General features: G+C 34.8%; 57 protein-coding genes (2 of these 57 only partly in view). 33 read left to right on the top strand and 24 right to left on the bottom strand.

Going from position 1 to position 57,671, the window contains the following annotated elements:
• Together HCN53_RS09300 and HCN53_RS09295 are read left to right on the top strand one after the other, a co-directional pair.
• Positions 1-105, top strand: partial view of a hypothetical protein gene (locus HCN53_RS09300; RefSeq protein WP_105017848.1) — the 3' end only. It extends 237 nt beyond the left edge of the window; only the last 105 of its 342 coding nucleotides appear in the window; its start codon lies beyond the left edge, outside the window; its stop codon occupies positions 103-105.
• A 6-nt stretch (positions 106-111) separates the two neighbouring features.
• Positions 112-318 (top strand): DUF6327 family protein, encoded by a 207-nt coding sequence (locus tag HCN53_RS09295; protein WP_060523484.1) that lies wholly within the window; start codon positions 112-114, stop codon positions 316-318.
• Positions 319-554: 236 nt separating this feature from the next.
• On the opposite strand, the gene HCN53_RS09290 is transcribed toward HCN53_RS09295, so the two are convergent.
• Positions 555-1,523: an SPFH domain-containing protein gene (locus HCN53_RS09290; protein ID WP_105017849.1), complete on the bottom strand. Its 969-nt coding sequence runs from the start codon at positions 1,521-1,523 to the stop codon at positions 555-557.
• 135 nt (positions 1,524-1,658) lie between these two features.
• On the opposite strand from HCN53_RS09290, the gene HCN53_RS09285 reads away from it, so the two are divergent.
• Entirely contained in the window at positions 1,659-2,294 is a 636-nt protein-coding gene (locus HCN53_RS09285; RefSeq protein ID WP_105017850.1) for a hypothetical protein, read from the top strand.
• Positions 2,295-2,370: 76 nt separating this feature from the next.
• Here the strand turns inward: HCN53_RS09285 and gltX are convergent, their stop codons facing one another.
• Positions 2,371-3,888 (bottom strand): glutamate--tRNA ligase, encoded by a 1,518-nt coding sequence (gene gltX / locus HCN53_RS09280; protein WP_167342778.1) that lies wholly within the window; start codon positions 3,886-3,888, stop codon positions 2,371-2,373.
• Positions 3,889-3,958: 70 nt separating this feature from the next.
• Positions 3,959-5,011 carry an alkane 1-monooxygenase gene (locus HCN53_RS09275; RefSeq protein WP_167342777.1) on the bottom strand — a complete coding sequence of 351 codons (1,053 nt, stop codon included), beginning with the start codon at positions 5,009-5,011 and terminating at the stop codon, positions 3,959-3,961.
• Positions 5,012-5,182: 171 nt separating this feature from the next.
• Here HCN53_RS09275 and HCN53_RS09270 point away from each other — a divergent pair, with 171 nt between their 5' ends.
• The 4 genes from HCN53_RS09270 to HCN53_RS09255 are packed head-to-tail and all read left to right on the top strand — an operon-like array spanning position 5,183 to position 11,839.
• Positions 5,183-8,647, top strand: coding sequence for a hypothetical protein (locus HCN53_RS09270; protein ID WP_167342776.1), 3,465 nt, complete (start codon positions 5,183-5,185; stop codon positions 8,645-8,647).
• Positions 8,640-9,059: an rRNA maturation RNase YbeY gene (ybeY, locus tag HCN53_RS09265; protein ID WP_167342775.1), complete on the top strand. Its 420-nt coding sequence runs from the start codon at positions 8,640-8,642 to the stop codon at positions 9,057-9,059. The genes HCN53_RS09270 and ybeY overlap by 8 nt, the downstream gene beginning before the upstream one ends.
• 4 nt (positions 9,060-9,063) lie before the next feature.
• Positions 9,064-10,935 (top strand): tRNA uridine-5-carboxymethylaminomethyl(34) synthesis enzyme MnmG, encoded by a 1,872-nt coding sequence (gene mnmG, locus HCN53_RS09260; protein WP_167342774.1) that lies wholly within the window; start codon positions 9,064-9,066, stop codon positions 10,933-10,935.
• A gap of 13 nt (positions 10,936-10,948) precedes the next feature.
• Positions 10,949-11,839: a class I SAM-dependent methyltransferase gene (locus HCN53_RS09255; RefSeq protein WP_167342773.1), complete on the top strand. Its 891-nt coding sequence runs from the start codon at positions 10,949-10,951 to the stop codon at positions 11,837-11,839.
• 104 nt (positions 11,840-11,943) lie between these two features.
• Here the strand turns inward: HCN53_RS09255 and HCN53_RS09250 are convergent, their stop codons facing one another.
• Both HCN53_RS09250 and HCN53_RS09245 read right to left on the bottom strand, forming a co-directional pair.
• Positions 11,944-12,165 carry a hypothetical protein gene (locus tag HCN53_RS09250; protein WP_167342772.1) on the bottom strand — a complete coding sequence of 74 codons (222 nt, stop codon included), beginning with the start codon at positions 12,163-12,165 and terminating at the stop codon, positions 11,944-11,946.
• A 249-nt stretch (positions 12,166-12,414) separates the two neighbouring features.
• On the bottom strand, positions 12,415-13,542 hold the full coding sequence (locus HCN53_RS09245; RefSeq protein WP_167342771.1) for an ATP-binding protein: 1,128 nt from the start codon (positions 13,540-13,542) through the stop codon (positions 12,415-12,417).
• Positions 13,543-13,633: 91 nt separating this feature from the next.
• Between HCN53_RS09245 and HCN53_RS09240 the strand changes: the two genes are divergently transcribed.
• Genes HCN53_RS09240 through HCN53_RS09230 form a run of 3 tightly spaced genes read left to right on the top strand, consistent with a single transcriptional unit; the run spans position 13,634 to position 17,415 of the window.
• A complete protein-coding gene (locus tag HCN53_RS09240; protein WP_167342770.1) occupies positions 13,634-14,815 on the top strand; it encodes a phosphoglycerate kinase in 1,182 nt (393 codons plus the stop codon).
• Positions 14,816-14,848: 33 nt separating this feature from the next.
• On the top strand, positions 14,849-16,417 hold the full coding sequence (locus tag HCN53_RS09235; protein ID WP_240919343.1) for a LysM peptidoglycan-binding domain-containing protein: 1,569 nt from the start codon (positions 14,849-14,851) through the stop codon (positions 16,415-16,417).
• Between the two features lie 17 nt (positions 16,418-16,434).
• Complete coding sequence (locus HCN53_RS09230; RefSeq protein ID WP_167342769.1) at positions 16,435-17,415, top strand: DUF4837 family protein; 981 nt, start codon at positions 16,435-16,437, stop codon at positions 17,413-17,415.
• Between the two features lie 75 nt (positions 17,416-17,490).
• Here HCN53_RS09230 and HCN53_RS09225 read toward each other — a convergent pair whose 3' ends face one another.
• Both HCN53_RS09225 and HCN53_RS09220 read right to left on the bottom strand, forming a co-directional pair.
• The gene (locus HCN53_RS09225; RefSeq protein ID WP_042276756.1) at positions 17,491-17,685 is read right to left on the bottom strand and encodes a twin-arginine translocase TatA/TatE family subunit; all 195 of its coding nucleotides are present in this window, start codon (positions 17,683-17,685) and stop codon (positions 17,491-17,493) included.
• 96 nt (positions 17,686-17,781) lie between these two features.
• The gene (locus HCN53_RS09220) at positions 17,782-18,543 is read right to left on the bottom strand and encodes an XRE family transcriptional regulator (RefSeq protein WP_167342768.1); all 762 of its coding nucleotides are present in this window, start codon (positions 18,541-18,543) and stop codon (positions 17,782-17,784) included.
• 335 nt (positions 18,544-18,878) lie between these two features.
• Here HCN53_RS09220 and HCN53_RS09215 point away from each other — a divergent pair, with 335 nt between their 5' ends.
• The 6 genes from HCN53_RS09215 (at position 18,879) to HCN53_RS09190 (ending at position 28,206) form a co-directional block, all read left to right on the top strand.
• Positions 18,879-19,274: a YbjN domain-containing protein gene (locus tag HCN53_RS09215; protein WP_167342767.1), complete on the top strand. Its 396-nt coding sequence runs from the start codon at positions 18,879-18,881 to the stop codon at positions 19,272-19,274.
• 11 nt (positions 19,275-19,285) lie between these two features.
• Positions 19,286-19,984 carry a PspA/IM30 family protein gene (locus tag HCN53_RS09210; protein WP_167342766.1) on the top strand — a complete coding sequence of 233 codons (699 nt, stop codon included), beginning with the start codon at positions 19,286-19,288 and terminating at the stop codon, positions 19,982-19,984.
• A 47-nt stretch (positions 19,985-20,031) separates the two neighbouring features.
• Positions 20,032-20,241, top strand: a complete 210-nt coding sequence (locus HCN53_RS09205; RefSeq protein WP_167342765.1) for a zinc ribbon domain-containing protein — start codon at positions 20,032-20,034, stop codon at positions 20,239-20,241.
• A 27-nt stretch (positions 20,242-20,268) separates the two neighbouring features.
• Positions 20,269-20,976 carry a hypothetical protein gene (locus tag HCN53_RS09200; protein ID WP_167342764.1) on the top strand — a complete coding sequence of 236 codons (708 nt, stop codon included), beginning with the start codon at positions 20,269-20,271 and terminating at the stop codon, positions 20,974-20,976.
• Positions 20,977-21,066: 90 nt separating this feature from the next.
• Positions 21,067-23,136 carry a flotillin family protein gene (locus HCN53_RS09195; RefSeq protein WP_167342763.1) on the top strand — a complete coding sequence of 690 codons (2,070 nt, stop codon included), beginning with the start codon at positions 21,067-21,069 and terminating at the stop codon, positions 23,134-23,136.
• Positions 23,137-23,310: 174 nt separating this feature from the next.
• Positions 23,311-28,206 carry a DNA repair ATPase gene (locus HCN53_RS09190; protein WP_167342762.1) on the top strand — a complete coding sequence of 1,632 codons (4,896 nt, stop codon included), beginning with the start codon at positions 23,311-23,313 and terminating at the stop codon, positions 28,204-28,206.
• Position 28,207: 1 nt separating this feature from the next.
• On the opposite strand, the gene HCN53_RS09185 is transcribed toward HCN53_RS09190, so the two are convergent.
• The 3 genes from HCN53_RS09185 to HCN53_RS09175 form a co-directional block, all read right to left on the bottom strand.
• Positions 28,208-28,810: a thioredoxin family protein gene (locus HCN53_RS09185; protein WP_167342761.1), complete on the bottom strand. Its 603-nt coding sequence runs from the start codon at positions 28,808-28,810 to the stop codon at positions 28,208-28,210.
• Positions 28,811-28,879: 69 nt separating this feature from the next.
• Positions 28,880-29,977, bottom strand: a complete 1,098-nt coding sequence (dprA, locus tag HCN53_RS09180) for a DNA-processing protein DprA (protein ID WP_167342760.1) — start codon at positions 29,975-29,977, stop codon at positions 28,880-28,882.
• A gap of 35 nt (positions 29,978-30,012) precedes the next feature.
• Positions 30,013-31,293 (bottom strand): O-antigen ligase family protein, encoded by a 1,281-nt coding sequence (locus HCN53_RS09175; protein ID WP_167342759.1) that lies wholly within the window; start codon positions 31,291-31,293, stop codon positions 30,013-30,015.
• A 71-nt stretch (positions 31,294-31,364) separates the two neighbouring features.
• Here HCN53_RS09175 and HCN53_RS09170 point away from each other — a divergent pair, with 71 nt between their 5' ends.
• Positions 31,365-32,456, top strand: coding sequence for a glycosyltransferase (locus tag HCN53_RS09170; RefSeq protein ID WP_167342758.1), 1,092 nt, complete (start codon positions 31,365-31,367; stop codon positions 32,454-32,456).
• On the opposite strand, the gene HCN53_RS09165 is transcribed toward HCN53_RS09170, so the two are convergent.
• From HCN53_RS09165 to HCN53_RS09155, 3 genes are read right to left on the bottom strand one after another with little or no spacing between them, the layout of a single operon-like run.
• Positions 32,410-33,729, bottom strand: coding sequence for an O-antigen ligase family protein (locus HCN53_RS09165; RefSeq protein ID WP_167342757.1), 1,320 nt, complete (start codon positions 33,727-33,729; stop codon positions 32,410-32,412). The genes HCN53_RS09170 and HCN53_RS09165 overlap by 47 nt on opposite strands.
• A complete protein-coding gene (locus HCN53_RS09160) occupies positions 33,701-34,798 on the bottom strand; it encodes a hypothetical protein (RefSeq protein WP_085775430.1) in 1,098 nt (365 codons plus the stop codon). Before HCN53_RS09160 ends, HCN53_RS09165 begins: the two co-directional genes overlap by 29 nt.
• A gap of 9 nt (positions 34,799-34,807) precedes the next feature.
• Complete coding sequence (locus HCN53_RS09155; protein WP_167342756.1) at positions 34,808-35,974, bottom strand: polysaccharide biosynthesis C-terminal domain-containing protein; 1,167 nt, start codon at positions 35,972-35,974, stop codon at positions 34,808-34,810.
• Positions 35,975-36,174: 200 nt separating this feature from the next.
• Here HCN53_RS09155 and HCN53_RS09150 point away from each other — a divergent pair, with 200 nt between their 5' ends.
• Positions 36,175-37,266 (top strand): glycosyltransferase, encoded by a 1,092-nt coding sequence (locus HCN53_RS09150; protein WP_167342755.1) that lies wholly within the window; start codon positions 36,175-36,177, stop codon positions 37,264-37,266.
• Here HCN53_RS09150 and rfbD read toward each other — a convergent pair.
• The 4 genes from rfbD to HCN53_RS09130 all read right to left on the bottom strand — a co-directional run bounded on the left by rfbD (position 37,261) and on the right by HCN53_RS09130 (position 41,453).
• Positions 37,261-38,091: a dTDP-4-dehydrorhamnose reductase gene (gene rfbD, locus HCN53_RS09145; RefSeq protein ID WP_167342754.1), complete on the bottom strand. Its 831-nt coding sequence runs from the start codon at positions 38,089-38,091 to the stop codon at positions 37,261-37,263. The two genes, HCN53_RS09150 and rfbD, sit on opposite strands and share 6 nt — an antisense overlap.
• Positions 38,088-38,627, bottom strand: a complete 540-nt coding sequence (gene rfbC / locus HCN53_RS09140; RefSeq protein ID WP_167342753.1) for a dTDP-4-dehydrorhamnose 3,5-epimerase — start codon at positions 38,625-38,627, stop codon at positions 38,088-38,090. The genes rfbD and rfbC overlap by 4 nt, the downstream gene beginning before the upstream one ends.
• A complete protein-coding gene (locus HCN53_RS09135; protein ID WP_042276796.1) occupies positions 38,624-39,664 on the bottom strand; it encodes a hypothetical protein in 1,041 nt (346 codons plus the stop codon). The genes rfbC and HCN53_RS09135 overlap by 4 nt, the downstream gene beginning before the upstream one ends.
• Before the next feature lie 85 nt (positions 39,665-39,749).
• Positions 39,750-41,453: a DUF6909 family protein gene (locus HCN53_RS09130; RefSeq protein WP_167342752.1), complete on the bottom strand. Its 1,704-nt coding sequence runs from the start codon at positions 41,451-41,453 to the stop codon at positions 39,750-39,752.
• 188 nt (positions 41,454-41,641) lie between these two features.
• On the opposite strand from HCN53_RS09130, the gene HCN53_RS09125 reads away from it, so the two are divergent.
• Complete coding sequence (locus tag HCN53_RS09125; protein WP_167342751.1) at positions 41,642-42,406, top strand: amidohydrolase; 765 nt, start codon at positions 41,642-41,644, stop codon at positions 42,404-42,406.
• Here HCN53_RS09125 and HCN53_RS09120 read toward each other — a convergent pair.
• Genes HCN53_RS09120 through HCN53_RS09100 form a run of 5 tightly spaced genes read right to left on the bottom strand, consistent with a single transcriptional unit; the run spans position 42,393 to position 47,406 of the window.
• Entirely contained in the window at positions 42,393-43,991 is a 1,599-nt protein-coding gene (locus HCN53_RS09120; protein ID WP_167342750.1) for an Ig-like domain-containing protein, read from the bottom strand. The two genes, HCN53_RS09125 and HCN53_RS09120, sit on opposite strands and share 14 nt — an antisense overlap.
• A gap of 44 nt (positions 43,992-44,035) precedes the next feature.
• Complete coding sequence (gene hemF, locus HCN53_RS09115) at positions 44,036-44,938, bottom strand: oxygen-dependent coproporphyrinogen oxidase (protein WP_167342749.1); 903 nt, start codon at positions 44,936-44,938, stop codon at positions 44,036-44,038.
• Complete coding sequence (locus HCN53_RS09110) at positions 44,935-45,732, bottom strand: EI24 domain-containing protein (RefSeq protein ID WP_167342748.1); 798 nt, start codon at positions 45,730-45,732, stop codon at positions 44,935-44,937. Before HCN53_RS09110 ends, hemF begins: the two co-directional genes overlap by 4 nt.
• 2 nt (positions 45,733-45,734) lie before the next feature.
• Complete coding sequence (gene hemE / locus HCN53_RS09105; protein ID WP_167342747.1) at positions 45,735-46,757, bottom strand: uroporphyrinogen decarboxylase; 1,023 nt, start codon at positions 46,755-46,757, stop codon at positions 45,735-45,737.
• Complete coding sequence (locus tag HCN53_RS09100; protein WP_167342746.1) at positions 46,750-47,406, bottom strand: uroporphyrinogen-III synthase; 657 nt, start codon at positions 47,404-47,406, stop codon at positions 46,750-46,752. Before HCN53_RS09100 ends, hemE begins: the two co-directional genes overlap by 8 nt.
• Before the next feature lie 257 nt (positions 47,407-47,663).
• Between HCN53_RS09100 and HCN53_RS09095 the strand changes: the two genes are divergently transcribed.
• The 8 genes from HCN53_RS09095 to HCN53_RS09060 all read left to right on the top strand — a co-directional run bounded on the left by HCN53_RS09095 (position 47,664) and on the right by HCN53_RS09060 (position 52,929).
• Positions 47,664-48,272: a Crp/Fnr family transcriptional regulator gene (locus HCN53_RS09095; protein ID WP_042276816.1), complete on the top strand. Its 609-nt coding sequence runs from the start codon at positions 47,664-47,666 to the stop codon at positions 48,270-48,272.
• A 22-nt stretch (positions 48,273-48,294) separates the two neighbouring features.
• Positions 48,295-49,170 carry a YicC/YloC family endoribonuclease gene (locus tag HCN53_RS09090; RefSeq protein ID WP_060523520.1) on the top strand — a complete coding sequence of 292 codons (876 nt, stop codon included), beginning with the start codon at positions 48,295-48,297 and terminating at the stop codon, positions 49,168-49,170.
• A complete protein-coding gene (gene gmk, locus HCN53_RS09085) occupies positions 49,170-49,766 on the top strand; it encodes a guanylate kinase (RefSeq protein WP_042276822.1) in 597 nt (198 codons plus the stop codon). The genes HCN53_RS09090 and gmk overlap by 1 nt, the downstream gene beginning before the upstream one ends.
• Positions 49,753-50,343, top strand: coding sequence for a nicotinate (nicotinamide) nucleotide adenylyltransferase (nadD, locus tag HCN53_RS09080; protein ID WP_105017880.1), 591 nt, complete (start codon positions 49,753-49,755; stop codon positions 50,341-50,343). Before gmk ends, nadD begins: the two co-directional genes overlap by 14 nt.
• 110 nt (positions 50,344-50,453) lie before the next feature.
• Positions 50,454-51,332 carry a cell division protein FtsX gene (locus HCN53_RS09075; protein ID WP_060523521.1) on the top strand — a complete coding sequence of 293 codons (879 nt, stop codon included), beginning with the start codon at positions 50,454-50,456 and terminating at the stop codon, positions 51,330-51,332.
• Positions 51,333-51,347: 15 nt separating this feature from the next.
• Positions 51,348-51,620 (top strand): DUF3098 domain-containing protein, encoded by a 273-nt coding sequence (locus tag HCN53_RS09070; protein ID WP_042276828.1) that lies wholly within the window; start codon positions 51,348-51,350, stop codon positions 51,618-51,620.
• Positions 51,620-52,414 (top strand): undecaprenyl-diphosphatase UppP, encoded by a 795-nt coding sequence (gene uppP, locus HCN53_RS09065; protein ID WP_167342745.1) that lies wholly within the window; start codon positions 51,620-51,622, stop codon positions 52,412-52,414. Before HCN53_RS09070 ends, uppP begins: the two co-directional genes overlap by 1 nt.
• A gap of 2 nt (positions 52,415-52,416) precedes the next feature.
• Complete coding sequence (locus HCN53_RS09060; protein WP_167342744.1) at positions 52,417-52,929, top strand: DinB family protein; 513 nt, start codon at positions 52,417-52,419, stop codon at positions 52,927-52,929.
• 62 nt (positions 52,930-52,991) lie between these two features.
• Here the strand turns inward: HCN53_RS09060 and HCN53_RS09055 are convergent, their stop codons facing one another.
• Positions 52,992-53,213, bottom strand: a complete 222-nt coding sequence (locus HCN53_RS09055; protein ID WP_042276832.1) for a hypothetical protein — start codon at positions 53,211-53,213, stop codon at positions 52,992-52,994.
• A gap of 131 nt (positions 53,214-53,344) precedes the next feature.
• Positions 53,345-54,661: an adenosylhomocysteinase gene (gene ahcY, locus HCN53_RS09050; protein ID WP_167342743.1), complete on the bottom strand. Its 1,317-nt coding sequence runs from the start codon at positions 54,659-54,661 to the stop codon at positions 53,345-53,347.
• A 114-nt stretch (positions 54,662-54,775) separates the two neighbouring features.
• Between ahcY and HCN53_RS09045 the strand changes: the two genes are divergently transcribed.
• The 6 genes in view from HCN53_RS09045 to HCN53_RS09020 are tightly spaced (at most 19 nt apart) and all read left to right on the top strand, a layout consistent with a single transcriptional unit that may run on beyond the window.
• Positions 54,776-55,402: a 4'-phosphopantetheinyl transferase family protein gene (locus tag HCN53_RS09045; RefSeq protein WP_167342742.1), complete on the top strand. Its 627-nt coding sequence runs from the start codon at positions 54,776-54,778 to the stop codon at positions 55,400-55,402.
• Between the two features lie 3 nt (positions 55,403-55,405).
• Positions 55,406-56,122, top strand: coding sequence for a geranylgeranylglyceryl/heptaprenylglyceryl phosphate synthase (locus HCN53_RS09040; RefSeq protein WP_167342741.1), 717 nt, complete (start codon positions 55,406-55,408; stop codon positions 56,120-56,122).
• A gap of 19 nt (positions 56,123-56,141) precedes the next feature.
• Positions 56,142-56,402 carry a hypothetical protein gene (locus tag HCN53_RS09035; RefSeq protein ID WP_060525043.1) on the top strand — a complete coding sequence of 87 codons (261 nt, stop codon included), beginning with the start codon at positions 56,142-56,144 and terminating at the stop codon, positions 56,400-56,402.
• On the top strand, positions 56,402-57,037 hold the full coding sequence (gene pnuC / locus HCN53_RS09030) for a nicotinamide riboside transporter PnuC (protein WP_167342740.1): 636 nt from the start codon (positions 56,402-56,404) through the stop codon (positions 57,035-57,037). The genes HCN53_RS09035 and pnuC overlap by 1 nt, the downstream gene beginning before the upstream one ends.
• Entirely contained in the window at positions 56,992-57,549 is a 558-nt protein-coding gene (locus HCN53_RS09025) for an AAA family ATPase (protein ID WP_167342739.1), read from the top strand. The genes pnuC and HCN53_RS09025 overlap by 46 nt, the downstream gene beginning before the upstream one ends.
• A gap of 3 nt (positions 57,550-57,552) precedes the next feature.
• Positions 57,553-57,671: the 5' end (the start) of a DUF4301 family protein gene (locus HCN53_RS09020; RefSeq protein ID WP_167342738.1), read on the top strand. It continues 1,423 nt past the right edge of the window; only the first 119 of its 1,542 coding nucleotides appear in the window; it begins with the start codon at positions 57,553-57,555; its stop codon lies beyond the right edge, outside the window.

Below are 57,671 nucleotides of genomic sequence, written 5' to 3'. Positions count from 1 at the left end.
GTAGGAATCTTCTACTTCATCATCTTTTTATTAGTTCTATTGTTAACTAAGAAGAAAATTGAAACTAATGTTATACAACGTACAAGTAAGAAATTTTTTAATTAAATATTCATGAAGGTTTACAATAATTTTGACGAGATAAATAAGGAGCTTAACGTTCTATCGTTACAAAAACAAATTCATGAAGAAACGATGAAGTTAAAAATAAATGAAGTTAAGGAAGAATTGAGTGCAGTTTCAATTGTTACTAATATGATATCGTCAATTGCAAAAAAAGCGGTAGTTTTAAAAATTGTAAATAAATTTTTAAGTCGTTAAATGAAAATAGGAAGTATCATTTACTTCATTCTTACACTAATAACACTTATAAGTTCCTCTTACTATTTTTATCTGATCTACGTGAGACATCATGAATCAGAAAATATATATCTAGTAAGTGGAATTTTTAATGTCATACTATTTTTCTTTTGTCTTTTTTTATGGATAAGAGAAATAACAAGAAAAGAAAAAAGCGAGACTAAGTAGTCTCGCTTTTATTTTTCTATCCAATAACTCTATTCTAAAGAGTCTGTTTCTTTAGAATCTTTATTTTTTTTAGAGCTTTGTTTTTTCATTTGCTCACCAATTTGGGCGCTTGCAGTAAAGCTAGCAATCATGTTGTTAAGCATGTCGCTTCCTGCCTGTGGTGAATTAGGTAACAAAATAAGATTAGAATTTGTCTCTTCACCTATAGATTGTAACGTATCATAATGTTGAGTTACGACTATTAACGCACTGGCTTCTTGTGAATTAATTCCTACGTTATTCAATACATCAACAGATTCTTCAAGTCCTCTAGCGATTTCTCTTCGTTGATCTGCGATACCTTGACCTTGTAGTCTTTTTGATTCAGCTTCCGCACGTGCTTTAGCAACGATTTTAATACGCTCTGCTTCCGCTTCGTATTCGGCAGCTACCTTTTCACGTTCCGAGGCATTAATACGGTTCATAGCGGCTTTAACTTGAATATCTGGATCGATATCAGTTACAAGTGTTTTAATAATGTCGTATCCATAATCCAGCATAGCCTCATTAAGTTCTCTTTTTACCGCAATTGCTATATCATCTTTCTTTTCAAAAACGTAGTCTAATTTCATTTTTGGAACTTCGGCACGTACCACGTCAAAAACGTATGATGTAATTTGATCATGAGGATTTTGAAGTCTATAAAACGCATCATAAACCTTATCTCTAATTACTTGAAATTGAACTGATACTTTTAGTCTTACAAAAACATCATCTTTGGTTTTGGTTTCGACAACTACATCTAGTTGTTGAATACGTAAATTAATCCTTCCAGCTACACGATCGATCACTGGAATTTTTAATTGTAATCCAGAATGACGCATGCTAGTAAATTTACCAAAACGTTCAATTACGGCTGCTGTTTGTTGCTTAACTGTGAAAAAAGCGCTCAATAAAATAATAAGAGCGATAACTCCTATAACGATAGGAACAATGGGAATTAATGGTAGTGTAATCATATTGTATAAAGTAAATGGTTATGTAAAGGTAAGTGCTTATCTTGAGAATTTTAAAGGGCAATTGCCTTATAAAAATTACTCAAATAGTAACATATCTATATTATAGGTAGTATGTTTATGTCCTTTGTTACAATTATGAAATACATTCTCCTTTTTTTGGTTTTTATATCTGGATATTACATTCAAGCACAGCGATACACACCTATAAATTATCTAGGGATAGGAGTAGAGGCTACTTCTTACCGTTTGGACATTGATGATCTATCGGTAGATAGTAATTTAGGATACAAATTCGTTCTTGAAACACGTGGTCAAATAAGAGATGATTTTGATTTTATTTATTCATTAGGTGTTTACAATCATAACTTTTCAACTAAAGAACTTTTGACGAATCAAGAAATTGAATTTTCTCAATTAGGAGCAGAGCTTAATTTTCTTTTTGCCTGGAAAATAGCACAGAGCAATCATTTTTCTATTGAATTAGGTCCATCGTTACTATTTAATGGCGATTATAAATTGAAAGATGAATCTGCTTTTGAAAATTCCCAGATAGGATCTTTATCTAATACCATCACCGTGTCTGAATTTCAAAAAAATAATCCATTTAACATTAATGGAGTAATTGGATTTTCTACTGGAGTTACCCATGTTAGATTAATGGCACATTATCATTATGGTTTTCTCAACAATTTATCAGGACAAGATAATCTTGGTAATGATTTAGAAGGTAAGGCCCGTTTTTACACTTTTGGACTGCGATTTTACTTTTAAAATTATTTATAAGAAAAAACGATACTTATTTAAATAAGTATCGTTTTAATCAATAATAAATATTATTTATCTTTTTTTATTCTAATATAGATATAGCAGTTTTTAGCCTAGAAATTGTTTCATTTTTACCTATCATAGAGGCTATTTCAAAAACATCTGGACCCATTAGACTACCTACTAAAGAAAGTCGCATAGGCATCATTATTTTACCAAATCCTAGTTCGTTGCTCTTCATCCATCCTTTAATTGAATCACTCAATCCAGATGCGGTATCATCATCAGTTTCTTCAATGACCTCAATTAACTGATTCATTAAATCGCTAGTAGATTCTTTCCAAGCTTTTTTAGCATTTTTCTCATCAAATTCTTTCGGCGCTTCAAAAAAGAACCCTGCAAGTTCAAATAGATCATCTAAAAACACTGCTCTTTCTTTCACTAGACCAACTACTAGATTAACGTAATCCTGTGATCCATAGTTAATATTTTTTGATTGTAACGCTTTCGCGAAAGCGGCACCTATAACAGCATCATCTTGTTCAACAAAATATTGTTGCTGGAACCATTTTGCCTTATCTGGATCAAACTTGGCGCCTGAACTATTTACTTGAGAAAGATCAAATTGTTCTATAAGTTCATCTAGTTTAAATAATTCTTGTTCGGTTCCAGGATTCCAACCCAAAAAGGCTAGCATATTTATAACCGCGCTAGGCAGGTAACCATCTTCTCGGTATCCATTGAAAGTTTCATTTTCCTTATCATCATGCCATTCTAATGGAAATACAGGAAAACCGAATTTTGCTCCATCTCGTTTACTTAACTTCCCTTTACCAGTTGGTTTAAGTATGAGAGGTAAATGAGCAAAAGATGGAATTTGCCATCCAAAGCTTTCATACAGCAATACGTGTAATGCCATACTAGGTAACCATTCTTCACCGCGTATCACATGTGTGATTTGCATGTTGTGATCATCCACAACATTGGCTAGGTGATAAGTAGGCATACCATCACTTTTAAATAAAATTTTATCGTCTAATAGACTGGTATCTATTTGGATTCCTTTACGTATCTCATCAAATAAACCAAGGTTTTTTATTTGTGGTTTAAACCTTATTACATAGTCCTCACCGTTATCTAGTCGTTGTTGTACTTCTTCTGGTGTAAGTGTAAGTGAGTTGGTAAATTGATCTCGAGTTGTGTGATTGTAGATGAAGTTCTTCTTTTGAGACTCTGCGGTAGCGCGTGCTTCATTCAATTCTTGCGCTGTGTCAAATGCATAATAAGCAGCTCCTTTTTCAATAAGTTCTAGAGCGTATTGCTTATAGGATTCTTTTCTTTCACTTTGTCTATATGGACCAAAGTTACCTTCTTTTCCTATTCCTTCATCAAATGGAATTCCACACCAGTTTAAAGCATCTATGATGTACTGTTCTGCTCCTGGAACATATCTGTTTTGATCGGTATCCTCAATCCTTAGGATAAATGTTCCTTTATGTTTTTTTGCAAATAAGTAATTGAATAATGCGGTTCTCACTCCACCTATGTGAAGTGGTCCAGTCGGGCTAGGGGCAAATCTTACTCTAACTTCTTGACTCATTTTGTATGCAGTTTTATAGGCTGCAAAGATAGTTAGTCTAAAGAGAGTAAATAGTTAGGTTTTAGGTAAATTACTGTGTGGCCAGTTTAACCATTTCATGTGGAACATGTTTATTAACTATAGAAAACCATAACGGTGGAATTGTTGCTATTACCATCATAGTAGGATATCCATAAGGCAATTGTGGACTTATATCGTGATAATCTAATACTTGATACTTTTTACTCGCTCTATAATGATGATCACTATGTCTTGTTAATTCGTATAGTAATATTCTACCTAATGCGTGATTGCTATTCCAACTATGTATCTCTCTAACAACCTCATACCTTCCTGATTTTTTTCTTACTCTTCTTAATCCATAATGTTCTAGATAATTTATTATTTCCAATAATGAAAAACCTACTATTGCAATTGCAATTGCTAGTAGGGTAGTGGACCAGGAAAATACAATACCTACAGTTACCAAATAACTCATTTGAATTAAGGTATACCATAGCATATCGTTTTTTACTGAAAAAATGGAGTAATTATTTACCTGCCTTAGTTTGTGTTGTATGCGCCATGCACTTATATATTGTTGAGTTACCGATCTCAGCCAAAATCTGTATAAATTTTCATTATATCTAGCTGTTGCAGGATCTTCGGGTGTAGCAGCTTGCAAATGATGGTGATGATTGTGCTCTATATAAAAATGCATATAAAGACTAGGTAACAGCAATATCTTACCTAGAAAGCGTTCCCAACTTTCTTGTCTATGACCTAATTCATGAGCAACATTAATCCCATTACTTCCTGCTACAATACCACAAGATAATATTAATCCAACTACCTCATAAGTAGTTAAAAAAGAATTATTGAAGGTATAAAAAGCATACACTAGCGTACCAAATACGATAGGAACATTAAGCCATAACAACAAATCAAAAAACCTATTAGCAGTTTTAGATTCTTTTTCACTGTCTGATAAATTCTTTTTTAATGATGGCATCCATAATTCCAGCAAAGGCACTATTCCAAAAACAACAATCGGTGTTACAAATAACCAATATCCTTTTAGAAATATTCCTAGCACACAGAAAACAGGAATTAGATAGGCAGCTAGGTATTTTAAGTCTTTCATTCTAGTAGGGTTGAGTTTGCCTAAAGTTATAACAAACTTTAATTTTTACAATAGGTCAATATTTGGGCACTATTTATGTATGAAATACGCTAGTAAGTCCACTTATTAAATGGATATGAACAATTTAAGGCTTATTCCTATCTTTACAAGTCTAGATGATGAAAAGGTGCTATGACTAACTTTCAAATAATACAAAAGAAATTAACTCAATTTATTAGTAAGTACTATCGTAATGAATTGATAAGAGGAGTCATTCTTTTTGCTGCTCTTAGTTTGTTGTATTTTCTATTTACTGTGGTAATCGAGCATTTTTTATGGCTTAGTACTGTAGGACGCACCATATTGTTTATTCTATTTGTAATTGTACAATCTTTTTTATTGTTCAAGTTTGTAGGTATTCCTTTAGCTCGTTTATTCAAGCTTTTTAAAGGAATTGATTTTAGGGATGCAAGTACCATTATAGGAACTCATTTCCCTGAGGTATCTGATAAACTTGTAAATGTTTTACAATTACATAAAAATGGAGGTGACGATGAATTGACGTGGGCAAGTATTAATCAAAAAAGTGAAGAACTTAAACCTATACCTTTTTCACTTGCCATTGATTATAAAAAGAACTCCAAGTATTTAAAATATTTAGCTATTCCGCTTGTTATAATTGTAGGACTTTTCTTTACTGGTAATGATGAGGTGATTACAAAAAGCGCATCACGTGTAGCCGATTTTAATAACGAATATATTCCACCTGCTCCTTATTCATTTAAATTACTTAATGATGATTTAAGTACACTACAAAATCAAGATTATAAAATTAATGTTCAAGTTGTAGGTAAGAAATTACCTGAATCTGTTTCTATAAGCTATAAGGGTCAAAATTATTTTATGAATCAAGATAAAAACGGTAATTACAGTTACGTTTTTAAAAGACCTAGTAGTGACATCGACTTTTTCTTTAATGCAAATGAGGTTGCAAGCCCTAGTTATCAACTCAAGGTAGGTGCTGTACCATCTATAGATCAATTCAATATGGTGTGCAGGTTTCCTTCACACATAGGTCGCACTTCTGAAACTATTAAGGGTACAGGTAACGCTCTTTTACCAGAAGGTACTCGCGTGCAATGGATCTTGAATACCAGTAATACTCAGGTAGTAGATTTCATTAACGGTGATGATATTTATAGTTTTAAAAAGCAGGATAATCAGTTCGCTTTCGCGAAAGCGATATCACAACCTACTTCATATGCTATTTCCACCTCTAATTCTAATACTAAAAATTACGAGACACTCAATTTTAAAATCGATGTTGTAAAGGATGAATATCCCGAATTGAAGGTGGAAGAAAAGGTCGATTCTTTAAACGACCAAATAAGATATTATAAAGGTCAGGTTGTGGATGACTACGGAATTAAAAAGATAGTATTGAACTACTATATTCAGGATGATCCTGGATCCATTAAGAAATTAGTGATAAGTAAAGATAGAGGATCCTATGAAACGTTTTTATATACCTTTCCTCAAGGTCTTGAACTACTAGAAGATAAACGTTATGAATATTATTTTGAAGCTTTTGATAATGACGTGGTAAATAACTTTAAAAGCGTTAAGTCTCAGGTCTATGGTTATCGAAAAATCACCAATATTGAACAGGAACAACGTGAATTACAAGAGCAAAAGGAATCGTTAGAAAGTATAGAGAAATCCTTGATGGATCAGGAAAAACAGCAGGATAAACTCAAGGAATTAAGTCGTGAAGCGGTTGAAAAGAAAGATCTAGATTTCAATGACCGCAAAAAACTAGAACAGGTCTTAGATAAGCAGCAGAAGCAGGAACAGTTAATGAATAGACAGTTGGATCGATTAAAAAACAATTTGGAAAAATCCATAAGAGAAGAATCAGAAGAAAAGGAGGCACTAAAAGAACGAATGGAACAAAGTGCCGATCAAATCAAGAAGAATGAAGAACTCTTAAAAAAGATCCAAGAGTACAAGGACAAGATGCCGCCTGCTGAGCTAAAGGAACAATTAGATAAAGCACAACGCAACTCAAAACAACAGCAACGTAGTCTTGAACAATTATTAGAGTTAACTAAAAGATTTTATGTCAAGGAGAAATTCAAGCAATTAGCCAAAGATTTATCTCAAATAGCCTTACAGCAGAAGAAGGCTGCAGATGTTGAATCTTCAGAACAACAACAAGATAGTTTAAATAAAGAATTCCAAGAATGGAGAAAGGAACTAGAGGAACTTGAGAAGGAAAATACTAATCTTAAACGTCCACATAAGTTAGAGTTTGATCCACCACAAGCTGATGATATCGAGCAGGATCAAAACGATGCTAAAGAAAATATTGAATCTAAAGAGTCTCAAAAGGCGTCATCCAAACAACGTAGTGCTGCAGATAAGATGAAACGACTATCTCAACAAATGGGCAATCAAATGCGCAGCATGGAAAAGGATCAAATGATGGAGGATGCGGAAACCTTAAGACAAATTCTAGATAATTTGATAGGTTATAGTCTGGAGCAGGAAGCTTTAATGGACCAAGTTTCTTTGATAAATAGAAATAGCCCAAGCTTTGGAAAAAAACTAATAATGCAAAAAAAGTTGGAATACACCTTTGAGCATGTAGATGATTCTTTGTTTGCTTTAAGTAGCCGTAATCCGAAGGTTGGTGAAGAAATAAATTCTGTTATCACCGATATTCATTATGGTATAGATACAAGTATGGAGCAATTGGCAGAGTTCAAAATAGAGCGCAGTTTAATGGCGCAACAAGAGGCGTTTTCAGGTGCCAATAAATTAAGCGCTATGTTAAGTGATGCCATGGATAATATGAATGCTTCTGGATCAAGTGGTCCTGGACAACCAAGTCCTGGTGAAGGCGGTGCTGGTTTTCAACTTCAGGACATTATACAGCAACAAGAAAGCTTAAGTAAAAAAGGTAAAGGAGATAAATCAGGAAATCAAGGTCAACAAGGACAACAAGGTCAGCAAGGTCAGCAAGGTCAATCGGGCAATTCTGGTGAAAATGCTCAAAGCGGTCAAAGCGGTCAATCTGGTAGTGGTGGTGAGCAAGGTGAAAACGGTCAGTCTGGTAAAGGTGGTGAGGACGGACAAAGTGGTGAATCTGGCGGAACAGGTGGTTCGTCAGGTAATGGATCTGGTGGTGCTTCCGGTCAATCAGGTAAAGATTCAAATACGGGCGAATCTGGTTATCGGGAGTCTGAGTCTGAAGCAGAACGCATTTATGACATATATAAAAAGCAAAAGGAGCTTAGGGATCAATTAGAAAACATGATTGAAAATAGTGGTATTAAATCCAAGGTAGAATCCATTACCGATAATATGAAAGCGGTCGAGCGTAAGCTGTTGGATCAGGGTTTTGATAGAGAGGTCGAGGATCTTATGCTACGAATTCAGCACGACTTATTAAAATTAAAGGATGCTGGATTATTACAAGGAAAACAAGAAGAACGTAAGAGTACTACAAATCGTAATAGTTTTAATAATGAGACTAATAATAAGCTTCCAGATGCCAGCAACTATTTCAATAATAAGGAGATATTAAACAGACAAGTATTACCTTTGCAGCCGCTTTTTAAGAACCGAGTTAAAGAGTATTTTAAGAATGATTAGTTTTCACTATCAGAATGATTTTGAACCTTTGAATAACGTAGTGTATAATAAATGGCTCTCAGCCGTTATCGCTTCTGAAAACAAAGCGTTAGATAAAATTGATTTTGTTTTTTGTAGCGATGATTACCTGCATGAAATGAACAAGCAATACCTGGATCATGATACTTTTACCGATATAATAACTTTCGATTATTGTGAGGAAAATAGATTATCAGGTGAAATATACATAAGCACTGATCGTGTTGCTGATAATGCTCAAGTTTTTAATGTGAACTTTGAGCAAGAATTGCACCGCGTTTTGGTTCATGGAATTCTGCATTTATGTGGTTACAAGGATAAGTCACTTCAGGAAATTGATTTAATGCGTTCAAAAGAAGAAGAAAAAATGAATATGTTTCACGTGAAACATTAATGCTATGTTAGGACAAGAATATGATGTAATAGTTGTAGGTGCTGGACACGCTGGAAGCGAGGCCGCAGCTGCCGCCGCAAATATGGGAGCAAGTACTTTACTTGTAACTATGAATCTTCAAACAATCGGGCAGATGTCTTGTAACCCTGCTATGGGTGGTATTGCAAAAGGTCAAATTGTTAGAGAAATTGATGCTTTAGGTGGTTTAAGTGGTATCGTTAGCGATAAAAGTGCTATACAGTTTAAAATGCTTAATCAATCTAAAGGACCTGCAATGTGGTCGCCGAGAACTCAGAACGATAGAATGCGTTTTGCAGAAGAATGGAGATTACAATTGGAAGCTATTCCTAATCTAGACTTTTACCAAGAAATGGTATCGGGTCTTATTATAGAAGGAGATAAAGTGGTCGGTGTTAGAACCTCTTTAGGTCTCGAGTTGCGATCAAAAAGTGTGGTATTAACTAATGGAACCTTTTTAAATGGTTTAATTCATATAGGTGAAAAACAATTTGGAGGTGGTCGTGCAGGTGAACGAGCTGCTACTGGAATAACACAGGATTTGGTTGATCTAGGTTTTGAAGCAGGTAGGATGAAAACTGGAACTCCACCTCGTGTTGATGGGCGTAGTTTGGATTACTCAAAAATGATAGTTCATCCAGGTGATGACATTACAGGTACTTTTAGTTACTCTGATAAGACTACACCTTTGACTAAACAAAGGGATTGTTATATGACTTATACAAGTCCAGAGGTTCATAATTTGTTACGTGAAGGTTTTGATCGTAGTCCTATGTTCAATGGTAGAATTCAAAGTATAGGTCCTCGTTATTGTCCATCTATTGAAGATAAAATTGATCGTTTTGCCGATAAGGACAGACATCAAATTTTTGTTGAGCCGGAAGGTTGGGATACGGTTGAGGTCTATGTAAATGGTTTCAGTACCAGTTTACCTGAAGATGTTCAGTTTAGAGCGCTGCGTTCGGTTGCAGGTTTTGAAAATGTTAAGTTCTTTAGACCAGGATATGCAATCGAGTATGATTACTTTCCACCTACTCAATTAAAACATACCTTGGAAACCAAAATCGTAAATAATCTATACTTTGCTGGTCAAATTAATGGAACCACCGGTTATGAAGAAGCTGCAAGCCAAGGATTAATGGCTGGTATTAATGCGGTTTTAAAGATTCGTGAGGAAGAGGCGTTTGTGCTTAATCGTGACGAGGCGTATATAGGTGTTTTAGTAGATGATCTGATCACAAAAGGAACTGAAGAACCTTATAGGATGTTTACTTCAAGAGCTGAATATAGAACACTATTACGCCAGGATAATGCAGATTTACGTTTAACTCCTCGTGCTTATAAACTTGGAATAGTTAAGGACGATGCAATGCGTAGGGTAGAAGAGAAGCAAGAGAAGTCTAAACAGATGATTGATTTTCTTGAAAACACTAGTTATAATTTTCAAGAAATGAACGAAATTCTGGTGGAGAAAGGTTCTGCGCCATTGAAACAAAATGGAAAGTTGTATAAAGTTTTTTCTAGACCTCAAATTGATTTGAGTGATATGTTGCGTGTTAATGAGGTTGCCAGCTTTATTGAAAAAAACGATATTGATAAGGATGTTCTTGAACAAGTGGAAGTTCACGTTAAATATGCTGGTTACATAGAGAAAGAAAAAAACAATGCAGACAAGCTTCATAGATTGGAAAATATTAGAATTCCTGAAAACTATGATTACTCTCAAATTAAATCTTTGAGTTACGAGGCTAAAGAGAAATTGACTAAAATTAAACCTGTTACTGTATCCCAGGCTTCTCGTATTTCGGGTGTATCACCTAGTGATATTTCTGTGCTGTTAGTACATATGGGAAGATAGTTTCACGTGAAACATGATAGATTTTAACTTCAATAAATCAGTTTTAAGAACTAAGGATTATTTCTTTTCTAAAGAAAAATTTGAACTTTTTAAAGATGATACCACTGGTATTTTAAAAACGGTACCTCAACCTAAAGAGTTGTCGAAATATTATGAATCTGAAGATTATTATTCTCATGGTAATAATAAAGCATCCTTTTTTTCCAAGATTTATAATATCGTTAAGAGAAGAAATATTCAAACAAAAACTCGATTAATAACCAACGTTATTAATGAGCATTTTGGCTCTTCTACAAACATTAAAGTTTGTGATGTAGGTGCAGGTTCTGGTGAATTGGTTCAATCATTAATCGATAATAACATCTATGCTTGTGGAGTTGAACCTTCTAAAAAGGCTAGAGATTTTGCGAAACAAAATTTAAGTTTAGAATTACAACCTGACACTTCAATTTATGAAGAAAATTATTTTGATGTAATTACCATGTATCATGTTCTAGAACATGTTCCCAATTTGTCACAACAGATATTAGAATTAGTAAGATTATTAAAACCGGATGGAATTTTAATTTTGGCTTTACCTAATTATCAATGTTTAGATGCTAGGGTTTTTAAGGAACATTGGGCAGCTTACGATGTTCCTCGTCACACTTTCCATTTTTCAAAACATTCTGTAGAAATATTATTTAAAAGCAAATTCCGTTTAGTAAAAACAATTCCTATGTGGTGGGATAGTTTTTACGTTTCAATATTATCTGCTAGATATAAAAAATGGCCTATACCTTTTATTTCAGGTACACTGGTAGGATTTATCTCAAATTTGTCCTGTTTAATTACAAAGCAAGCCTCTTCACATCAATTCATACTTAAAAAATTAAATAAGCACATTTTACAGAGTCTTTTTTAATTTACCTAACACTAATGTGTGCAGAAGAAATAAAGTTTCTTAAACCGCTTAATTTAAAGCCACTTTTAATAAATCCTAGTTATGATTTTTAATTTTAGCATAGTTTATGCTAATGAAACCCATAATAGGCCTAAACTAGTTACTCCAAAGTAAATGGCTATCCTAGATGCACCTTCGTAATCTCTAATGATTCTTAATCCTATCAGTAGGATAATAAATACTAATGAAGATCCTATGAAAGTATATTTTGCGAAATCTAGAGTACCAGAAGAGTAAATTTTATAAAGAGCAAATAGGGCTAAAGTAGCAATTAAGACCTCTGCCAATAATATAAAGATAGTAATTACCTTAACTAATAGTTCTCCAAAATATTTAGAGTACATATTGAGAAAGTCAAGCAAAGTTTCTTCCCATCTGTAGACTTTTTCATATGCAGAAATACAAAAAGTCACGAGTATAAAGATCAGTAGTAAAACTATTCCTGTGTTGTCCAATCAAATAATATTCTATTTGCAAGTATAAGTAATTTTAATCTTTTGAAAACAAAAGACTTAAACTATATCCTTAACAAAATATTAAGAAGGGCCGTGTAAAATACGCGTCATACCTATAGCAAGATCCGTAAGAATAACCTTTCCATTTCCATTTCTTTGAATATGATAAAGTGAAGTTTCAATTTGTTCTTGGACCGCAATCATTCTGTTTCCAGTAATAAAAGGAGCAAATTTCTTAAGGTCAAATCCAGTTTTTGGATTCAAATACACGATACGATCTGCCTTGTAATTTAAAAGCATTGCTTGTCTAAAAAATTCAACAGCATAATTTAAAAAGCGTTGTTGCTTTTCTCTATTTAAGGAGGAAATTGCAGTAGCCCAATTTATCAGTTCTGTGATAGCGCTAGGTTTGGTCTTTGCTTGGTAAGCGGTTCTTACCCATTTAATCAAAAGCTCTTCAAATTCATTGTCCTCTGAAATATTAGATGCTAATTCAAGTGCTTTAAAGAAATCACCATTTGCTTGTCTAGCAATAGCTGTAGATTCATTTTCGTTTAATGAATTCTGTAGTTGTAAGCCAGCAGTGATTACAGATACTGGCAATTTTGGAACTTCAATTACCTGACACCTGCTTATAATAGTATTAAGCATGCGATCAGTATTTTCTGCAACCAGCAGGATTACTGTATTTTTAGGAGGTTCCTCTATTAGCTTCAATAATTTATTTGCAGCTTCAGAATTCATTCTATCTGCTTGCCACATGATTAACACCTTATAACCACCTTCATAGGATTTAAGACTTAACTTTTTCATTATAAGTTCGCCTTCACCTACCTTAATCTCAACATTTTTCTTCTCAAGATCAACGTATTTTGCCCATGCACTTATATTGCCATAAGGATGTTCTTTTACAAATGATCTAAATGATTTTAAATAATCATCACTAGTTGCCTTACTACCAGTTTCTTTGGTACTTGCGCTAGGAAATGAAAAATGTAAATCTGGATGAGCTAGTTGATCCATTTGAATATGGCAACTATCAGGATTTTTTTGACATAATATGGCTCTAGCATAAAAGATAGCTAGTGGTAGGGTACCACTTCCTGATGGCCCTACAAGTAACTGTGCATGAGCAATACGCCCGTTTTCAACCGTACTTAATAAATGCTTTTTAATGTGCTCTAGTCCTAGGATAGATTCCTTCCTCATAATGCAAATATAAAGTTTAACGGCATCTATAAATTTATCTCTCAGATTATCCCTTTATATTTGTTTTTTTACAACATACTTTCCATCGAATATGACAATTAACGATATCAATTTCAAAGACAAAAAGGCTCTAGTTAGAGTAGATTTCAATGTTCCGTTAGACGACAATCTTAATGTAACCGATACCACTCGTATTGAGGCAGCAAAAGACACTATTATTCATGTGCTAGAAAATGATGGTGCTGTGATTTTAATGTCACACCTAGGACGTCCTAAAAATAAAGAGAATGAATTTTCTTTAAAACATGTTGTGGAAAAGGCTAGCGACATTTTGGGAGTCCAGGTCAAATTTGCCGCGGATTGTGTAGGACAAAGTGCTATCCAAGCTGCTCAAGACCTTCAAAGCGGCGAGGTTCTTTTATTAGAAAATTTGAGATATCATGACGAGGAGAAAGCTGGTGATTCCGCTTTCGCGAAAGCGCTATCTCAATTAGGCGATGTGTACATTAACGATGCATTTGGAACAGCACATAGAGCACATGCCAGTACAGCTATAATTGCACAGTTTTTTGAGGAGAAATGCTTTGGTTTTTTAATGAATCGTGAAATTGAAAACCTCAATAAAGTATTAGAAACCCCAGAAAGACCATTGCTAGCAATATTAGGCGGTGCCAAGGTGTCTTCAAAAATTACAGTGATAGAAAATATTTTACAAAAAGTAGATCATTTGATAATCGCTGGTGGAATGGCTTATACCTTTATAAAAGCTCAAGGAGGAAAAATTGGAAATTCATTGGTTGAGGACGATAAGCAAGAACTAGCTCTTGAAATTCTTAAAAAAGCACAAGAACACAATACACAAATTCATTTACCAGTAGATGTTTTAATGGCTGACGATTTTAGTGAAACAGCTAATAGAAAAGAGGCTGCCATTGATCAAATACCTGATGGTTGGATGGGATTAGACATAGGCGAAAAAACACAACAGCAATTCCATGATTTAATACAGCAAGCACAAACTATATTGTGGAACGGTCCTGCTGGAGTATTTGAAATGCAAGCCTTTGCTCAAGGGACCAAAGCACTAGGTGATGCTATTGCAGTAGCTACTAAAAACGGTGCATTTTCTCTTGTTGGTGGTGGTGATTCTGTTGCTGCAGTTAAACAATTTGGCTATGCCGATAAGGTGAGTTATGTATCAACAGGTGGTGGCGCTATGTTAGAATTACTAGAAGGTAAAACATTACCTGGTATCGCTGCTATAGTAGACTAGTGACTGTGGCAAGAATCTTGAATTAAAATCTATATGCGATCTAGAATATTAGGAATTTGTTTATCCATCATAGGGATGGTTATTTTACATGCACAGCAACCAGATTCGGTTGCTGTGAAAAGAAAGGTGTTTACCTATGAAGAATATAAGCAAAAACAAAGCGTAAAAGATTCCCTTAAAACAGACTCTCTTAAAGTAGAATCAACCACAGTAACCAATACTGTTATCCCTATTCTTGAAATAGAAGATGGATCTGGATTAAAGGAATATCCTGAGGTAGATGAGTTTGATGAGAATTTATTAGAAGAATTGTACAACAATGATTTGTACGATTATATGTATGATGATTTTGTAAATCTGGATGATGCAGCTATCGTTGAACAAGTAGTACCTACCGACACTCTAAAAGCAAGATTAAAACGCATTAATGCTACAACACCTTTTAACATAGAATATAATCCTATACTGGAAAAGCTTATCAATAAAAAGCTTAGTTATAGACGAGTTTATCTGGAGCGATTAATGACTTTAAGCGACTATTACTTTCCTATGTTTGAGGAGCAGCTGGATCAATATGACATACCATTGGAGATGAAGTACCTTGCAGTGGTAGAAAGTGCACTAGATGCCAAGGCAAAAAGTAGAGTAGGAGCTACTGGAATGTGGCAATTTATGTTTGCTACAGGGCGCAATTATGGACTCGAGGTAAATAGTTACGTTGATGAGCGCATGGATCCAGAAAAAGCTACCGTTGCAGCTTGTAAATTTTTACGTAGCTTGTATAATATCTATGGTGACTGGGACTTAGCTTTGGCTGCCTATAATTCTGGACCAGGTAATGTTAACAAGGCAATAAGACGTAGCGGCGGATATAGAAATTACTGGAATTTACGTCCCTATCTTCCACGTGAAACAGCTGGATATGTTCCAGCATTTCAAGCGATGTTATATCTATTTACCTATGCCAGCGAGCATGGTTTTAAACCATTACAAAATGAACACAGATCTATAGTTACAGATTCTGTTCAGGTTAAAAAGATGATTGCTCTAGAACACGTGGCACAGTTCACAGATCAAGATATTGAAGTAGTTCAATTTCACAATCCTAGCTATAAATTGGATCTCATTCCCGTGGTTGAAGGACGTAAGTATTATTTAAGATTACCCCTTAAAGCGATGTCTAAATTTGTGAGTAATGAGGATAGTGTTTACGCTTTCGCGAAAGCGGAATTTGATAAAAGAGAAAAACCATTACCTGAATTACTAAAGGCAGAAAGTCGTGTGGTTTATCGAGTCAAAAGTGGTGATTATCTAGGTAAAATTGCCAATAAGTATGGTGTGAGCGTGAGTAAATTGAAAAGATGGAATAATTTAAGATCTTCTAAATTACGAATAGGACAAAAATTATATATCCATCCTAGACGACCAGTTGCTACTATACCGGTCTCTCAGAACAATACCTCGACTACTCATAAAGTGAAAAGTGGAGATAGTTTCTGGACAATTGCTAGAAAATATGGTACTTCGGTACGCAATTTGAAGAAGCTTAATCCAGATAAAACCGAGAACTTAAAACCAGGTATGGTCCTTAAGTTGAAATAATCAAAAACCTACTCCCGATGAAAAAATTTATATTCACTATATGTACCGCATTATTACTACTGTCTTGTGACGATCAACCTGTTACTGTTCAAGATAGTATGGGCCAACTCAATAAAATAATGGTTGTTATTGAAAATGAAGATTGGGATGGACAAGTAGGTGATACAATACGCAATGTGCTGGCACAATCTGTCGTAGGTATTGTAAGAGATGAACCTCTATTTACTTTGAATCACGTAAAACCTAGGAGTTTTAAAGGCGCTATTCAAAAATCACGTAATTTTTTACAGATCAAGAAATCCGATAGTGTAAAAGTAAGTGTTAAGGAAAACCCGTATGCAAATCCTCAATTGGGAATTATTGTAAGTGGTCCAAATCCTGATGCTGTGGCACAAACTGTTTACGATAATCAAAATGATATCATTAAACTATTTACTAAAAGTGAGGTTAGCTACAAAAAAGGTTTAATGGATAAGGTAGCGCTTAATGTAGACCGAATTAAAAAGCGTTTTGGTATTGATCTTACTGTGCCTAGAGCTTATAGATATGCAGCGGTAAATGACCCTGATTTTGTATGGTTGCGTCGTAATATTCCAGAAGGCACGATGGACCTTATGATTTACGAGGTAGACCGATCATTAATCACTCGTGATTCAAATACTGTATCACAAATTATAAAGGTTCGTGACAGTATAGGCGGTTTAAAAATTCCAGTGGATGAAGGTGGTGTTTTTCAAACGGAACCTATATTCACTCCGTCGTTATTTGAAAGCGAGGTGGCTGGTGCTTTTGCCTTTGAAACTAGAGGTACTTGGGAAGTGAAAAATATGTTTATGGCAGGACCGTTCATAAACTACGCAGTGTATAATAAAGAACGTGACAACTGGCTTATTTTAGAAGGTTATGTGAGCGCACCAAATGCAGATAAGCGCAATTACCTTTTTGAGATAGAAGCTATTTTAAGGAGTGCTAGTTTTGTAGCCGCTCCTAGCGAATAGGCACTAATGGTAAAGATTAAAAAAACCGCTTAGAAACTTTCTAAGCGGTTTTTTTATTTTATAAGAAGGATAGAACTAGCTGTTAAGGCTGTTATTGTTATCTTCTTTTTTTTCATCATCTTTTGTAGCGTCTTTAAACTCCTTAATTCCACCACCTAGACCTCTCATTAATTCAGGTATTTTTTTACCACCAAAAATTAATAAAACAACCAGCGCAATTAAAACGAACTGCCATGGTCCAAACATTCCTAAGAAAATACTAGCTAACATTGCTTTTAATTTTAAAATACAAAGATACAATTCTACGTGGTTATAGACACTTTTATACTGTTATAGTTTAAAGATTAAGTGTTAAACCCTTCTCATTTAAAGAGAATCATGATTTTTAATGGCTTTTAATTGAGCTTCAATTAAGGCAAGTTTATCCTCAAAACTATCGGTTAATTCAGGCACACGTCTAAAAAATACATAACGCACTCGCCACAATTGTTTAATTTCTTTCAAAGTGACTTTAATATCATCAATATTTTTATGATCTGCTCTTAAAACTATTCCGTTTTCAGTTGTGTATAGTCTACGTAAGATAATGTGATCATTGATCAAGGCAAAAACAACAGTGCCGTTATTTAGTTTCTGGATCACCTTGTTGGGCACTAATTCACCAATTACAATATCCTTTGGATAAAATCCCTTATCATGACTGGTCATTTCTAGATTGTTTACAGTAAAGCCTCTAAATGTTTTTTCAGTATTTATAGGAAGAGATAAACTAGGCATGTCTTTTACAAAAAACTCATTATCAAAATGAGCTATGTAATCCTGATAGTTTTTTGCGGTAATACAAGGTACAGTGGCAAAGTGTTCCTTTTCTAGATCTTCTGGATCTAGAGTAATATTGTCATTGAATCTTAATAATTGATTCACTGTTAATTCTGCGGTAAGTAAATCATCAATAGAAATGCTAAAATAATTAGCAACCTTAATTATTGTTTCAATTTTCGGTTCGCTTCTACCTTCTTCATAGGCACCTAAAGTGCCTCTTTTTAAGTCAAATAGGTCTGCAAATGCCTGTTGACTTAAGCTCTTGACACCTCTAATTTTTTTGATGTTTTTACCGAAAAATGACATAAATTGCTAATTTTAATTGCAAGATTAAATTTTTATTGTATCTTTACGCTATCAAAATTAGCAATTACCAATCAATTAAGCTAATATTTTGAGTAAAAATTGCTATGAAAGGAATTATTAAGGGTCTAACCAGCCCAGTTCCTTTCTTTAAAAAATTGTTTAACCAAAAACTATAACCATGATTAACCTAGTAGTATTTGTAATCGAACTGGCCGCTAGAATTTTTCTAGCATGACAAGGTCTTTTTTTGTAATATTATCGTAATTCAAAACAGTGTTTTTTTATGCGGTAATTAAAAGAAGAATTACTTTAAATTAAAATAGACCAAGAGAAAAATGAACGACCATTACCAAAAAATCAAAGAATACCTTCAACAACTAGATTTTGATATTACTCGAGAGAATCCATCTTCTGGAATTCTTGTAATTGAAAAAGAAGATATAGGTATCAAAAATCTTATCATGGGTATTGCTCCACCTATTCTTATAATGGAGCAATACATTTTTAAAATAAATAACCATAGAGATGAGGTTTTTAAAAGTTTACTACAAAAAAATCGCGATATTATTCATGGTGCTTTTGTGCTAGACGAGACTGGTACCAAGGTGATTTTTAGAGACACCTTGCAAATTGAAAATTTAGACCTGAATGAGTTAGAAGGATCGCTTAACTCACTCAGCTTACTGTTAAGTGAATACAGCGACCAGATAATTACTTTTTCAAAGTATTAAAAAACATTGTTATGAATATTTTTAGAAGACTATTTAAAATAGGTGAAGCACACGCAAATAAAGCCGTTGATAATTTAGAGAATCCTATTACCATGACCGAACAAGGGATCAGGGATATGAAAGAAGATCTTAATAAAAGTGTCGAAGCTATGGCACAAGTTAAGGCATTGGCAATAAGATCAAAAAATGATTTAAATGCCTATCAAGAAAAGGCTAAAGACTATGAGCAAAAAGCGGTTTTAATCCTTAAAAAAGCTCAAAAAGGAGACATCTCTACAGATGAAGCAGATCGATTGGCCAAAGAAGCCCTACTTAAAAAGGAAGAGACTCAAGCAAAAATCAATCAAACTCAGGAGGAAACTGAAAAGTATGAGAAAAATGTTGAAAAGCTTAAATCTTCTATCGACACGATTAAGGGTAACATCACAAAATGGGAAAATGAACTCAAAACTCTTAAAGCAAGAGTAAAAGTAAGTGACGCCACAAAAAATGTGAACAAGCAAATGGCCGAGCTTGATAGTGCTGGTACAGTAAGTATGCTAGAACGCATGAAAGAAAAAGTCGCTCAAGAAGAGGCACTAGCTGAAGCTTATGGTGAAATGGCAGATCAAGGTAAAAGTATCGATCAAGAACTTGATGAGGTAGCTAGCTCTACCGATGCGCAAATCGATGATGAATTAGAGCGTCTTAAAAAGCAGCTTAATTCTTAAAATGAATGAGTGGCTATATCCTTAGTCACTTCAATCAGAATTCCATTATGAAAAATTTGAATTATAGCTGTGTAAAGTGCGGTCATCATCAATATGAAACAGGTGAAATGCGCGCTACAGGTGGTACCTTGTCCAAAATCTTTGACGTTCAAAATAAAAAATTCAGTTATGTAGCGTGTAAACGCTGCAAGTATACCGAGTTTTATAAAGTCAGTACAGGAGCATTAAGTAACATCTTTGATTTTCTAACTAATTAAAAATTGTAACCAACAAAAACCAATAACTTGAATAATTTCCTAGATCTCATATTTTCCGATGTAAACAGCATCCTTACGGTTTTAATTATACTACTAGCTATCTATTGGATTCTTACTGCAATAAGCGGTGTCGACTTTGATTTAGATGTAGATATTGACATAGATGTGGATGCTGATATGGATCTAGATATTGATACTGTAGATCCAGGAAATATCGAGTTTGGTGATGTTGCAAGTTCCGAGGTGCAAAAGGAACACGTCGTTAACAAAGGAACCAGACGTCTTAAATGGTGGCAAATTGTTTTGATTTATTTCAATTTTGTAGGATTGCCATTTATGTTCACTTTCACCTCATGGATATTTGTATGGTGGATATGTACCCTACTAGCAACAGATTTTACAGGTACTGAAAATAATACGATTGGTTTCTTATTTATGCTAGCCTTACTTATTCCTAGCTTATTCCTTAATAAATTATTTACTACACCATTTAAAAGCTTCTTTGCAAAACTTAATAAAAATGGTGACGTACCAGTAGATTTTTTGGGACGTACTGCAACTTTACTTAGTAGTATTTCAGGTGAAAAATTAGGTAATGCTGAGGTGGTCGTAGATGGAAACCCAATGAGTATCTATGTGAAATCTTTAGATGGTTCGCTATTAAGCTTTCGCGAAAGCGTACTCATAATCAAGCAATCCCAGGATAAAAATTACTATTACGTGAGTAAAGAATAACAAACGTATCAAAAGTGATAGTTACACTTAGGTACTCTTTAATAAACCTTCAATAACAATTAATTTAACTAACTAAAAATTTAAAAACGCATGAATACAGGAGCCATAGCAATTGCAGTAGTGGTAGGCATAGTAGCCATTATTGTAATTTATTTTTTAATCATAGCCCTTTTTTACAAAAAGGTACATCAAGGTGAGGCGCTAGTGCGCACCGGTTTCGGTGGTACCAAAGTAGCAACAGACAAAGGTCTTTTTGTTGTCCCAGTATTTCACCGTGTAGAGGTCATGGACATTTCGGTAAAGAAAATCCAGATCGAGCGTATGAATGTAGAAGGACTTATTTGTAAAGACAACCTACGTGCCGATATTAAGGTAGCATTCTTTGTACGTGTAAACAATGAAGTGGACTACATTAAAAAAGTAGCTCAAACCATAGGTGTTCAACGTGCATCGCGCATTGAAACCTTAGAAGATCTTTTTGAAGCAAAATTTTCTGAAGCCCTTAAAACAGTCGGTAAAAAGTTTGATTTTATCCAGCTATATGAAGCTCGTAGAGAATTTCGCGATGAGATTGTAGACATTATCGGTACAGATTTAAATGGGTATACACTAGAAGATTGTGCTATTGATTATCTAGAACAAACCGCTGTCAGCCATTTAAAGCCAGACAATATTTTAGACGCAGAAGGGATTAAGAAAATTACCGACTTAACGGCTGTGCAAAACATCAAGGCTAACCTCATCAAACGTGATGAAGAAAAAACCATCCGTAAGCAAGATGTAGAAGCTCGTGAAGCAATTCTTGAGTTGGATAAGCAATTAGCTGAAAAAGAAGAGCAACAAAAGCGTGAGATAGCAAATATCAAATCTCGTGAAGAAGCAGAAACATTAAAAGTAGCAGAAGAAGAACGTCTGAAATCAGAAACAGCTCGCATTGCTACGGAAGAGAAAGTAAAAGTTGCCGAAGAAAACATGCAACGCCAGATCATCGTTGCAGAGAAGAACAAGCAACGTACCGATGCTGTAGAGGCAGAACGTGTAGAAAAAGATCGCTTACTTGAGGCTACAGAGCGTGAAAGAGTTGTGACGCTAGCCCAAATCGAAAAAGAAAAAGTAGTTGAGGTAGAGAAAAAGAACATTCAGGATGTAATACGCGACCGCGTTATGCTTGAAAAAGGAGTGGTAGAAGAGCAGGAAAACATGAAAGACATTGAAGCTTTCAAAACTGCAGATCGTATCAAGCAGGTAACCATCACTAATGCCGAGGCTGCCGCTCAAGAAGATCTCATTAAAACCATAAAAGCTGCCGAAGCTCAAAAAGAAGCCGCAAAACAAAAAGCCGAAGAAATCAATATCGAGGCACAAGCTCATAAAGAAGCTAGTGAGAAAGAAGCACAAGCACGTAAAATACTTGCCGAAGCTCAAGCTAAAGAAGAAGCAACAGTAGGTCTTTCTGAAGCACAAGTAATGCATGCCAAAGCTGATGCGAGTGAGCGACAAGGTATTGTTGACGCAGTAGTAATTGAGAAAAAAGCTCTTGCCGAAGCAGCTGGAATCCAGGCCAAGGCTGAAGCAAAACGTAAAGACGGTCTTGCCGAAGCTGAAGTGATTAAAGAAAAAGCCCTTGCTGATGCTGCTGGAATAGAAGAAAAAGCAGAAGCTATGAAGAAACTAGATGGTGTAGGTAAAGAACACGAAGAGTTCAAACTACGACTAGATAAAGAACTTCAAGTAGACCTAGCTCAAATCAATATTCAAAAAGATATTGCCGATGCTCAAGCTAAAGTAATAGGTGATGCCCTTAAGGCTGCAAACATTGATATAGTAGGTGGTGAAACCATGTTCTTTGACCAAATCATTGGACAGATTACAAAGGCTAAAGGTTACGACCGTTTAGTAAGTCATTCCGAAACAGTAACTGAAGTTAAGGATGCAATTCTAGGTAGTGATGATGTAAAAGGAAATCTACTAGATAAGGTTAAAGAGTTTACAGATAAATACAACATCAGTTCAGAGGATATTAAGAACCTCACCATCGCAAACTTGTTGAGCAACTTACAAGGCAAGTCAAACGATGGCGACGAAAAAACCATGCTAGGTAACCTTATGAACCTAGCAAAAGGGATGGGATTGTCTAATAAGAAGTTAGGGAATATTTAAAAGTTGTGATAGGGCGCTCCGCTGCTCGCAAGAGCAGCGGCAGGCTATCCACTATATCTTTTGAGAAACTCATAGGTTATAATACCTATGAGTTTCTCAAAAGGATGTCGTTACTATCCTTAGCGCAGTTTTTCACTCTCTATTCATTTTTACCATTCTACAGACTTAACATTCATGGCGACTACACCAAAAAATACCACACAACTAGACTCAGGAACCTACGAGATTATTCAAAGTAGGCTGCAAAAACAAAAATCCGATTTGCAGCAACGTTTGTCTCGACTTAATGAAGCTCGTAAAAAAGTTTTTGGATCACTAGAAACCAGACTTATAGCAAACGACCGCATTAATACAGAAAATAACTGTATTGCGCAGGACATCATTGCATTAGGTAACACTTGTATTTTTGGATATAATGTCCATTTTGGGTTGCGTACTCAAATTCAGTTGAGTGATGTATTTAGTATTTACACTTTTGAAAAGGTAGATGGAGAGGTGAGTTTTCGCGCAAGCGAGAAAGGTCTGCAGCTTTTAGATGATGCTGTTTTTAAGACTGATTTTGAAAATCTATACAAGTATTATAGAAATACCGTGTTTACAAAGTTTGCCATCATGGGTAACTACCTGCACATGGTTTTTCAGCTCAGTGATTCGGTAACAGATATTAAAACCTTTAAATGGCTCATTAATGGTGAACATTTAGAATATGTGGATAACCGTAGCGAGCATGAATACAAATTTCCATCACAATACGGTTTTCAATGGGTACAAGCAGGTCGCGATGATCAACGTTATGGCGAGCATGCTCATGTATCTATAAAAGACAAGGTTTTTGTTGAAACTATAGGCGGTGATTTAACCATTAAAGTAGAAGATAACACTAGCGATGGTTTAGGGATTTATAACGAGCCAGTAGAACATCGTGATCAAACACTAGATGATGGACAATACAGATTTGCCGACCTAGGAAACCTCATTATTCTTGAAATAAAACCCTTTCAAGAACAACCTAGATATTTTGTTTACAATCATAAAATACAATCAGTAGAGAAAATTGATAGTATTTCACAAGCTGCGGTGTTACTACCCGATGATCAAGGGATTATTTTCCCTAGTGGTTATTACTTACAAACAGGTGAGTATAATGTATTCCCAGGCGATGTAGGAAGCCTTAAATTTCAGCAACGAGTGGCGTCACCTAATGGTGAAGACCACTTATATATTTTCTATAATCAGGAGAAAGGTATTTATGTTTTAATGGCCTATAATGTCATAGAGCAACAAGTACAAACTCCTATTATTTGTAATGGGTTTACATTGTTAGAAGGTGGTGAGCTTGCTTATTTTAGAACCGAGGATGAGCAAACAAAACATCATATGATGCAAATATGGCAAACTCCCTTTTTAAAAGGCGACGTGCTACCATCTGAACATCAAGACACCTTACTCTTTAAAATAGGCAACAAAGACATTGTAAAGGCAATGGCCGAGTCGAATGAGCTCATCACTCTTCTCAATAAAGAGGATAGCTATGAAGGTCTTTATGACGATATCGCACGGGCATCAAAAGATGTTATTGACGCCTATTATTGGTTAAATGAGAAGGAAACCCAGCAGCTTTCCATACCGCTTAAAGAAATTAACAAAGCAGCCAATGCTGCTGTTGACGAATTTGAAAAGGTTAAACAATTGCGCAAGCAAGCTGCCAAGGAAACCCAGTCAATCAGTAAAAAATCTGAAGAGCTTTTTAATAAAATTAAAAGTACTTCTTTTAAAAGTATTCAGGACTTTGTACACCTGCTTACACAACTTAGAACCTTAAGAGGTGAAGTCATAAGCCTCAATGAAATAAGGTATACCGACGATGCTTTTATAGAAGAAAAGGAACAGCAAATTGTAGAACAAAATGAACTAATCTCACGTAGAGCGGTTACTTTTTTACTGCAGGATACAGCATTGTCACCCTACCACCAAGCGGTTGAAGAAAAACAGGAGCAGCTAGTAAAAGTAGACAAGGTTATTGATATTAAACAGCTGGAAAAAGAGGTAAATCAAATTGCCGAAGATCTAGAACTGCTCATTGACATTGTTTCTAATTTAAAAATAGAAGACACTTCACATTCTACTAAAATCATTGAAAATATTTCATTGATATTCGCTACTATAAACCAACTTAAGGCTGCTCTTAAAAACAAAATAAAAGCAGTAGGTAAGAAGGAAGCTCAGGCAGACTTTGCTGCTCAACTTAAGTTAGTAGATCAAAGTATTATCAACTACCTTGATATTGCCGATACTCCAGAGAAATGTGATGATTTCCTAACGAAAATTTCAATCACTCTTGAGGAATTAGAAGGGAAATTTGCCGACTTTGATGAGTACATCACCACTATCATTGAAAAACGTGAAGAAGTTTATGCGGCTTTTGACTCACGTAAAAACAGTCTGGTTGAAGCTCGTAATAAAAAGGCAATTTCATTACAAAATGCCGCAAATCGAATCATTAAAGGAGCTCAAAAACGAGCACAATCACTAGCCAGTACGGTTGAAATTAATGGATACTTTGCTAGTGATTTAATGATCAATAAAGTTCGTGACATCATTAAACAGTTACAAGAACTAGATGATGCTGGTAAAGCAGAATCACTAGAAACTGCATTAAAATCGTCAAGAGAAGATGCCTTGAGAAAACTCAAGGACAAGCAGGAGCTTTATGAAGATGGTGAGAACATCATTAAACTAGGTCAACATAAATTTGGTGTAAACAAACAACAGTTAGACCTTACCATAGTTTATAAAAATGATTCACTGTATTACCACCTTACAGGAACAGATTTTTACCAAAAATTAAATAACGAAATTCTAGAGCAATCTCGTTCACTATGGGATCAAGAACTAGTTTCAGAAAACCACGATGTTTATAGATCCAGCTACCTAGCTTATACCATATTTCAATCACAAGATACAGAGCAACTTGCGCAGTCTAGTGAAGCCGATTTGTTACAACAAGTTCAACAAATTGCGAGTCAAAATTATGCAGGTGGTTATGTAAAAGGAGTACACGACCATGATGCCGCAGCCATTTTAAATGTCTTGGTTCAAAAGCATCATGATCTTGAGTTGTTAAGATTTACGCCCAATGTAAGAGCTCATGCTCAACTTTTCTGGCAGCAGCTAGATCAGGAAATTAAAAATAAATACAACCAGATTATTAAACGTGCTGGTCACGTATTGCAAGTATTTCCTAATAGTGACAACCACATTTTTGTTATAGATCAACTCATAATTGAAATTACAAATAGCAATCAAACGGCTATAAAAATTATCGAGAAGCAAAGTGATTTTAACGAGCACATAAAGCAAATGGCTACCTATTTATTTTATGAACTCAAGGACAATGATCATTTTGTGGTGAGTCAAAATGCTATAGATCTACAAAATTCATTTGAAAAAGCACTGCAATCTCAAAATGCCTACACGCAATTCAATAGAGCGCTAGATGAGTGTGATACTCAAAAGGATAAAGTTGACACGGTGCGTCATTGGGTTTCCGCTTTCGCGAAAGCGGAACAACCACAATCCTTACAATACCACATTGAAGAATGTGTGGCACACATGCTCTTTGGGTCAAGCGCTGAGGTGGTAAACAGCATAAATGCTACCCAAATCATAACTGATCTCAAAGGCACGCATAGTACTATTACCGATGGAGATTTTGAGTTTAATTACCACAGATTTGTAGCGTTATTAGATGATTATGTAAAGTATAAAGTACCAGCTTATGAGATGTTTAAAAAAACAAAGCATCAAGTAACCGAGGACCTAAAAAGCCAACTAAGACTAGAAGAATTTAAACCAAGAGTACTTAGCAGTTTTGTGCGTAATAAATTGATCAATCAGGTTTATTTTCCATTAATAGGAGACAATTTATCCAAACAATTAGGGACAGTAGGTGATTCAAAACGTACTGATCGCATGGGAATGCTGCTACTTATATCGCCGCCAGGATACGGTAAAACTACACTTATGGAATATGTGGCAAACCGATTGGGATTAATTTTCATGAAAATTAATGGACCAGCCATAGGTCATGAAGTAACAAATGTGGATCCAGAAGCGGCAACCAATGCGGCAACCAGAGAAGAACTTAAAAAGCTTAACCTAGCTTTTGAAATGGGTGATAATGTGATGTTGTACCTAGACGATATCCAGCATTGTAATCCAGAATTCCTGCAAAAATTCATAAGCCTGGCTGATGGTACAAGAAAAATAGAAGGTGTGTTTAACGGCAAACCCAAAACCTATGACTTAAGTAGTAAAAAGTTTTGTGTGATTATGGCTGGTAACCCATATACGGAGAGTGGTGACAAATTCCAAATACCAGACATGCTCGCAAACCGTGCAGATATCTATAACCTAGGTGATATCATAGGAGATACGGCTCATTTGTTTGAATTATCATTGATTGAGAATGCGCTTACTAGTAATCCAGTACTACAACAATTAAGCAACAAACATTTTGATGATGTTTATGCTTTATTAGATAGAGTAGAGAATGGTGCGGCAGATAATGAACTTAAAGGCAATCACAGCAGTCAAGAATTAGCCGATTATGAAGCTGTTTTGGAAAAGGTGGTTCGTATAAGAGATACGGTTCTCAAAGTAAATGAAACCTACATTTCTAGTGCTGCTATGGACGATGCTTACCGCACAGAACCTAGTTTTAAACTACAAGGTTCTTATAGAGACATGAATAAACTAGTGGCCAAAATTGTTCCTATCATGGATGATAAAGAACTTACCACATTGTTGCTGTCACATTATGAAAGTGAATCCCAAACACTCACTACTGCCGCCGAGGCCAATTTGTTGAAGTATAAAGAACTTACAAGTACTCTTTCTAGTGAAGAGCAGGATCGATGGAATAGCATTAAGGAAACCTTTTTAAAGAACAATAAACTTAAGGGACTAGGGAATGACCAATCCATGGCTCAAATCCTATTTCAAATGATGGAATTCACCGATAATTTAGAAGGGATTAAAGAGGTGCTGAGGAATGGTTTGAATAAGTAATTCAAAACCTTTGCAACATCTTTACGAGATCATTCTCGATATCTTTTCCTTTGTCTTTGTTGTACCAGGTTTGTAGTTCTTGCTTAAATTCTGGTGATAATGAACCTTTTGCAGCTTTTTCTGCAGCAACCAGTGCTGTGGCTTTTGTAGGTCGTGGACCCCAAGTTGCTACTGGCAAATTTGTTTTGGCATCAATTAAAATAAGCTTGGCAATTGCTCGATTCCCATTAGTAAGGAACTCATCCATCAATTTTGGATTTTTATCTCTTAAAACAACCTTGTAATTGATTTGTGCAGCTACTGCAACTTTATTTATCATGGGCATGGCATGAGCAGCATCACCACACCAGCTTTCTGTAATAACAAGGAAGTACACGTCTTTATCAAAATTTTCAAGAAATTCTTGACTTTCTGGTAACAGTTTCAAAGTTTTATCCAGTCGTCGCATTCTTTGATGATTCAATTTGGTATACTCAGCAAGAGCTTCAGTTATTTGATCTCCTGTATTAGTTTGATTAATTACGTGGTCTTCGACCAGTTTGCGATACTCTAAGTAGGAAATGGCGTTTGACGCGGCTTGCTTAATAAATTCTGCTAAATTCATATTACAAAAGTAATCTAGTACGCACCTTGAACTATGTGACTTTTATCACCTAGATAGGTATATTTTTCCTTAGGCTAGGGTAAACAGTTTACCAGGTAATGGTTGCACCACACCTTTAAGTTCCATAGACATAAGAACTGAGGCTAATTGGTGAACGGGTAGTTCCATTTCTAGGGCAATAATATCTAGTAATTCCTTATCTCGTTTTTTAAGAAATTGAAAGACTCTTTTTTCAAGCTCGTTAAGCTCTACAAACAATTGCTTTTGTACCGCTATGTCACGTTCCTTCCATCCTAAAATGTAAGGAATGTCGGCAGTTTTAGTAAGCATGTGTGCTTTAGCTTGTTTGATAAGTTCATTACAACCTATACTGTATTTGTCGTTGACTCTACCAGGTACTGCAAAAACCTCGCGGTTGTAACCATTTGCAAGATCTGCTGTTACTAGGGAACCACCTTTTGAGGCACTTTCAATAACAACTGTGGCCTCGCTCATACCGGCGATAATTCTATTACGTCCTAAAAAGTTTTTACGATCAAAAGTATCAGTATGCCAAAAATCGGTAATAAATCCGCCATTTTTCATGAGGTCCTCATTGTGCGCACTGTGATTTCTAGGGTAGGTTTGATTGAGACCATGAGCCATAACTGCGATGGTTTGTAAACCTAATTCTATAGCCATTTTATGTGCTAGAATGTCAACTCCATAGGCATAACCACTTACTATTACAGGATCGAGTGGCGCAATTTCATTCATGAATTTTTCCAAAAAAGCAGCACCTGTTGAAGTAATTTGTCTAGTACCTACAATGCTTAGAAAATAGGGATTTGAATAATCAATAGCACCTTTTTCAAAAAAAACAATCGGGCTATCAATACAGTATTTCAAACGTTCTGGATAATCATCCTGATTATAAACCTTGCATTTGATTTGATTGGCATGGATAAATTCTAATTCCTTTTTTGCTTTATCAAATAAAGTCTCTTTGTGTTTTATAAAACTGGCCTTTTTATCTCCTAGACCATCAATGGCAGCAATATCCTTAACGTTTTGTGCAAATACATCCTGAGCACTACCAAATTCCCTCAACAGTTTTTTAGCCATTATATCTCCTACAAGTGGAGCTTTTTTAAGGGCTAGTAAGGCTAGTAATTCTTGTTCTTGCATGGTTTGTTAGTGATTACGCTTTCGCGAAAGCGAACTTATCTATTATCCTTCTCAAAAGTATCAATCACTTTTTCATGTGACAGTACTAAGGAGCCTGCCGATGTTGACGCATTGAAATTTAAGACAAATAAAAAATTAAGGAATAAAGAAAAGTAAAAAACTCCTTCTTGTCGTTCTAGAATATTTTCTGCCAGCATCCACACGGCAAATAAGAATAGTAGAGCAACAGCTAGATAATTCTTTTTATTCAACGATTGAATCCCTAAATAGCCATAGGATAAAAAGAAGACCAATAGACCTATGAATCCTACTGCTAGTATTAAGCTTAAATATTGATTATGTGTGTTATAAGAAAGATCAAACAAGGCACTTTCCTTACTGGCAAAACAATCCAATAATTCCTGCTTGCTATCACCAATTCCATAACCAAATAAACTAGCATGCGGCATTATTTCAAAACTACATTCATTAATCGTATTTCTAATAGTAACAGATTCTAGGGTTTTATGTTCAGGGTTTTTTACTATGAGCAGTTCAGAGAATCTGCTATTTATAGAAGGTACAAAAACGATGAGTCCTAAAATACAGACGAATAATCCGCTAAAAAGAATCCACAACTTGCGTTGATTTATAAGAATCGTTAACATGGCAATACCTAGTAAAAACGCCATGATACTAGCTTTAAAGGAAAAGTAAAGCAAAACGCTGAATAAGAATATAAATACTAGTGAACCACCTAGTGCTTTCCAGCTTTTTTTAGATATAAAAAACAAATAACCTGTGACAAGCGTTGCTATGGACAGATGATAGGATAAGTACAAGCTATCAATATTATTCCACAACCCTAGTTGATGTAGAAAGGATCTTTTTCCCTGTAAAATTATATCAAGATCATAATTGGAGAGCATCATGAACAAGCTTATAAGAACTAGTACAATTATGGAAGCTACATAAACTTTCAAAAAGTCTTTCAGGTGATTACGTAAGTATTCAATCACTACAGACGGGACAACAGCAAAGCTTAAAGGAAGTAATAATAAAGGCGTAAGTGTCCCTAATTTTTTAAGGGCATACTCGCTGTTTGAGCTATACAAAAGACTAGCCAACAAAACAAAATATATAGCAGCAGTTGCTATAAAGTAATTAACTCGAAAAACCTTTTGCTTGTTAGTTAAGCTTATTAATAATGATAAACCTACAAATATCCCTATGGTTATATTACTCACGATTTTTGGTAAAATAGGAAGAGCAAATAAAGTATAGGTAAAAAGTAAATGTATACGTTGTAAAATACTTTTATTGGGATAGGTTTTCAATGTGTTTACTTTACTGCGAATATGAACAAAAAAGATACTACAAGCAAGATTACCTCTTACCTTTGTAACCTATGAACAATAGGAAACTTAAAGTTTTTCACGTAATTGAAGCCTTAGGTGGTGGAGTTTATAGCTATTTCTGTGATTTGACTCAGGTTTTTGGTCCTAGTGATCGAGTACAAACTACTATTATTTATAATGATCAACGTGCAGAAATAATCCCTGAAAATGTCCAAAAAGATTTTCATTCCAATGTCAGGCTACTTAAAGTTTCCATGAATGAAAATATCTCGCCATTTAACGACTATAAAAGTATAAAGGCGCTTTCTAGAATTTTTAAAAAGGAACAACCAGATGTTATTCATCTTCATAGCTCAAAAGCTGGTGTTTTAGGTAAGGTTGCAGCAAAAATCGCGAGTTCTCAAGCTCAACTTTTTTATACGCCACATGGTTATAGTTTTTTACGCAAGGACATTTCAAGCAGTAAAGCAGCGGTTTTTAAGGCTATTGAAAAAAGAATGGCTTCCTTTTATGGCTTTACAACCATAGCTTGTGGTGATACAGAATTTGATGAAGCAAAAAAACTGCATGATAGGGTAGAGCTTATTAGAAATGGTGTCCCATACAACAAGATAAAAACCTTTTTGAATACCCAACCATTTTCAAAGTTTACTGTAGGTATTTTAGGTAGGATTACACATGCTCGCAATCCTAAGTTGTTTAATGAAATTGCTCTTCAATTACCCGATGTACAATTCGTCTGGATAGGAGATGGTATTCTCAAGGATCAAATTACAGCTCCCAATATCACAGTAACAGGTTGGTTCATGAATAGGAAAGAAGGTCTAGAGCATCTTAATAGATTGGATGTTTATTTACAAACCTCACTTTGGGAAGGATTACCTATTGCCGTACTTGAGGCTATGGTTTTTGAAAAGCCCGTGGTAGCTACCAATGTGATAGGAAATAGAGACATAGTACTACCATCTCAAACAGGGTTTTTAATCGATGACGCTACACAAGCGGTCCAAGCTATTACACAGCTATTTGACAAAGATTTGAGGTTGCAAATGGGGAAAAATGGTAGTAAACGCGTTGATGAGGTTTTCAATTCAACTAAGAACTTTTCTCAATTGATTGACTTGTACTACAGTCGTTCTTAATATACAGCGCACTAAAAATACTGATCCACAAGGCGCTGAAGGTGATACCATCATAACGGATTAAAAAATCATCGGTAAGATTTGAGGTAAAGAACAATACAAAGAAAAAAAGAACAACGCTGTGCTGTAATCTCCAGCCTAGCCACAAAATATTAAGTACATAAAGAAGCACCGCAAGCAATCCTAATAAACCAAATTTGAGTAAGAAATCTAAGTACTGGTTGTGAGTAGGAAATTTATACTTGGCTAGAAACTGCTGGTCAGTATCCAGGTAGGCTTGATTGAGCTCGTCTTTGCCATCTGCAGCGCCTACACCTATCCAAATATCCTGTTGAGCTCTTTCCCAGGCTGTTTTCCAAATACTTACACGAGTTACAAAACTATTGAATACTTCACCTTCTGGGTTTTCAAAATCATCAAGTTTACCTACTTTATCCATGTGAGCAAAGGTGACAGTGGTATACTTTTTTGTGATGTAAGGAAACGCTTTCGCGAAAGCGAACACCATTAAAATCAATACTGCCAGTGTACTGGCTGTGACAGTTACCAATTTCTTGCGTGATACCTTTTTAAACAATTCTAAAAACAAAACTAAAAATATACCAATAAATGCATTTGCGACGGCAAGCCTAGTATTGATAATAAGAAGCAGAAATACAGAAATTAAAAATAATAGAGTCCTATAATTAAGGATTTTCCAGCTAGATTCGATCAAGTGTCTTATAACGAGATAGGTGTTTACAACTACTAGAAAAGCCACATGCATGTTGAGAGCTGGCGCATGAACACCGGTGCTATTGGCAAAAGAATAACCCATTTCCCACAGGTGAATACCCTTTAAATATTTTGAAACGAGTTCGGGCTCAATAACCAGGAACCTTATTAATAGAACGACTAGTAAACATGTGAATAATATCGAGTAGTAGGTAAGTACTTTTTTAAAATTGATTTTAATAGGTGACCCTATAAGAACAACAGGAAATAACAACATACTCATGCGTTTTTCCATGTGTTTAAATCCTTCTGATAGTTCAACATTGTTCCACAGGAATAGTACATCCAGTAGAAATGGTAAGGCGATCAAACCAATTTTCCAAAATGAATTTTTAGAAAATTTAAAAGATCTTGCGATTAACAGGTGACTTACTATAAAAAGAATGATAGCAATAGTCCCAGGTTTCCTAAACACTAGTATACTAGCTAGAATTCCTATTAATAACTCATAATTATTAAGATACCAAGACCTAGTTGTTTTTAGCCAATTTGAAAACATATCGTTTAATTTTTGTAGGTCGTTTTATAAGTCCTTTGTTATAATAAAACGCTAGCCATATCCATGGAAAAACGCCAAGTTTATGTTTTACAGCACTTCCTAAATCGGGTTCAAATACACCTTGTATAACAAAATAAGCGAATAGTAAGTGAAAAACCCATTGCTCGTGAAGGTATTTCTCCTTGTTTTTTAAAACAATACTGTACAGATATAATAAGTAAATAAATAGGCCTAATTGCCATATTACAAATGCAATTACATGAGGTTTTAAAATGAATCTAAGTCCGGTGACAGGAAGGTTTACTGTGAAAAAACCATAGACTATTCCAAATGCTTCACCATGAAAGGTATCTGTTTCTACAGGTGAAACAATCATTGTGGCAGCATTTGAATCACCTCTTTCAACTCTTCGTTTATTAAGAGCTTCTCTTGAGCCTTGTGACATGAACTCACCCTTAACTAGTCCATAACTTAAGGACATAAAACAGGCAGTTAAAATACCTACTACAAGCACAGTAAGAACTCTATTTTTAATTTTTATATAGCTCAGGCCGTAAATGACTAATGCTAGAAACGGTATGAGTAAAAAGTATTGTCTGTAGAACCAACCAAAAAACGCAAGAAGTAAAAATGTTAAAGCGATTTTTAAAAATAGGTTGAGTCTTGAGATAAGAACGAGACTCAATAAATAGATGTAGATAGCAGTAATAAATTCTTTAGAAGGGAAACCTACATATATACCGAACATAAGTAAACCCAGCCAAATAATCGCGTTTTTTAAATTGAATTGATGAAAGCTTCTGGGTATTTTCAAATGTTTAAACATCAAAAAAATGATAGGCAATTGAATTAAAGCAACCATAGGAAATGGTAGTCTACCTACACCTGTTATATGATAAATCATCATAGAAAAAGGATAGCTACCCAACCATCCTTTTTCATTATACCTATCTAAGCCTATGGTATAAGCATCAAACATAAATCTATCAGGTAGAATGAAGCTAGCAATCATTCCAACTAAAATTGTAACGATTGCAATAAATAAAAAGGTAAGCTTACTTCTTTTCAAACTAGATGATTAATGAATTGCAAGAACTATATTATCTCGCTTATAAACATAAAATACAATAACCAAATTCCAAAAAATTAAGCAGATAGAGCTAGCGATTGCGGCACCAATAATACCATAAATTGGTATAAGTATGAGGTTAAGGATAATATTTATAAAAATGGTAATAAATATAATATTTCTAAATTGAGACTGCTTATTAGTCATATTCATATAAATACTGGTACAACCACATAATGCATTTACGATACAACCAACTAATAAAATCATTAATGCATATGAACCTTCAATATAATCTGACCCGAATAAAGATAGAAGAAACTTTGGTATGAATAGTAGAACGATTACTAATGGCAAACTTATAATCGCAATGGTTCGAGTTGTTTTTTTAATTAATTGGTCTAAAGCTCTATAGTCTTTTTTAAAAAAACATGTGGCTAGTTGTTTTGAAATAGAAGCTTGTAGAGTAGTTTGAATCATCGCTATTAAGCTGATAATCTTAACAGGTTGTGCATAAACCGCGACGGCTTCATTACCTTCAAAATATTTTAATAAGATAACATCAATCGACAGTAATAAAAAGAACCCCAATCCTGTAAGGGCCATTGGCATTGAAACTTTATAAATATCTAGAGTCTTAAAGGATGTTTTCCAAGATTGATTTTTAATTTTAGGAACGATTTGAAAGGTAGAAACAACAAATAAAATCACAAACGAAAATAAAAAGACATCTATAATAAATGCTTGATTTGAACTATTCATCAAGTATATAGCGGCACAAAATAATAGTATGTATTTAAAGATACCACGATACAATTCTGCCCACATGTTTAACTCAAAAACTCTAAACACTTCAGTGTTTAAGGTGGCTCCAGCATAGAAAAACAGGCTTATGATAATTTTAAAGATGATAGAATCTGAAAAGAAATTTTGATAGTATTCAACTGGAATTAAGACATAAACTAGTAGAATAAGCAAACAGAGAAGACCTATTAATTTAAGGCTATTTAAATAAACACCCAGAAAGGTATCAAACCTGCCATCACTTTCTAACCTACCAGCAAACTGGATTATAGATCGATCTGTTCCCGCAACAACAATTGCTCCTGTTAACAGCAAAATAGTTCTAGATAACTCAAATTCACCAACTAAGTTTTGAGGATAGTAATTGGTCATTATCAATGTCGCCAGAAACAAAAGACTTACACCAGCTAATCTCAAAACAATTAGAGTAATTTGGTCGGAGGCAATAAACCGATTGATAAGCTGTTTCATTATCTTAATAGAACTTATTCAAACAAAAATAGCAGTACTTCAGTCTTTAATCTATCTTTTATGAAGTTATATTTGAATTATTCTGAACCCTTCAAATCTATATGAAGAATAAATTTTTGCTTTATACTCCTACACTTGAAGGCGGCGGTGCCGAAAAGGTTTTTATAAAATTAGCGTCTTATTTGATTGAAAATAATTACGACGTACGTTTAATTACCGCTTATGGAACTGCTTACCAAGATATTCAAAATGAACATTTGACAGTTATTAGAATGTTCAATAAAAAGCCATCTCAATCAAAGCTGCTGAATCTCCTTTTAAGATTGTGTATAATGCCATTCTTTATATGTTTTGAATTGATAAGGTTTAAGCCTCATTATTTTATTACCGCTGTTCTAGAGGCCAATGTTTTTGGTAATATTTCTCACTTTATTTGCCAGTCAAAAAGTAAGTTAATCATCCGGCAAGCAGGAGAACTTGCTAATGAGACGCATCCTGGAAAATTAAGTATTCTGCTTAAATGGGCTTTTAATAGAAGTCACTTGCTCATTGCAAACTCAGATGGTACTAAAACTTCAATGATCAATTTTCACAAAACTGTAAGTTCAAAAATTGAAGTCATTGGAAACCCGATCTATGAGTCAAAAACAATTAAAAATAACAATTCTACAGGTGAACGTTACTTACTAGCCGTAGGACGACTAGAGTCTCAAAAAGATTACCCCACTTTACTCAAGTCATTTGCGCTTATTAAAGACGATTTGAATGTGAAGCTTAAAATTGCAGGCGATGGCATGTTAAAGGATGAACTTATTCAATTAGCCGATGAGTTATGTATAAAAGATCACGTGGAGTTTTTAGGTTTTCTAGAGGATCTAGATGATTACTACGCAAATTGTATTGCGTTAGTTTTGAGTTCGCATAATGAAGCTTTTGGGAATGTAATTATAGAAGCAATGTCCTATGGGAAGCCTGTAATCAGCACTAGGTGTGCTGGCCCAGAATTTATTATAAATAACGATTCTATTGGAGAACTTTGTGCTATAAAAAATCCACGATCAATGGCCGATTCAATAATTAAGGTCGTAAACTCGCCACAGAATTATGATTCAGACTTAATTATTAAAAGAGCACAGGACTTTTCATTAGAACGAATAGCCAATAAGTATCTAACTGCTATAACTGCGTTATAGGTGTTCAATTACCTTTTCTAATTCGATTTGATAAGGAGATAGTAGGTATTTGAATACCTCTTCTGTCTTTGAGGTGTCCATCACGCTAAATGCAGGTCGTCGCGCAGCAGTAGGGTAGTAGTCTACGGCATGAATACCTTTTTTAAGTTCTGCCAGTTCATTTATTTTTAAAGCAAACTCATACCAACTCACCTTTCCTTGATCCACATAATGATACAAGCCATACTGTAAAGGATCTTGTTTAATAACATGATGTATAAAATTGGCAACACTCAAGGCACTTGTAGGTGATCCTACTTGACTAGTTACGATATTTAATTGCTGTTGATCGGTAGTCGTAAGCCATGTAAAAAAGTTTTTACCAAAAGGCGCATACAACCATGAAATTCTAAATATATAATACTTAGAAGCTAGCATTTCAATCGCTTTTTCACCAGCGAGCTTACTAGCACCATATTCATTGATCGGATTTGTGATATCATGTGGTTGATAAGGAATATTAGAGGTCCCATCAAAAACATAATCAGTAGAAAAATGAATTAATGTAGCATCATACTGGGCAGCGATTTGGGCTAATTTTTCTACTGCGGTTGCGTTTATTTTAAAGGCTTTTTCCCGTTGTTCTTCAGCTAGATCTACAGCTGTGTAGGCAGCACAGTTAATAATATAGTCAGGTCTTAGGGATGCAACCTTTTCTTGTACTTTGTGTGCACAAGTTATATCTAGTTCTTTGCTTGTGAAAGTGAACAATTCAACACTGGTCAACCGCTTACTTATGGCTGTTCCCAGCATCCCATTAGCACCAGTGATTAGAACTTTTATCATAATTGAGATAGATATGGAGCAACACTATCTTTTTCAGAAAGGACGACATCTTTTTCTGGTATTTGCCAATTAATAGCAAGCTGTGGATCATCGTATCTTACTGCAAGTTCGGTTTCAGGTTGATATGTATTGTCAATTTGATAGTTCACAATCGCAGTTGATGAAAGTACCGAGAAACCATGTAAAAAGCCTCTAGGGACATATAATTGCTTGTTATTTTCTGCACTCAATTTGATTGCAAAATGTTTCAAATAGGTTGGAGAATCTACCCTAAAATCTACAGCAACGTCTAATATCTCACCTTGCACACAACGTACTAGTTTTGCCTGTGCAGCATCTCCTTTTTGTAAGTGTAAACCTCGAATAACGCCATAGGTTGAGGTACTTTCATTAATTACAATAAACGGATTGGATTGAGGTAACGCTTTCGCGAAAGCGAGACTATCAAAAGCAACAACAAATTTACCACGCTGGTCACCAAACACAGCTGGCTCGATAACTTTACAATCCTTTAATGACGTTTCTTTTACTATCATTTTCGTTGCGACTCTAACCTGTTAAGATAACTCCACAATAAAGGAATTAAGGCTAGTAGCATACCGCAACCTAGAAAGATAAAGGCCAATTTGATCTTGTAATGCTTCTTCTCTACAGATCCTTTAGTAACGTATTGTGATAATACATTTACGGTTTTGGCAAACTTGTACTTGTCTTCTCTAGCCTCTGAAATTTTATACAGTAGCGTTGATTTCTGACCGAAGAGATCTTTAAGAGCATCAGACGGCTTTTGATCTCCTAAATATAGGTTTGTTCCAGACGATGCGCCGCTTGTTGAATTTCCTGCAATCGCTTTTTGGTAACTAGCGATAAGTGAATCGGTTTCTTGTAATTGATATTCGAGCACTTTTAAGTCAAATGCATTGTTCTCCTTTGCCGATTGACGCAAAGCTTTAATCCCTGAATTATCTTGAACCGTTACTGCCGGCTCACTTACTTTATTAACCACCTCGCGATCGGTTCCGGCAATAACTACCTTATAGAATTCATAATCGATATCTCGTTTTGCCGCTTTAAATCCTTCAAAAGTAAAATTCATGAGCGCCATGGTATCGCTTTTTCTCGCTAGTGCATCGTATTCTGCTAGTAACTCATTATCTGTATAGCTAGCCTCGATCTCAAAAGACCCTAAGGTTTGTGCCTGTTCCTCGTTAATCTCTAGCTTATTGGCTAGACTTGCAAAATCCTCTTGTTCAATAAGCGACTGGTACAAGTTAATATTTGAAATAAGTTGAGCAGCACTATTAAAATTAGGTTGTACTCTAAGTATGGCATTAAAGGATTTTTTGTTTTGTAAATCCAGGTAATAACCTAATCCAGCTCCTATTAAAAACAGAACAGCTAGTAAAACTAGGTGTTTTTTCATGAATAGTAAGGTAAGAACTAGGAAGTTACCTATTCCTTTAAACACATCTCCTATGGCTTTAAAGAGATTTTTAAAACCATTACCTATCCATGTAAAAACAGGTACTAGATCTACCTCTTTTTCCTCCTGATTATTGGGCTGGTCGCTCATATGTAAGTTTTTATGGTGTCAAATATAAGTTTTGTTCACAATTTAGAACGCAACCTGGCAGTACTAAGTATAATCGAAGAATTAATTACAGACTTTCCTCCATGATTTGTTCTAGGATTTTTTCGGTAATCACATATACCGGTTTTACTCCTAGTAAACCTAATCCACCACTTGCAAGAGTATGACCTGTTTTTAAAGGATTATCACTTGCATAGTAGGCATACCTTACTTTTACATCACGATTTATACTTCTACGTACCTGTGATGCGGACTGCACAGCTTTTTGGTAATGAGCACCTTCCATTTCTAGACCTATCACTCTCCAACTACTGGTGTGAAAAAACTCTAGTAAATCTTTGTTTTGTAGCGAGGTTCCTAGAACGGTTACCATACTACCACTTACTATATTAATGCCATCTTCTTGTAAATCTTCTTCTTTAAGTTGATTTTCAAAAGGATAATTATCTGCTGTTCCTTCAAAAACATGAGCATCAGGAATCATGATGTCGCCTTTATCACCGGTAAGAATACCTGCTTTACCCATTACATTAACAGATTTGACATTCATCTTGTGCTTAGTTCCGTTTTCATCGGTATACGGTTTAAGCAATTCATCCATCGTCTCAAATGCTTGCTCACCAAAGGCATAGTCCATTACGACAAGAACTGGTTTTGTGCTGTTATCGCTTTCGCGAAAGCGTACTGAACAAAAATCAACGTCCATGTAAGCACATTCACTGGTATCAAATATCTGTACATCGATATTAGTACCACTAGTATCTTTAAGTTCATACATACCATTGGTAACGGCATGTTTTTTTATACGGTCACGCAGGTTTTTATTTGCCTCGTCACTGAGTTTTGCAAAAAGAGACATGCGGTCAGTGTCTTTAAGCTGTTTTTGTAGGGCTTTTGGACCGTACAAGGAATTCATGACACTGTGCAAGTTGGCACTTATTATATGAATAGGTCTATCGAATAAATTGTTATCGACTAAAAATTGCTTGATACGAGATGCCCAAATATCACCATGGATGTGATGACCCAATCGTTCTCTAAGAACAGGAGAAAAGGTAATTAATCGTTTTTGCTCATCAAGAATTTCTTTTCTGGCAAGTGCTCCCATGTGATAAATTATACTGAGGAAGCGATTAGGATTGTCAACTGTTGCAAATTTAGGGTAGGTACTTTTCACCTCTTTAAAGGTTCTACCTAGAATGGTAGCGACGTGCGTCATTGCAATATCTTTCTCCTCTTGAGAAAGTTTCTTCTTTGTAACCGCATTTTCTAGACATTGCCAGTCTCTTGTAGTTTGTTTGTTCTCACCTACCATTACTTGCTTCATGATTTTATGAGATTCTATCATGAGAAAAGTAAGGTGAGTAAGTATGTCATAAATCTCTGATCTACCACGAGTAACCTCAATATTCATTTGGTGATCGTCGATTCGATAGCAATTACGTCTACGTTTAAGAGGAATTATAGGTTTAAAATGACTTTGCTCATAACCTTCATTACTGGTGAGATTGATGTAAGTACACTCTTCAATACCTACAGGTAAACGATCCATAACGTACAGTAATCCATCTAGTTCTACCTTTTCATCGGCGATGGATCCATATATTTCAGGTTTTAATGTAAGGAGTGATTCTCTTAACGATTCACCACTCACACCCATAGGTTTGTAAAATCCACGATTGAATAAATGTCTCATTGTGATGTACATGCGTTCAATCGCATTAGTACTTTCTTGAGCCTTAGTACGTGGTTGAATTTGGAATGATGCCATAAACTATTTTCTCGACAAAGATATTCTTTTTAAAAATCTTAAAGTATTAAGAAATAGATAAGGCTTTGTTTTTCAATTGAAAAGTTTTCTATCATGCTAGTTTTTAATAGCCATGAAAGGCAAGGTATCGTACAAAACAATAACGTAATTTTAATGACATCAATTTTATAGGCACTTATTTTTAACGCATGAAAGTATCATTAATCCAAAGTGAACTAGTCTGGGAAAATCCTGTTGAGAATAAAAAGGCTTTTGACACCAAACTGATTGAACTCTATCAAAAAACTGATCTGGTAGTGTTACCCGAGATGTTTACTACTGGTTTCTCTATGAATCCACAAGGTATTGCAAGTAATTACGAAATTTTAAACTACTTAAAAGTGCACGCCTCTAAAGGGAATTTTGCTATTTATGGCAGTGTAATGTACGCTACTGATACTGGATATGTAAATAGAGGAATTTTTATGAATCCCGATGGCGAGCATACATTTTATGATAAACGCCACACGTTTACTCTTGCAGGTGAACACAATGTTTATGATAAAGGAGAAGAGCCTGTGGTTGTTTCATTTAAAAATTGGAAAATCAATCTTCAAATATGTTATGATTTGCGTTTTCCTGTTTATTCTAGAAATACAAGCGACTATGACATATGTATTTATGTGGCTAACTGGCCTGTGCCTAGGGTAAATGCTTGGGATGCACTTTTAAAGGCTAGAGCGATTGAAAATATGTGTTACATAATAGGCGTTAATCGTACAGGAAAAGATGGTACAGGAATGGATTATAACGGACATTCACAGGTTTATGATGTCCTAGGTAAGGAGTTAATTGATGAACATCCTTGGGAGCAAAACGGAATAAAAACAGTTCTTTTAGATAAAAATCATATCTCACATTATAGAGATAAACTGAAGTTTCTACAAGATAGAGATAGGTTTAATTTATTATAACTGTTTGACGTAAGTCCCAGTTTGCCTGAAGTTTTTGTAATTCTGGAAAATACTCGACCTTTTCTGGTTGTTTGTTTTTGAAAAAATCTCCAGAATCATACCTACCATTATCATTGGAATCATAGATTAATCTAATGTAGTAGTTACCTGGATTTAAATAATTGAACTCAAGGGTTGTATTTTCTCTTGCAGTTTGTTGTTCTACAACCTCTAATTTTTCATCAACAATTTCCACTAGTATAGGAAACTCTTTTCCACCAGTCAATGTCACCCAGATGTTACCTAATGAAGAGGATTTGTTTGTATTGTATGTAAAATTAAGCGTGTCGATATTTTTTGCTCCAAAATAATCAGTGATTGCCTCGGGTAACATTTGTAATTTATACTTCTGGTTTTCTTGTGAGTCGATAGCTAATTCCAATTGATTTTTAAACCGGTCTAACTTAAAGTTAGTTTGAACCACGGCACTATCCTTATCAATTAATTTAAAAAGGTTTGTGTTGTAGTCTTCAATAGGAGTAGTAGCTGTAATCAAAATGTTTTTACCTATTCCAAACTTTCCAGACTTGCTTACTACCAGACTGTCTTTTTTCTCTTCTTTGAAGAATACCTTTACCGTATCTGTAAATTGTTTATAATAAGCATTAAATAAAACAGAATCCTTTATTACAGCAGGTTTTTGCCATATTTCAAGAGTATCCTTTTTTGTAAGTTTTGTAATGCGTAAATCACTTATAGGATAATCAGGTAGAGATTTCAGATTAAGACTGTCTAACGGACCTGTATAACCTAAATCCCATCGTTGAGGGTTTTTAAATATGGGTTTTGTAATACTAGGTTCCTGCGCCTGCTTGAATAGTTTAAGTTCATACGTTTGATCGCTAGGAACAGTTATTAAGTCTGAAACAAAACCAATTTTATCACTGCTGGGATCAAATTTTAAATTACGATTATCCTCCTTTAAAGCAACCATTTTATAAGTACCAGCTTTGATATTTTGCATGGTAAATGTTGACAGACTATCCAGTGTGTTAAGAACGTAATTAGGTTTACCTTTTGTGACTACCGTATCTACAAATTCTCCGTTTACTTCATATAGTAAAACGTTCACAAATTTTTCAGATTTGAATTTTAGGGCATCAGTGATTTTTCCTTTTACGGTTAATGAATCTATTACATCTCCGGTGCTAAATACATACCTGAAAAAAGGAAATGGATTTCCTTCATTGTTATCTACAATACTTTGTCCAAAATCCAACACATAAGTGGTATTGTCTTGAAGCGTATCTTTAATTTCAATGGTTAACTTTTTTGAAACTCCACCTTGAGGAGTTATCACAGGTTGGTATTCTAATGGTGGTGATACCACTAGTTGCTTTTGTAAATCTTTTAATTTGATGAACTCATCAAATTCTATTTCTATCACCTGATTATTAAATCTAGTAGAATAATTATCAGGATAGGCCCTTAAAATAACAGGAGCTTCTTCATCTACCGGTCCACCAGTAGGACGACCACGTTTGGCACATGACAATACAGTAATGAGTAAAAGGAAACCGCATAATCTGGCTAACAATGATTTCATGATAAGGAAACGCTTTAGGTAGTACAAAAGTATAAGTTATATATCTATACCCAGTTTTTAGGATTTTGGAGAACCTTTAGTAATTCATGTTCAGGGCTTTCTGGTACAGGATGGTGGTCGTATTTCCATTGAACATGTGGAGGCAAACTCATTAGAATACTTTCTATTCTTCCATTAGTTTTAAGTCCAAACAAGGTTCCTTTATCATGAACTAAATTGAATTCTACATAGCGACCTCGCCTTATTTCTTGCCAGTCTCTATGATTTTGATCATATTCCAGATCTTTACGTTTCTCCACTATTGGCACATAGGCTTCTAAGAAGTGACTGGCTATATCTATTTGAAAAGCATACCAATCTTCCATTGTAAAACTCTCATTTGCTTTACAATAATCATAGAACAATCCTCCTATTCCTCGTGCCTCGTTACGATGACTATTGTGAAAATATTCGTCGCATTTTTTCTTAAAAAGGGTATAGTCTGCAACCTCGTGTCGATCACACACCATTTTACATATTTTGTGGAAATGCGTTGCATCCTCTTCAAATAAGTAATAGGGTGTAAGATCTAATCCACCTCCGAACCAACTGTCGACTATCCTACCTGTTTCATCATACATTTCAAAATATCTAAAATTACAATGCACAGTAGGGACAAAAGGATTTTTAGGATGTAAAACCAAACTTAAACCTGTAGCATAAAAATCAACATCATTGACTTTAAAATAATTTTGCATGGACACTGGCAACGGGCCGTGAACAGCACTTATATTGACACCACCTTTTTCAAAGACAGCGCCGTTTTCAATGACACGTGATCTACCGCCACCACCTTCTTCTCGTTCCCATAAATCCTGCTTGAAAGAGGCTACTCCATCAAGTTTTTCAAGGGTTCCAGATATCGTATCTTGTAATTCTAAAATAAATGAATAGAATTTTTCTTTCATGAAGTTATTTCATTAATAGATTCACTTGTAGGCTCGATGGGAATGAACAGCTGTCGATCTTTCATTTCGTTAAGAGTTAATCTAGAAGCCGCAGTTACTGAAAAAGGCAATACTAGAATAACACCTATAATCGGTATTAATACCATTCCCATAAATACTAAACCATTACCTATAGCAAGGCCTCTACGTTGTTTTACAAATTTGACAGAATCGGCATATTTAAAATGACGCTCTAGTGTATAGTCCATGTTTCCAAACCCAGCATAATAGGCTTGAACGATAAACGCAATGATGGTAAATACAATACCAACTACAGGAATAAAACTCAGTAATAATAAAGGTATAGTTAGTAACAATTCATAACCCAGGTTACGCACATTAATGCGTAAACCACGCCAAAGCTGTTCTAGATTATTAGTATTTCTATGAGGATAAGTATGAGTGTAATTAGGGTAAAGGTGCTTTTCAATACGTTCTGAAACAGGAGACATAAAAGGAGCGCTTAATATCATAACCACATGCTTGTAAAGGATTAAACCAATGATTATTATGATAGCTCCGCTTATCCATTCGGCAATGGTGTGAAAGGTTTGTGAGCCCGTTTCCCATATCCATAATTTATCCATAATATTGGCTAGGTTATCGCTCAACCCATAGGCAGCAAATCCAATTCCTACAAAGAAGAAAAAGCTTATAAGCATGGGTACCAAAAAGAATTGCCAAAGATTAAGCTTACTAATCAAAGCAAATCCATCAGAATAGGCCTTAATACCCTTCCAAACATTTTTAAACATTATTATGCGTATTCTTTAACCGCGTCTACAAATGCTTGTGCATTTTCAACGGGTATATTAGGTAAAATTCCATGACCTAAATTTACTACATATTTGTCTTTACCAAATTCATCAATCATCTCCTTCACCATTTTTTTAATAGTTGCTGGTGGAGATAATAGTCTCGATGGATCAAAGTTTCCTTGTAATGTTATATCGCCACCTGTCAAGTACCTAGCATTTCTTGCACTACAGGTCCAATCTACTCCTAGTGCACTAGCACCACTACGCGACATTTCTTGTAAGGCAAACCAGCATCCTTTACCAAAAACGATCACCTCGGTAAGTGGTTTTAATGCGTCAATTATTTGTTGGATATATTGAAACGAAAATTCTTGATAATCAACCGGCGAAAGCATTCCACCCCATGAATCAAAGACTTGAACAGCATTGACACCATGTTTTACTTTTTCTTTAAGGTAAGCAATGGTAGTATCAGTTATACGTTGCAGTAAATCATGAGCAGCTTCTGGTTGTGTAAAACAAAACTCTTTGGCCTTGTCAAAGTTTTTACTTCCTTGTCCTTGAACACAATAGCATAAAATCGTCCAAGGTGACCCAGCAAATCCAATTAATGGCACTCTGTCATCCAGAACTTTTTTAGTCATGTCGATGGCTTCCATCACGTAACTAAGCGCATCACTCACATCTGGCACCACTACTCTGTCTAGATCCTTAACAGTTCTTATAGGGTCTGGCAGCCATGGTCCTACACCAGCTCTCATTTCTACATCGATATTCATCGCTTGTGGTATAACCAGGATATCAGAAAACAGTATAGCTGCATCGGTACCTAGTTGATCAATAGGCATAACAGTAATTTCGGTAGCCAATTCCGGAGTTTGACATCGTGTGAAAAAATCATATTTTTCTTTAAGCTTCATAAAGTCTGGCAGGTACCTTCCTGCTTGTCTCATCATCCATACTGGTGGACGTTCTACGGTTTCACCTTTAAGAGCTTTAAGAAATAAATCGTTTTTAATCATTTTTGTATGTCTTTAATACTGTTTTAATTACGTGTGCTACACTGGGTTCTTCAGCTACTATTACCGTTTTAAAGAAATTTCTAGCAGCTGTTGCTGTCGTTTCTCCTATACAAATTGCAGTAGAGGTATTTGTTGAGTTCGCTTTCGCGAAAGCGTAAACACCACGAGGACTGTAACACAAAACGACGTCAAAAGTACAACTGAAGCTTTTTTTCACCATTATTGTATCATAGACATAAATCTCGTTATACGATATTTTATTGTCGGTTAAGGTATCGGGAAGCTCATTCCGTCGATGAGGTGATGTTAGATAATCAAACTTAGTATTGTGGTAGTGTGCGCAAATGTGGTGAGCAAGCTCTTTTGCATTATGATGAGTGACAACAACGTTATAACCATTTTCTTGAAGTAAGGATGATGTGTTTATTCCTACACAGTAACAAGAAACTAATTGTGAATCATAATTCTTTTTAAGAAAAGGAATGGCATTTTGTGAGGTAATGATAACATGGTTATTTCTTAAAGAAACTCTAGGTGAAAGCAGTACCTTTTTTAAAGGTTCTAGATCAACGACGTTGTCAAATATATCAAGGAGCTGATTTTTGTGTTCATTAGAAAGGCTTTTTAGAGATAGAATTCTTGATTTCATTGTATGCAAAATAAGTCAAATGTAGGCTTAGACCACTTGAAATCGACAAATTTTGCAAGGTTGAGGTGCTCTTGTCTGAAAAAATTATTTCTTTATTGTGTATTTCGTCGATAATCTATACTCTTTTGTCTACTATATAAAAAAGGTTTAACATATGTTTTCTAGATGAGTATATAAGACATTTTTTTGTCTTTCAAAATAGGTATATTGCAAATGTATGCCTAATAAAAAGTTAATAAACTCCTAATTATTATCATATGGAATTGCCCTCTTTTTTACATGATTTGACAGGTGATGAAGGAAGACCGTCATTAGAGTACGCAAATGAAATCTTCGGATTATTAGAGGTAAAAAAAGTTAAGAAAAGGGACATTTTACTGCATTTAGGTGAAGTGTCCAGTCATATTTATGTAGTTAAAAAAGGCGTACTTAAAGGTAGCATTATTGACGAAAAAGGTGACCTTCATACTGTAAGATTTGTTGCCGATGGTGATGTGATGACCGCGATGTATAGTTTTATTGATCAAAAACCCAGCGATTTACAAATTGAATGTGTAGAAAGCGGTGAGGTTTTATGTTTTCAATATGAAGACTTTGAGTACATGAGTAAACTGTATCCCGGTCTAGAGCCTGCCTTTCACAAAATAATGCTTAAGCGTTATCAATCCATGCTAGATGAAAAATCTAGAATGATTAGTCATGATGCCACTACTAGATATTTGAAGTTTGTAGAACGATATGAGCCTATAGTTCACAGACTACCATTGAAGGAAATCGCATCATTTTTAGGAATTCGCCAGCAATCATTAAGTAGATTACGCAATAAGCTAGAGCAAGATAAGATGACTGAGCAGCATTCTGTTTAGTATCTTTGTCCAAAATTGTTCTATGATTATTTCCATGACCGGTTATGGAAAAGCTGTTACACAGCTTTCTGATAAAAAAATCACAGTAGAGATAAGGACTCTTAACAGCAAAAATCTTGACTTAAACCTACGGATGAGCAATGCTTATCGTGAAACCGAGCTAGATTTACGTAAAAATGCTGCCAAAATTCTAAAACGAGGTAAGGTAGATTTTTCTTTACATGTCGAAGATTCTGGTGCTGCTTCAATTCCTGCTTTGAATATTGAAGTTATAGATACTTACTTAAAGCAATTAGAGCAAATTGAACTAGTTAAAGCAACTTCTACAAATCATAAAATTGACTTACTTAAAGTAATCTCTCAATTTCCTGATATTTTCAAACCTCAAGACGATGATCTTTCTGACGAGGTTAAAGAAACTATTTTCTCAACTGCTCAAGAAGCAATCGAGGCCGTAATGGAGTTTAGAAAATCCGAAGGAAACCAGTTAGAATTTGATTTTAACTCGCGTATATCTACACTTACAAACTTACTTAACGAGGTGATTACAATCGATGAAGAGCGATTGAAAGATGTAAGAGTAAGATTAGAAAAGGCTGTAAAAGAAGTTAAAGAAGAGGTTGATTCTAATAGGTTTGAGCAGGAACTAATTTATTATTTAGAAAAATACGATATCACCGAGGAGAAAGTAAGGCTTAAGAATCATCTTAATTATTTTGTAGAAACAATGAAACAACCAGTTTCTCAAGGTAAAAAGTTAGGTTTTATTTCTCAAGAAATAGGTCGTGAGATTAACACTATTGGTAGCAAGGCAAATCATGCACCTATGCAAAAGCTAGTAGTACAAATGAAAGACGAGCTAGAAAAGATTAAAGAACAACTTCTCAACGTATTATAATGACTACACAACCCAAATTAATAGTGTTTAGCGCGCCTTCTGGAGCTGGAAAAACAACACTTGTGAAGTACTTATTACAACAACCTGAGCTCAATTTGGCCTTTTCAATTAGTGCTGCATCTAGAGAAGCAAGAGGTGAAGAGCAACATGGTAAAGATTATTACTTTCTAGGCATTGAAGAGTTTAAAAACCGTATTAGAAACAAAGAATTTCTTGAATTTGAAGAGGTTTATAAGGATCAGTTTTATGGAACTTTAAAGAAAGAGGTAGAACGTTTATGGGCCTTAGGTAAAAATGTAATTTTTGATATTGATGTGGTTGGTGGATTGCGATTGAAAAGTAAGTATCCAGAACGTTGTCTGGCTGTTTTTGTAAAGCCGCCGTCAATCAACGAGTTGCAAAAGAGGTTAAAAGGTCGTAAAACAGAAAGCCCTGAGAAAATAGCTATGCGAGTGGCTAAAGCCAGTACTGAAATGGCAACAGCGCCTCAATTTGACGTGATCGTTGAAAATAATGACCTTGAAAAAGCAAAGCTCAAAAGTTACAATTTAGTCAAAGAGTTTATTTCACAGTCCATTAAAGATGAAGAAGAATAGAATAGGACTTTATTTTGGTACGTTCAATCCTGTTCACATAGGACATCTTGCTATTGCAAATTATCTGGTAGAATTTGGTGATATTGACCAAGTATGGATGGTAGTTACACCACATAATCCTCATAAAAAGAAACAAAACTTGTTAGATGATTATCAAAGATTACATATGGTTCATCTAGCAACTGAGGAATATGAAAAAATTACAGCAAGCAATGTTGAATTTGGTCTACCACAACCTAATTATACCGTTCATACACTTGCACATCTTACTGAAAAGTATCCTGATAAAGAGTTTGTACTCATTATGGGTGAGGATAACTTGAAAAGTTTACACAAATGGAAAAATTACGAAGTAATATTAGAAGATTATTCAATTATAGTGTATCCTAGAATAGGTGATGGACAGATTCCTGATCGTTTTAAAAACCACCAAAAAATTACCAGGATTGACGCTCCAATTATGGAAATCTCTTCTACCATGATAAGAAATGGAATTAAAGAGGGAAAAGATTTAAGATACTACATGCATCATGATGTCTTTAATTACGTTGATGAGATGCATTTTTATAGAAAATAACTCAATATTGACTCAATGGTTGACGTTAAAATCTTTAGCATTAACTAAATAAAATAAGTATAGGGAAATATTACTTTGTTATTTTTGTTTTAATAAGATTTTTAATCAATATGTCACACCCGTCAAGTTATCAAAAACGCAGATTATTTAGTTCCTATTTTTGGGTGGTGGTAAGTTTGTTTTTGGTACTGTTTTTATTAGGATTACAAGGCTTTTTACTTTTAAACAGTCAGCAACTAGCTAACTATTTTAGGGAACAAATTCCAATGAGTATTTATTTTAAAGATACTGCAAAGGATTTGGAAATGAAACAACTAGAAACTACGTTACAAATGGCTGATTATACAAAAAGTGCTGTTTTTGTAAGTAGTGAAGAAGGTGCAAAGAAAACTCAAGAGAGTTTAGGGGAAAATTTTGTGGAACAATTAGGTGGTTTTAATCCGATACCGAATAGTATTGATATACGATTAAATGCTCAATATGTTACACAGACTGATATAGATACTATTGTAGAAGAATTGTCTTCAAAACCTTATATTCAAGAGATTAGATATGACAAACCACTGGTGTCTTTACTTAATCAGAATGTAAAAAAGATTTCATTTTACATGCTTATCTTGAGTGGTGTTTTTGTTTTAATCGCGTTCTTATTGATTAATTCATCGATTAGATTATCTGTATACGCTAAACGTTTTACCATCAAAACTATGCAAATGGTTGGCGCAACAAAAGGTTTTATTAGAAGGCCATTTATTTGGACTAGCTTAAAGCTAGGTTTAATCGGTGCTGTTTTAGCTCTTGCTGCCTTGTCGGTTGTAGTTTATTACGCAGACCGATTAGTGCCTGAATTAAGTATTCTTGAAAATTATGAGATGCTTGGATTATTGATTGCTGGTGTTATTGGTTTTGGACTATTGATCAGTTTGATAAGCACCTTTTTTGCCACGACCAGATATTTAAATTTAAGAACAGATCAACTCTATTATTAATCAACTATTTCACATATGAATAACGAGCAGAAAGATATAAAAAGCGACGAGCAAAACTTGAAGCCTAAAGTAGAGTTCCTGTTTAAAAAGAAAAATTACTTATGGATGATTATAGGTTTAGTAGTAATTGCTACAGGTTTCATTTTGATGTCTGGAGGCGCTTCTAATGATCCTAATGTTTTTAATGAAGAAATATTCTCATGGAGAAGAATCAGGTTGGCTCCGGCAATTGTTATTCTAGGCTTTGGTATTGAGGTTTATGCTATTTTATTAAACCCAGATAAGTAATGGAATTAGTTGATGCGATTATTCTAGGAGTAATACAAGGTCTTACTGAGTTTCTCCCAGTGTCTTCCAGTGGCCATATAGAGTTAGGAAAAGCAATTTTAGACACGCAAGTACAAGATCCAGATGAAAATTTACTATTTACAGTTCTTGTACATTTTGCAACAGCATTGAGCACTATTATTGTTTTTAGAAAGGACATTTTTGAATTATTTAAAGGCATATTTCAATTTAAATGGAATGAAGAGTTTCAATTTGCTCTTAAAATTGTTTTGTCAATGATTCCTGCGGTGATAGTAGGTTTATTTTTTGAAGAGCAACTAGAGTCCCTTTTTTCAGGTAATGTATTATTAGTAGGCTTTATGCTTATTATTACAGGTTTACTGCTGTTCCTGGCTGGTAAAGCAAGGGATACAAATAAAAATGTTTCTTGGAAAGATGCTGTAATAATTGGAGTTTCTCAGGCAATTGCAATGTTACCTGGAATTTCCCGTAGCGGTGCTACTATTAGTACTAGTGTCCTATTAGGAAACGACAGGACTAAAGCTGCAAGGTTTTCATTTTTAATGGTTGTTCCTTTAATATTTGGGAAAATTGCCAAAGATCTCTTAGGTGGTAAAATAGAATTTCAAGCAGATCAAAATTTATCTTTAATTGCTGGTTTTATAGCTGCGTTTGTAACAGGATGGATTGCATGTAAATGGATGATTAAGTTAGTTAAAAAAGCAAAACTTCATTACTTCTCATATTACTGCTTTGCAGTAGGGCTTATTGCTATAATCGCTCACTTTATATAATTATGAGACTTTTCCTTACAGTACTACTAATAGTAACTACTAACCTAATTATGGCACAACAATCTACAGTAAAAGGTGCTTTTCTTGAAAAATGGAATAATTCAAAAGAATATTTAGTAGAAATAGCTCAATCAATGCCAGAGGAGTTATACAATTATAGACCTACCGAACGAGAGATGACTTTTAAAGGACAATTACTTCATGTAATTGGTAATATGAAATGGTTGAGTACAAGTTACTTTTCAAATGAAAAATTTGAAAGGGAAACCTATGATCCTAACTTAAGTAAGCAGCAGGTCCTAGAGTTGTTAGAAGCAACTTTTGATGAGGTTTACCAAAGAATTGAATCGACTTCAGAGTCTGAATTATCGGTCGAGGTAGATTTCTTTGCGGGTAAAAAATCTAAATTACAAATCTTGAATCTGCTTCAAGATCACGTTACTCATCATAGAGGACAATTGATTGTTTATATTAATATGAAGGGAATAAAACCACCAAGATATGTGGGATGGTAAATAATTTAAAAACGAATAAATAAAAAGCCCAGTTTTTTAAACTGGGCTTTAATATTCTTAGATTACACTTGTATTTTAGGATTAAGTCGCTTCTCGATTTTCTGCTTTTTAGCTGTAAGTTCTTTCATTAATTCCATTAATTCAGGATCCTTAGATTCCTTAAATAAATCATTAACTCCTAGTACAAGCCTTTTAGCTTCTCTCGATGCGTGTACGCGGTCACTTGTTGACATGTTGCTCATCGAGCTGTCTAACCATTCACGAGCTTCTTCAATTATTGTCATACTGCTTCAATCTTTTTAGTGCATTTAGTGAATTGAAAATCAAAACTTAAACACATTAATTTATACATAATATCGCAATGTAACGTATTTAATTTTAATTTTTCAGCTAAAATTTTCTTAATTAAGATAATTTAATATCTGTAATATTCAGGTTTGAATGGACCCTTAACTTCTACACCTATATATTTTGCTTGGTCTTGACGTAGTTCAGTTAATTCTGCACCTATTCTTTGCAAGTGTAATTCAGCTACCTTTTCATCGAGATGTTTCGGTAACATGTAAACCTCATTTTTATAATTTTCACTGTTGTTCCATAACTCGATTTGAGCTAAAGTTTGGTTAGTGAAGGAATTACTCATTACAAAACTAGGGTGACCAGTAGCACAACCTAGGTTTACTAAACGACCTTCTGCAAGTAAAATAATATCCTTACCATCGATAGTATACTTGTCTACCTGTGGTTTGATTTCTACCTTAGTATCTCCGTAATTGTCATTCAAAAAGGCAACATCAATCTCGTTGTCAAAGTGTCCAATATTACAAACGATCACTTTATCACGCATTGCTTTAAAATGCTCACCTCTTACGATGTCTTTGTTTCCAGTAGTAGTTATTACAACATCAGCATTACCAACAACCGATTCTAACTTTTTCACCTCAAAACCATCCATCGCCGCTTGTAAAGCACAAATAGGATCTATTTCGGTCACTGTAACTATTGAACCAGCACCGCGGAATGAAGCAGCAGTACCCTTACCTACATCACCATATCCACAAACCACAACACGCTTTCCAGCTAGCATCGTGTCAGTAGCTCTACGTACGGCGTCAACAGCACTTTCTCTACATCCGTATTTGTTATCAAATTTTGATTTGGTAACAGAGTCATTTACGTTAATAGCAGGCATTACAAGAGTTCCGTTTTTCATACGTTCGTATAAACGATGTACTCCAGTTGTAGTTTCTTCTGAAAGACCTTTGATTCCTTTAGCTAACTCTGGATACTCATCAAAAACCATGTTAGTTAAATCACCACCATCATCTAATATCATGTTAAGTGGTTCACGATCTTCACCAAAGAATAAAGTTTGTTCTATACACCAGTTAAACTCTTCTTCAGTCATACCTTTCCATGCGTATACAGGAATTCCAGCAGCAGCGATTGCAGCAGCAGCATGATCCTGTGTAGAGAAAATGTTACAAGAAGACCAAGTTACATCGGCTCCTAAGGCAACTAAAGTTTCTATAAGAACTGCAGTTTGAATTGTCATGTGTAGACATCCTGCGATGCGAGCTCCTTTCAAAGGTTGCTCCTCTTTATATTCTTCCCTTAACGCCATTAAACCAGGCATTTCTGCCTCAGCTAGTTCAATTTCTAGACGACCGTATTCGGCTAGTGACATGTCCTTTACTTTGTAAGGAACATAAGGTACTTTTGTATCACTCATAATTGTAAAATATTTAAGCTTGTTTGATAAAAACACTGTTTATAATCAGTAATTTACAAGCCTTTATTATTTATTAAATTGCGGCAGCAAAGCTACTAAAAAACTGCCATATTAATGCCTCTTTACAAAACCCTTAACAACAGACACAACACGGTTGTTCATATTTGGAAAATCACAGAAACTGAAGCCCAGTTACGCTCGGGAATTACCCTAAGTGAAAACAGTAAACAACGGTTGTTGACTATGAGCTCAGAGTTACATAGAAGAGGTTTCTTGAGTATACGTCATTTATTACATGTAGCTGGTTATACAGACCTTGATTTGTTCTATGATGATAAAGGTAAACCGCATCTTAATGATGGAAAATTCATCTCAATAACGCACAGTTATGAGTTCACGGCAATAATAGTGAGCGATGCTCCTGTAGGGATTGATATTGAGAAAAAAAGAGAGAAAATTAAACGCATTGCCAAAAAGTTTATCAAATACGAAAACACCTGTGTTTATAATAGTGCACAACAAGTCAAATTACTGACCATCATTTGGGGTGCAAAGGAGTCGATGTACAAATTGTATGGGTCAAAGGGATTGGGATTTAAAGCTCATTGTCAGGTAGAACCTATCGATTTTTCTCATCCTAAGTCACGCTGTAGCATTAATTTTAATGGTGAATCAAGTTATTACGACTTGTTTTATTTGGGTTTTGAGAACTTTATGATGGTTTACGTTATTCCTGCTTAATTTATGGATTGGGTATCTCGCATTAAGTCAGGTAGATCGTTAGCCATTTTAATTGATCCAGAAAAGACTGCTGTTGATTACGCTTTCGCGAAAGCGATATCTAAAAAAGCATTTTCTTTAAAAAAGAAATTGAACCTAAATGAGGTGTTTTTCTTTATAGGAGGTAGCACTATGGAAATTGATCTAGATAAATGGTTAAAGGAATTTAAAGATCTAGTTACGCTACCTGTAATTATTTTTCCTGGATCTCACGAGCAAGTCTCTATTCATTGTGACGCCTTACTGTATTTACAATTCATGAGCAGTCGCAATGCGCAGTACCTCATTGAAGAACAAATTAAAAGTGCACTTTTCATAAAACAACATAACATAGTTACCATCCCTACATCTTATTTACTGATTGATGGAGGAAAGTCTACAGCTGTACAACGTGTTACGAACTCACAACCCTACAAGCAAACAGATATAGAATTAATCACAGCAACAACGGTTGCTGGAGAACTTTTGGGGCACAAACTAGTTTATCTAGAAGCTGGTAGCGGTGCTGTCATACCTGTTGCAGCTGGTATTATTGAAAAAGTAAAGAGTAGTTGTTCACTGCCTATAATAGTAGGTGGAGGATTGCGTGATGTAAGTCAAATTGAACGAGCGTTTACTTCCGGTGCTAGTTTGTGCGTAGTAGGAACTGCGATTGAGGAAAATGTGGAATGGATGGACTAAGTTTGCAATAAAATCAACTATGAAAGTTTCTATAGAATTAACCATGTCCCCTTTACAAGATGGATATGAGCCACTCATAATCGAGTTTATCAAAACCTTGCGTAATTCATCCTTTAAGGTTCTAGAAAACCCACTTTCTACTCAAATTTATGGGGATTATAGACCATTAATGGAATTTTTGACTGATGCTATAGAGACTAGTTTTGATAATCAAGAAGCGGTTCTTGTTTACATGAAACTGGTAAAATCTGATCGTAGTGACTACCAACCTTTCTTTTAATGGAAGTTATTGATTTCTTATTTTCCCAGTATTCTGAGTATTCAAGCACTCACATAGTACTTGAGTTGATAGCTGTTGTGGCTAGCGTTGTAAGTGTGCTTTATTCTTATCGTAACAGCTTTTTAGTGTTTCCTTTTGGGATTGTAAGCACTGCCATATTTACCTACTTGTTAGTAAACTGGAATTTATTGGGAGATGCGGTTATAAACTTGTACTATTTAATTATGAGTATATACGGTTGGTATCTTTGGATTAAAGGAGGGAAGAATAACAAAGAACTTCAAATCTCTTTGACATCAAAACAGCAATGGATTAGAGCTATTACAATCTCAATATTCGCGGCATTGTGTATCTATATTCTATATGTATCTACAAATCGTATGGAAAATGTAGTATCCTACATTGACATGGTAACGACAGGATTGTTTTTTGCAGGAATGTGGTTGATGGCAAAAAGGAAGTTAGAGCATTGGTTAGTTCTAGGCATAGGTAATTTTATCTCAATACCTTTATATTTTTATAAGGGTTACACTTTTAGTGCATTTTTATACCTATTTTTATTGATAATGGCTGTGGCTGGATTTTATGCATGGAAGAAATACCTAAACAACTCAATTATCAAGGCAAGCGTATAGTACTTTATGGTCCAGAGAGTACAGGAAAAAGTACTATCGCTCGAGAACTAGCGCTTCATTACAATTCAATTTCCATCCCAGAATTTGCAAGAGAATATTTGCAAAGAAAGTGGGATGAGTCAAAACACGTTTGCACATTACAGGATCTTAAACCTATTGCAGTAGGTCAAAGAAATCTTGAGAATCAGGCAACATTAAAGGGATCTGATTATGTTTTTTGTGATACAGACATCTTAGAAACCTATGTTTATAGTTTAGCTTATTTTAATCAAGTTCCATTGTCGATTGAAAAGGCTATTCATGAATCTCATTATGATTTGTATTTATTGATGGATGTGGATATTAGTTGGGTTAAGGATGATTTAAGGGACAAACCAGAAGAGCGAGAAGAAATGTTTCATAAATTTGAAGCCGCTTTACAAACATTTAATAAGCCCTATAAACGTATTTCAGGAAAGGGATCTGAAAGATTAAAAAATGCTATCGCTGCTATAGATTCTTTATCTATTTAACAAATGAATTATACTGACTACCAAATACAACAGCTAAAAGAAAAAGGTATTTCCATAGATCAAGTTAATGAACAAATTGATCGATTTAGAAAGGGATTTCCTAAATTAGATTTAGACAGGCC

Source organism: Nonlabens sp. SY33080, from assembly GCF_011784885.1.
Classification (GTDB): Bacteria; Bacteroidota; Bacteroidia; order Flavobacteriales; family Flavobacteriaceae; genus Nonlabens; species Nonlabens tegetincola.
Note: the sequence above shows the minus strand (reverse complement) of the source record. Positions and strands in the feature narration are given on the sequence as shown.

Excerpts from the sequence above, each read along its gene's own strand:
- HCN53_RS09075 (WP_060523521.1), top strand. The coding sequence starts at position 50,454 with ATGTCACACCCGTCAAGTTATCAAAAACGCAGATTATTTAGTTCCTAT.
- HCN53_RS09235 (WP_240919343.1), top strand. The coding sequence starts at position 14,849 with ATGCGATCTAGAATATTAGGAATTTGTTTATCCATCATAGGGATGGTT.
- HCN53_RS09240 (WP_167342770.1), top strand. The coding sequence starts at position 13,634 with ATGACAATTAACGATATCAATTTCAAAGACAAAAAGGCTCTAGTTAGA.
- HCN53_RS09190 (WP_167342762.1), top strand. The coding sequence starts at position 23,311 with ATGGCGACTACACCAAAAAATACCACACAACTAGACTCAGGAACCTAC.
- HCN53_RS09150 (WP_167342755.1), top strand. The coding sequence starts at position 36,175 with ATGAAGAATAAATTTTTGCTTTATACTCCTACACTTGAAGGCGGCGGT.
- HCN53_RS09170 (WP_167342758.1), top strand. The coding sequence starts at position 31,365 with ATGAACAATAGGAAACTTAAAGTTTTTCACGTAATTGAAGCCTTAGGT.
- HCN53_RS09290 (WP_105017849.1), bottom strand. The coding sequence starts at position 1,523 with ATGATTACACTACCATTAATTCCCATTGTTCCTATCGTTATAGGAGTT.
- gmk (WP_042276822.1), top strand. The coding sequence starts at position 49,170 with ATGACTACACAACCCAAATTAATAGTGTTTAGCGCGCCTTCTGGAGCT.
- HCN53_RS09220 (WP_167342768.1), bottom strand. The coding sequence starts at position 18,543 with ATGTCATTTTTCGGTAAAAACATCAAAAAAATTAGAGGTGTCAAGAGC.
- HCN53_RS09195 (WP_167342763.1), top strand. The coding sequence starts at position 21,067 with ATGAATACAGGAGCCATAGCAATTGCAGTAGTGGTAGGCATAGTAGCC.
- HCN53_RS09245 (WP_167342771.1), bottom strand. The coding sequence starts at position 13,542 with ATGAGGAAGGAATCTATCCTAGGACTAGAGCACATTAAAAAGCATTTA.
- HCN53_RS09120 (WP_167342750.1), bottom strand. The coding sequence starts at position 43,991 with ATGAAATCATTGTTAGCCAGATTATGCGGTTTCCTTTTACTCATTACT.
- gltX (WP_167342778.1), bottom strand. The coding sequence starts at position 3,888 with ATGAGTCAAGAAGTTAGAGTAAGATTTGCCCCTAGCCCGACTGGACCA.
- HCN53_RS09275 (WP_167342777.1), bottom strand. The coding sequence starts at position 5,011 with ATGAAAGACTTAAAATACCTAGCTGCCTATCTAATTCCTGTTTTCTGT.
- HCN53_RS09035 (WP_060525043.1), top strand. The coding sequence starts at position 56,142 with ATGAAAGTTTCTATAGAATTAACCATGTCCCCTTTACAAGATGGATAT.
- pnuC (WP_167342740.1), top strand. The coding sequence starts at position 56,402 with ATGGAAGTTATTGATTTCTTATTTTCCCAGTATTCTGAGTATTCAAGC.
- HCN53_RS09025 (WP_167342739.1), top strand. The coding sequence starts at position 56,992 with ATGGAAGAAATACCTAAACAACTCAATTATCAAGGCAAGCGTATAGTA.
- HCN53_RS09285 (WP_105017850.1), top strand. The coding sequence starts at position 1,659 with ATGAAATACATTCTCCTTTTTTTGGTTTTTATATCTGGATATTACATT.
- HCN53_RS09045 (WP_167342742.1), top strand. The coding sequence starts at position 54,776 with ATGCCTCTTTACAAAACCCTTAACAACAGACACAACACGGTTGTTCAT.
- HCN53_RS09225 (WP_042276756.1), bottom strand. The coding sequence starts at position 17,685 with ATGTTAGCTAGTATTTTCTTAGGAATGTTTGGACCATGGCAGTTCGTT.
- HCN53_RS09295 (WP_060523484.1), top strand. The coding sequence starts at position 112 with ATGAAGGTTTACAATAATTTTGACGAGATAAATAAGGAGCTTAACGTT.
- HCN53_RS09210 (WP_167342766.1), top strand. The coding sequence starts at position 19,286 with ATGAATATTTTTAGAAGACTATTTAAAATAGGTGAAGCACACGCAAAT.
- HCN53_RS09110 (WP_167342748.1), bottom strand. The coding sequence starts at position 45,732 with ATGTTTAAAAATGTTTGGAAGGGTATTAAGGCCTATTCTGATGGATTT.
- nadD (WP_105017880.1), top strand. The coding sequence starts at position 49,753 with ATGAAGAAGAATAGAATAGGACTTTATTTTGGTACGTTCAATCCTGTT.
- HCN53_RS09230 (WP_167342769.1), top strand. The coding sequence starts at position 16,435 with ATGAAAAAATTTATATTCACTATATGTACCGCATTATTACTACTGTCT.
- HCN53_RS09205 (WP_167342765.1), top strand. The coding sequence starts at position 20,032 with ATGAAAAATTTGAATTATAGCTGTGTAAAGTGCGGTCATCATCAATAT.
- rfbC (WP_167342753.1), bottom strand. The coding sequence starts at position 38,627 with ATGATAGTAAAAGAAACGTCATTAAAGGATTGTAAAGTTATCGAGCCA.
- HCN53_RS09155 (WP_167342756.1), bottom strand. The coding sequence starts at position 35,974 with ATGACCAATTACTATCCTCAAAACTTAGTTGGTGAATTTGAGTTATCT.
- HCN53_RS09255 (WP_167342773.1), top strand. The coding sequence starts at position 10,949 with ATGATAGATTTTAACTTCAATAAATCAGTTTTAAGAACTAAGGATTAT.
- HCN53_RS09070 (WP_042276828.1), top strand. The coding sequence starts at position 51,348 with ATGAATAACGAGCAGAAAGATATAAAAAGCGACGAGCAAAACTTGAAG.
- HCN53_RS09270 (WP_167342776.1), top strand. The coding sequence starts at position 5,183 with ATGACTAACTTTCAAATAATACAAAAGAAATTAACTCAATTTATTAGT.
- hemF (WP_167342749.1), bottom strand. The coding sequence starts at position 44,938 with ATGAAAGAAAAATTCTATTCATTTATTTTAGAATTACAAGATACGATA.
- HCN53_RS09125 (WP_167342751.1), top strand. The coding sequence starts at position 41,642 with ATGAAAGTATCATTAATCCAAAGTGAACTAGTCTGGGAAAATCCTGTT.
- HCN53_RS09055 (WP_042276832.1), bottom strand. The coding sequence starts at position 53,213 with ATGACAATAATTGAAGAAGCTCGTGAATGGTTAGACAGCTCGATGAGC.
- hemE (WP_167342747.1), bottom strand. The coding sequence starts at position 46,757 with ATGATTAAAAACGATTTATTTCTTAAAGCTCTTAAAGGTGAAACCGTA.
- HCN53_RS09060 (WP_167342744.1), top strand. The coding sequence starts at position 52,417 with ATGAGACTTTTCCTTACAGTACTACTAATAGTAACTACTAACCTAATT.
- HCN53_RS09130 (WP_167342752.1), bottom strand. The coding sequence starts at position 41,453 with ATGGCATCATTCCAAATTCAACCACGTACTAAGGCTCAAGAAAGTACT.
- HCN53_RS09100 (WP_167342746.1), bottom strand. The coding sequence starts at position 47,406 with ATGAAATCAAGAATTCTATCTCTAAAAAGCCTTTCTAATGAACACAAA.
- rfbD (WP_167342754.1), bottom strand. The coding sequence starts at position 38,091 with ATGATAAAAGTTCTAATCACTGGTGCTAATGGGATGCTGGGAACAGCC.
- HCN53_RS09165 (WP_167342757.1), bottom strand. The coding sequence starts at position 33,729 with ATGTTTTCAAATTGGCTAAAAACAACTAGGTCTTGGTATCTTAATAAT.
- HCN53_RS09090 (WP_060523520.1), top strand. The coding sequence starts at position 48,295 with ATGATTATTTCCATGACCGGTTATGGAAAAGCTGTTACACAGCTTTCT.
- mnmG (WP_167342774.1), top strand. The coding sequence starts at position 9,064 with ATGTTAGGACAAGAATATGATGTAATAGTTGTAGGTGCTGGACACGCT.
- dprA (WP_167342760.1), bottom strand. The coding sequence starts at position 29,977 with ATGCAAGAACAAGAATTACTAGCCTTACTAGCCCTTAAAAAAGCTCCA.
- HCN53_RS09095 (WP_042276816.1), top strand. The coding sequence starts at position 47,664 with ATGGAATTGCCCTCTTTTTTACATGATTTGACAGGTGATGAAGGAAGA.
- uppP (WP_167342745.1), top strand. The coding sequence starts at position 51,620 with ATGGAATTAGTTGATGCGATTATTCTAGGAGTAATACAAGGTCTTACT.
- ybeY (WP_167342775.1), top strand. The coding sequence starts at position 8,640 with ATGATTAGTTTTCACTATCAGAATGATTTTGAACCTTTGAATAACGTA.
- ahcY (WP_167342743.1), bottom strand. The coding sequence starts at position 54,661 with ATGAGTGATACAAAAGTACCTTATGTTCCTTACAAAGTAAAGGACATG.
- HCN53_RS09040 (WP_167342741.1), top strand. The coding sequence starts at position 55,406 with ATGGATTGGGTATCTCGCATTAAGTCAGGTAGATCGTTAGCCATTTTA.
- HCN53_RS09215 (WP_167342767.1), top strand. The coding sequence starts at position 18,879 with ATGAACGACCATTACCAAAAAATCAAAGAATACCTTCAACAACTAGAT.
- HCN53_RS09185 (WP_167342761.1), bottom strand. The coding sequence starts at position 28,810 with ATGAATTTAGCAGAATTTATTAAGCAAGCCGCGTCAAACGCCATTTCC.
- HCN53_RS09135 (WP_042276796.1), bottom strand. The coding sequence starts at position 39,664 with ATGAGCGACCAGCCCAATAATCAGGAGGAAAAAGAGGTAGATCTAGTA.